This window comes from Sphingomonas trueperi (assembly GCF_040545965.1).
In the GTDB taxonomy this organism is placed as follows: domain Bacteria; phylum Pseudomonadota; class Alphaproteobacteria; order Sphingomonadales; family Sphingomonadaceae; genus Sphingomonas; species Sphingomonas trueperi_C.
The window spans coordinates 620,767-675,716 of record NZ_JBEPMV010000002.1 but is presented as its reverse complement, the minus strand read 5'-3'; the positions used below and the strand labels follow the sequence as shown (position 1 = coordinate 675,716).

General features: G+C 65.9%; 55 protein-coding genes and 3 tRNA genes (2 of these 58 only partly in view). 33 read left to right on the top strand and 25 right to left on the bottom strand.

Going from position 1 to position 54,950, the window contains the following annotated elements; genetic code table 11:
- The 4 genes from ABIC35_RS07065 to ABIC35_RS07050 form a co-directional block, all read left to right on the top strand.
- Positions 1-183 carry the end of an OsmC family protein gene (locus ABIC35_RS07065; protein WP_121077866.1) on the top strand. The gene continues 300 nt to the left of window position 1, outside the view, so 183 of the gene's 483 nt are visible here — the last part of the coding sequence; the start codon falls outside the window, past its left edge; the stop codon is at positions 181-183.
- Positions 184-248: 65 nt separating this feature from the next.
- Positions 249-1,055 (top strand): transporter, encoded by an 807-nt coding sequence (locus ABIC35_RS07060; RefSeq protein ID WP_121077864.1) that lies wholly within the window; start codon positions 249-251, stop codon positions 1,053-1,055.
- Positions 1,056-1,293: 238 nt separating this feature from the next.
- Positions 1,294-1,740 carry a hypothetical protein gene (locus tag ABIC35_RS07055; RefSeq protein ID WP_121077863.1) on the top strand — a complete coding sequence of 149 codons (447 nt, stop codon included), beginning with the start codon at positions 1,294-1,296 and terminating at the stop codon, positions 1,738-1,740.
- A gap of 114 nt (positions 1,741-1,854) precedes the next feature.
- Positions 1,855-2,346 carry a hypothetical protein gene (locus ABIC35_RS07050; RefSeq protein WP_183049409.1) on the top strand — a complete coding sequence of 164 codons (492 nt, stop codon included), beginning with the start codon at positions 1,855-1,857 and terminating at the stop codon, positions 2,344-2,346.
- 531 nt (positions 2,347-2,877) lie between these two features.
- Here the strand turns inward: ABIC35_RS07050 and ABIC35_RS07045 are convergent.
- Positions 2,878-3,807, bottom strand: coding sequence for a LysR family transcriptional regulator (locus ABIC35_RS07045; protein ID WP_121077859.1), 930 nt, complete (start codon positions 3,805-3,807; stop codon positions 2,878-2,880).
- Positions 3,808-3,926: 119 nt separating this feature from the next.
- Here ABIC35_RS07045 and ABIC35_RS07040 point away from each other — a divergent pair, with 119 nt between their 5' ends.
- Together ABIC35_RS07040 and glf are read left to right on the top strand one after the other, a co-directional pair.
- Positions 3,927-4,625 carry a pirin family protein gene (locus ABIC35_RS07040; RefSeq protein ID WP_121077857.1) on the top strand — a complete coding sequence of 233 codons (699 nt, stop codon included), beginning with the start codon at positions 3,927-3,929 and terminating at the stop codon, positions 4,623-4,625.
- A 263-nt stretch (positions 4,626-4,888) separates the two neighbouring features.
- On the top strand, positions 4,889-7,093 hold the full coding sequence (glf, locus tag ABIC35_RS07035; RefSeq protein WP_121079473.1) for a UDP-galactopyranose mutase: 2,205 nt from the start codon (positions 4,889-4,891) through the stop codon (positions 7,091-7,093).
- 19 nt (positions 7,094-7,112) lie between these two features.
- Here glf and ABIC35_RS07030 read toward each other — a convergent pair whose 3' ends face one another.
- Positions 7,113-8,249: a cellulase family glycosylhydrolase gene (locus tag ABIC35_RS07030; protein ID WP_121079470.1), complete on the bottom strand. Its 1,137-nt coding sequence runs from the start codon at positions 8,247-8,249 to the stop codon at positions 7,113-7,115.
- A 212-nt stretch (positions 8,250-8,461) separates the two neighbouring features.
- Between ABIC35_RS07030 and ABIC35_RS07025 the strand changes: the two genes are divergently transcribed.
- From ABIC35_RS07025 to clpX, 3 genes are all read left to right on the top strand, one after another.
- Positions 8,462-10,663 carry a family 1 glycosylhydrolase gene (locus ABIC35_RS07025; RefSeq protein ID WP_121077855.1) on the top strand — a complete coding sequence of 734 codons (2,202 nt, stop codon included), beginning with the start codon at positions 8,462-8,464 and terminating at the stop codon, positions 10,661-10,663.
- A gap of 90 nt (positions 10,664-10,753) precedes the next feature.
- Positions 10,754-11,410: an ATP-dependent Clp protease proteolytic subunit gene (locus tag ABIC35_RS07020; RefSeq protein WP_084579678.1), complete on the top strand. Its 657-nt coding sequence runs from the start codon at positions 10,754-10,756 to the stop codon at positions 11,408-11,410.
- 144 nt (positions 11,411-11,554) lie between these two features.
- Positions 11,555-12,820 carry an ATP-dependent Clp protease ATP-binding subunit ClpX gene (gene clpX / locus ABIC35_RS07015; protein ID WP_064311561.1) on the top strand — a complete coding sequence of 422 codons (1,266 nt, stop codon included), beginning with the start codon at positions 11,555-11,557 and terminating at the stop codon, positions 12,818-12,820.
- A 63-nt stretch (positions 12,821-12,883) separates the two neighbouring features.
- Here clpX and ABIC35_RS07010 read toward each other — a convergent pair whose 3' ends face one another.
- The 4 genes from ABIC35_RS07010 to ABIC35_RS06995 form a co-directional block, all read right to left on the bottom strand.
- Positions 12,884-13,966, bottom strand: a complete 1,083-nt coding sequence (locus tag ABIC35_RS07010) for an acyltransferase family protein (RefSeq protein ID WP_147425888.1) — start codon at positions 13,964-13,966, stop codon at positions 12,884-12,886.
- 234 nt (positions 13,967-14,200) lie between these two features.
- Positions 14,201-14,809, bottom strand: a complete 609-nt coding sequence (locus ABIC35_RS07005; protein WP_220667358.1) for a hypothetical protein — start codon at positions 14,807-14,809, stop codon at positions 14,201-14,203.
- Between the two features lie 103 nt (positions 14,810-14,912).
- Positions 14,913-15,515 (bottom strand): methyltransferase family protein, encoded by a 603-nt coding sequence (locus ABIC35_RS07000; protein WP_121077849.1) that lies wholly within the window; start codon positions 15,513-15,515, stop codon positions 14,913-14,915.
- Complete coding sequence (locus tag ABIC35_RS06995) at positions 15,512-17,185, bottom strand: M1 family metallopeptidase (RefSeq protein ID WP_354278364.1); 1,674 nt, start codon at positions 17,183-17,185, stop codon at positions 15,512-15,514. The genes ABIC35_RS07000 and ABIC35_RS06995 overlap by 4 nt, the downstream gene beginning before the upstream one ends.
- 261 nt (positions 17,186-17,446) lie before the next feature.
- Between ABIC35_RS06995 and lon the strand changes: the two genes are divergently transcribed.
- The 6 genes from lon to ABIC35_RS06965 all read left to right on the top strand — a co-directional run bounded on the left by lon (position 17,447) and on the right by ABIC35_RS06965 (position 26,246).
- Positions 17,447-19,903 carry an endopeptidase La gene (gene lon, locus ABIC35_RS06990; RefSeq protein WP_121077845.1) on the top strand — a complete coding sequence of 819 codons (2,457 nt, stop codon included), beginning with the start codon at positions 17,447-17,449 and terminating at the stop codon, positions 19,901-19,903.
- Positions 19,904-20,061: 158 nt separating this feature from the next.
- On the top strand, positions 20,062-20,334 hold the full coding sequence (locus tag ABIC35_RS06985) for an HU family DNA-binding protein (protein WP_064311555.1): 273 nt from the start codon (positions 20,062-20,064) through the stop codon (positions 20,332-20,334).
- A 109-nt stretch (positions 20,335-20,443) separates the two neighbouring features.
- Positions 20,444-20,518 (top strand) — tRNA-Val (locus ABIC35_RS06980).
- 136 nt (positions 20,519-20,654) lie between these two features.
- Positions 20,655-21,545, top strand: a complete 891-nt coding sequence (locus ABIC35_RS06975) for a DMT family transporter (RefSeq protein WP_121077843.1) — start codon at positions 20,655-20,657, stop codon at positions 21,543-21,545.
- Positions 21,546-21,776: 231 nt separating this feature from the next.
- The gene (locus ABIC35_RS06970) at positions 21,777-23,378 is read left to right on the top strand and encodes a hypothetical protein (RefSeq protein WP_121077841.1); all 1,602 of its coding nucleotides are present in this window, start codon (positions 21,777-21,779) and stop codon (positions 23,376-23,378) included.
- 87 nt (positions 23,379-23,465) lie between these two features.
- Positions 23,466-26,246, top strand: a complete 2,781-nt coding sequence (locus tag ABIC35_RS06965) for a TonB-dependent receptor domain-containing protein (protein ID WP_121077839.1) — start codon at positions 23,466-23,468, stop codon at positions 26,244-26,246.
- A 66-nt stretch (positions 26,247-26,312) separates the two neighbouring features.
- Here ABIC35_RS06965 and ABIC35_RS06960 read toward each other — a convergent pair whose 3' ends face one another.
- Entirely contained in the window at positions 26,313-26,978 is a 666-nt protein-coding gene (locus ABIC35_RS06960; protein ID WP_121077837.1) for a prolyl hydroxylase family protein, read from the bottom strand.
- Between the two features lie 113 nt (positions 26,979-27,091).
- Between ABIC35_RS06960 and ABIC35_RS06955 the strand changes: the two genes are divergently transcribed.
- The 3 genes from ABIC35_RS06955 to ABIC35_RS06945 all read left to right on the top strand — a co-directional run bounded on the left by ABIC35_RS06955 (position 27,092) and on the right by ABIC35_RS06945 (position 29,474).
- Positions 27,092-28,267, top strand: coding sequence for a GspE/PulE family protein (locus ABIC35_RS06955; RefSeq protein ID WP_121077835.1), 1,176 nt, complete (start codon positions 27,092-27,094; stop codon positions 28,265-28,267).
- Positions 28,268-28,315: 48 nt separating this feature from the next.
- Positions 28,316-28,392: transfer RNA gene (locus tag ABIC35_RS06950), tRNA-His, on the top strand.
- A gap of 32 nt (positions 28,393-28,424) precedes the next feature.
- Positions 28,425-29,474, top strand: a complete 1,050-nt coding sequence (locus ABIC35_RS06945; protein WP_121077833.1) for a Glu/Leu/Phe/Val family dehydrogenase — start codon at positions 28,425-28,427, stop codon at positions 29,472-29,474.
- A gap of 39 nt (positions 29,475-29,513) precedes the next feature.
- Here the strand turns inward: ABIC35_RS06945 and ABIC35_RS06940 are convergent, their stop codons facing one another.
- Entirely contained in the window at positions 29,514-30,086 is a 573-nt protein-coding gene (locus tag ABIC35_RS06940) for a TMEM165/GDT1 family protein (RefSeq protein WP_121077831.1), read from the bottom strand.
- Positions 30,087-30,390: 304 nt separating this feature from the next.
- On the opposite strand from ABIC35_RS06940, the gene ccmC reads away from it, so the two are divergent.
- The 8 genes from ccmC to ABIC35_RS06900 all read left to right on the top strand — a co-directional run bounded on the left by ccmC (position 30,391) and on the right by ABIC35_RS06900 (position 36,675).
- Entirely contained in the window at positions 30,391-31,110 is a 720-nt protein-coding gene (ccmC, locus tag ABIC35_RS06935) for a heme ABC transporter permease CcmC (RefSeq protein ID WP_183049499.1), read from the top strand.
- Positions 31,107-31,238 carry a hypothetical protein gene (locus ABIC35_RS06930; RefSeq protein WP_354278363.1) on the top strand — a complete coding sequence of 44 codons (132 nt, stop codon included), beginning with the start codon at positions 31,107-31,109 and terminating at the stop codon, positions 31,236-31,238. The genes ccmC and ABIC35_RS06930 overlap by 4 nt, the downstream gene beginning before the upstream one ends.
- Positions 31,235-31,669, top strand: coding sequence for a cytochrome c maturation protein CcmE (gene ccmE / locus ABIC35_RS06925; RefSeq protein ID WP_121077827.1), 435 nt, complete (start codon positions 31,235-31,237; stop codon positions 31,667-31,669). The genes ABIC35_RS06930 and ccmE overlap by 4 nt, the downstream gene beginning before the upstream one ends.
- Positions 31,666-33,594: a heme lyase CcmF/NrfE family subunit gene (locus ABIC35_RS06920; RefSeq protein ID WP_121077825.1), complete on the top strand. Its 1,929-nt coding sequence runs from the start codon at positions 31,666-31,668 to the stop codon at positions 33,592-33,594. Before ccmE ends, ABIC35_RS06920 begins: the two co-directional genes overlap by 4 nt.
- Positions 33,591-34,118, top strand: coding sequence for a redoxin family protein (locus tag ABIC35_RS06915; protein WP_121077823.1), 528 nt, complete (start codon positions 33,591-33,593; stop codon positions 34,116-34,118). Before ABIC35_RS06920 ends, ABIC35_RS06915 begins: the two co-directional genes overlap by 4 nt.
- Complete coding sequence (locus ABIC35_RS06910; protein WP_121077821.1) at positions 34,115-34,522, top strand: cytochrome c-type biogenesis protein; 408 nt, start codon at positions 34,115-34,117, stop codon at positions 34,520-34,522. Before ABIC35_RS06915 ends, ABIC35_RS06910 begins: the two co-directional genes overlap by 4 nt.
- Positions 34,519-35,160, top strand: coding sequence for a tetratricopeptide repeat protein (locus tag ABIC35_RS06905; protein WP_354278362.1), 642 nt, complete (start codon positions 34,519-34,521; stop codon positions 35,158-35,160). The genes ABIC35_RS06910 and ABIC35_RS06905 overlap by 4 nt, the downstream gene beginning before the upstream one ends.
- A gap of 69 nt (positions 35,161-35,229) precedes the next feature.
- The gene (locus tag ABIC35_RS06900) at positions 35,230-36,675 is read left to right on the top strand and encodes a radical SAM protein (RefSeq protein ID WP_354278361.1); all 1,446 of its coding nucleotides are present in this window, start codon (positions 35,230-35,232) and stop codon (positions 36,673-36,675) included.
- Between the two features lie 43 nt (positions 36,676-36,718).
- Here ABIC35_RS06900 and ald read toward each other — a convergent pair whose 3' ends face one another.
- A complete protein-coding gene (ald, locus tag ABIC35_RS06895) occupies positions 36,719-37,825 on the bottom strand; it encodes an alanine dehydrogenase (RefSeq protein ID WP_121077816.1) in 1,107 nt (368 codons plus the stop codon).
- Between the two features lie 134 nt (positions 37,826-37,959).
- Here ald and ABIC35_RS06890 point away from each other — a divergent pair, with 134 nt between their 5' ends.
- From ABIC35_RS06890 to ABIC35_RS06875, 4 genes are all read left to right on the top strand, one after another.
- Complete coding sequence (locus ABIC35_RS06890; RefSeq protein ID WP_121077814.1) at positions 37,960-38,430, top strand: Lrp/AsnC family transcriptional regulator; 471 nt, start codon at positions 37,960-37,962, stop codon at positions 38,428-38,430.
- Positions 38,431-38,610: 180 nt separating this feature from the next.
- Positions 38,611-40,533: a potassium transporter Kup gene (locus tag ABIC35_RS06885; protein WP_183049408.1), complete on the top strand. Its 1,923-nt coding sequence runs from the start codon at positions 38,611-38,613 to the stop codon at positions 40,531-40,533.
- Positions 40,530-41,042: a 2'-5' RNA ligase family protein gene (locus tag ABIC35_RS06880; RefSeq protein WP_121077810.1), complete on the top strand. Its 513-nt coding sequence runs from the start codon at positions 40,530-40,532 to the stop codon at positions 41,040-41,042. The genes ABIC35_RS06885 and ABIC35_RS06880 overlap by 4 nt, the downstream gene beginning before the upstream one ends.
- Before the next feature lie 41 nt (positions 41,043-41,083).
- Positions 41,084-41,160 (top strand) — tRNA-Met (locus ABIC35_RS06875).
- Between the two features lie 92 nt (positions 41,161-41,252).
- Here ABIC35_RS06875 and ABIC35_RS06870 read toward each other — a convergent pair.
- From ABIC35_RS06870 to ABIC35_RS06835, 8 genes are all read right to left on the bottom strand, one after another.
- Positions 41,253-42,305: a tyrosine-type recombinase/integrase gene (locus ABIC35_RS06870; RefSeq protein ID WP_121077808.1), complete on the bottom strand. Its 1,053-nt coding sequence runs from the start codon at positions 42,303-42,305 to the stop codon at positions 41,253-41,255.
- Positions 42,295-42,489: a hypothetical protein gene (locus ABIC35_RS06865; protein ID WP_121077806.1), complete on the bottom strand. Its 195-nt coding sequence runs from the start codon at positions 42,487-42,489 to the stop codon at positions 42,295-42,297. The genes ABIC35_RS06870 and ABIC35_RS06865 overlap by 11 nt, the downstream gene beginning before the upstream one ends.
- Positions 42,490-42,514: 25 nt before the next feature.
- A complete protein-coding gene (locus ABIC35_RS06860; protein WP_354278360.1) occupies positions 42,515-42,637 on the bottom strand; it encodes a hypothetical protein in 123 nt (40 codons plus the stop codon).
- A complete protein-coding gene (locus ABIC35_RS06855) occupies positions 42,628-43,098 on the bottom strand; it encodes a hypothetical protein (protein ID WP_121077804.1) in 471 nt (156 codons plus the stop codon). The genes ABIC35_RS06860 and ABIC35_RS06855 overlap by 10 nt, the downstream gene beginning before the upstream one ends.
- On the bottom strand, positions 43,095-43,268 hold the full coding sequence (locus tag ABIC35_RS06850) for a hypothetical protein (protein WP_183049407.1): 174 nt from the start codon (positions 43,266-43,268) through the stop codon (positions 43,095-43,097). Before ABIC35_RS06850 ends, ABIC35_RS06855 begins: the two co-directional genes overlap by 4 nt.
- A 96-nt stretch (positions 43,269-43,364) precedes the next feature.
- Positions 43,365-43,670: an ogr/Delta-like zinc finger family protein gene (locus tag ABIC35_RS06845; protein WP_183049406.1), complete on the bottom strand. Its 306-nt coding sequence runs from the start codon at positions 43,668-43,670 to the stop codon at positions 43,365-43,367.
- A complete protein-coding gene (locus tag ABIC35_RS06840) occupies positions 43,667-44,158 on the bottom strand; it encodes a hypothetical protein (RefSeq protein WP_183049405.1) in 492 nt (163 codons plus the stop codon). The genes ABIC35_RS06845 and ABIC35_RS06840 overlap by 4 nt, the downstream gene beginning before the upstream one ends.
- Complete coding sequence (locus ABIC35_RS06835) at positions 44,155-44,529, bottom strand: transcriptional regulator (RefSeq protein ID WP_354278386.1); 375 nt, start codon at positions 44,527-44,529, stop codon at positions 44,155-44,157. Before ABIC35_RS06835 ends, ABIC35_RS06840 begins: the two co-directional genes overlap by 4 nt.
- A 91-nt stretch (positions 44,530-44,620) precedes the next feature.
- Here ABIC35_RS06835 and ABIC35_RS06830 point away from each other — a divergent pair, with 91 nt between their 5' ends.
- Together ABIC35_RS06830 and ABIC35_RS06825 are read left to right on the top strand one after the other, a co-directional pair.
- A complete protein-coding gene (locus ABIC35_RS06830) occupies positions 44,621-45,028 on the top strand; it encodes a helix-turn-helix domain-containing protein (RefSeq protein WP_121077798.1) in 408 nt (135 codons plus the stop codon).
- A 329-nt stretch (positions 45,029-45,357) separates the two neighbouring features.
- A complete protein-coding gene (locus ABIC35_RS06825; protein ID WP_354278359.1) occupies positions 45,358-45,693 on the top strand; it encodes a thermonuclease family protein in 336 nt (111 codons plus the stop codon).
- 222 nt (positions 45,694-45,915) lie between these two features.
- Here the strand turns inward: ABIC35_RS06825 and ABIC35_RS06820 are convergent, their stop codons facing one another.
- The 5 genes from ABIC35_RS06820 to ABIC35_RS06800 all read right to left on the bottom strand — a co-directional run bounded on the left by ABIC35_RS06820 (position 45,916) and on the right by ABIC35_RS06800 (position 50,522).
- On the bottom strand, positions 45,916-48,495 hold the full coding sequence (locus tag ABIC35_RS06820; protein ID WP_183049404.1) for an SIR2 family protein: 2,580 nt from the start codon (positions 48,493-48,495) through the stop codon (positions 45,916-45,918).
- Between the two features lie 265 nt (positions 48,496-48,760).
- Positions 48,761-48,994 (bottom strand): MarR family transcriptional regulator, encoded by a 234-nt coding sequence (locus ABIC35_RS06815; protein ID WP_354278358.1) that lies wholly within the window; start codon positions 48,992-48,994, stop codon positions 48,761-48,763.
- A gap of 158 nt (positions 48,995-49,152) precedes the next feature.
- Complete coding sequence (locus tag ABIC35_RS06810) at positions 49,153-49,593, bottom strand: hypothetical protein (RefSeq protein WP_354278357.1); 441 nt, start codon at positions 49,591-49,593, stop codon at positions 49,153-49,155.
- Positions 49,594-49,632: 39 nt separating this feature from the next.
- The gene (locus ABIC35_RS06805; RefSeq protein WP_183049403.1) at positions 49,633-49,977 is read right to left on the bottom strand and encodes a hypothetical protein; all 345 of its coding nucleotides are present in this window, start codon (positions 49,975-49,977) and stop codon (positions 49,633-49,635) included.
- 38 nt (positions 49,978-50,015) lie between these two features.
- Positions 50,016-50,522, bottom strand: a complete 507-nt coding sequence (locus tag ABIC35_RS06800; protein ID WP_121077788.1) for a helix-turn-helix domain-containing protein — start codon at positions 50,520-50,522, stop codon at positions 50,016-50,018.
- Between the two features lie 524 nt (positions 50,523-51,046).
- Between ABIC35_RS06800 and ABIC35_RS06795 the strand changes: the two genes are divergently transcribed.
- A complete protein-coding gene (locus tag ABIC35_RS06795) occupies positions 51,047-51,532 on the top strand; it encodes a hypothetical protein (RefSeq protein ID WP_147425886.1) in 486 nt (161 codons plus the stop codon).
- A 20-nt stretch (positions 51,533-51,552) separates the two neighbouring features.
- On the opposite strand, the gene ABIC35_RS06790 is transcribed toward ABIC35_RS06795, so the two are convergent.
- The 3 genes in view from ABIC35_RS06790 to ABIC35_RS06780 are tightly spaced (each overlapping or abutting the next) and all read right to left on the bottom strand, a layout consistent with a single transcriptional unit that may run on beyond the window.
- Positions 51,553-52,572: a contractile injection system protein, VgrG/Pvc8 family gene (locus ABIC35_RS06790; protein ID WP_121077784.1), complete on the bottom strand. Its 1,020-nt coding sequence runs from the start codon at positions 52,570-52,572 to the stop codon at positions 51,553-51,555.
- Positions 52,569-52,958, bottom strand: a complete 390-nt coding sequence (locus ABIC35_RS06785; RefSeq protein ID WP_121077782.1) for a phage tail protein — start codon at positions 52,956-52,958, stop codon at positions 52,569-52,571. Before ABIC35_RS06785 ends, ABIC35_RS06790 begins: the two co-directional genes overlap by 4 nt.
- Positions 52,955-54,950, bottom strand: partial view of a phage tail tape measure protein gene (locus ABIC35_RS06780; protein ID WP_354278356.1) — the 3' portion only. Its footprint extends 491 nt past the window's final position; 1,996 of the gene's 2,487 nt are visible here — the last part of the coding sequence; the start codon falls outside the window, past its right edge; it ends in the stop codon at positions 52,955-52,957. Before ABIC35_RS06780 ends, ABIC35_RS06785 begins: the two co-directional genes overlap by 4 nt.

Genomic DNA, 54,950 nt, shown 5'->3' with positions numbered 1-54,950 from the left:
ATCGAGGGCGACCTCGACGACACCCAGCGCGCCCGGCTGCTCGAGATCGCCGATCGCTGTCCGGTGCACCGCACGCTCACCGGCGGCGCCCGAGTCGAGACCGAACTCGCCGATGCCGCCGCGCCCACCGAACCCGCCGCCGCCCATGCCGCCGATCTGGAGCATGCGATTCGCGACGTCTGAGAATCGTTTCGAAACATTTCCGACGTGCCATCGTTGGGCCCTCCACAAGAATATGGGGGGACGACATGGTTCGAACTGCACGCATCCTTGGCGTCGCGACGGCACTGCTCGCGGCGGGCAATGCCTTTGCGGACGACGATCCGCGCTTCTGCCCGACCCGCCCGAGCATCGGCGGATCGAGCTGCACCACCGAGCCGGGCCGCGTCCATGTCGAGGCCTCGTTCGTCGACTGGGAGCGCGACGACACCGCCGACCAGCGCGAGGATAGGATCGTCACCGCCGACCTCTTGGTACGCGCGGGCGTCGGCTCGAAGACCGAGGTGCAACTGGGCTGGACAGGCTATGGTCAGGACCGCACCCGCGACAAGGCGAGCGGCGCGATCGACCGGGTGACCGGCACCGGCGACCTGCGCTTCGCGATCCGCCAGCATCTCGCCGGCGAAAAGGGCAAGCCCTTCTCCGCGGGCGTGGAGGGCTTCGTCACCGCGCCCACCGGCAAGTCACCGATCGGCGACGGCACCTGGTCCGCGGGCGCGATCGTGCCGGTGCAATATGATCTGACCGAGAAGCTCGCCGTTGCCTTCACCGGCGAGGCCGATGCCGCCGCCAACGAGAGCGGGCAGGGGCGGCACTTCGCCTACAGCGGCATCACCAGCCTGCGCTACAAGCTGAGCGAGAAGGTGACCACGACGGCGGAATTCTCGCTGGAGCGCGACAATGATCCCGAGGGGCATGAAACCCATGCCCTCGCGGCGCTGTCGACCGCGTGGAAGCCGACCAAGGTGCTGCAACTGGACCTGCTGGTGGTCGCCGGGCTGAACCACAACTCGCCGAACCTGCGGCTGGTCGCGGGCGGGGCGGTGCTGTTCTAGCTGGCGGCCGCGGGGGAGGCCTTCCGCCTTGCCAGCGCTCCGAGGGCAAGGAGGCCGGCAATCGCGATAGCCGGCATGCCGATCCGCAGCGACGTGCAATCGGGACCGCCGCGAGGTATCTCGCGGCAGAGTGGGGCGAAATGGTCCGCCGGTCCGCGCCAGATGCGGTGGCGTTTCGGCCTTGCCAAAGGCGTAGGAACCCGCTGTCTGCCGGGCCTGTCCCGAGAGAAGGAGAAGGATGCTGTTCATTCGTGCAGTCTTGGTCAGCGCAGCCGCGGTGACCTTGAGCGCGGCGACGCCGCCCCATCCGGTCGCCGCCCAGGCAAGTGCGAAGCGGATGCCTCTTGTGGCGCTGAGCGACCCCGACGAGCAGTCGACGCAAGAGGCAGGCTGCACGTTCACGTTCACGGCGGCAAGCCACGACTATGTCCAGCTTGTTGGCAGCGAACTCATGCTCCGAGATTCGCAGGGCTTACGCTCGTGTCGGTTGACCGAGAAAGAGGGCGAGGGACTGGAAACAGGGCAGGGCAGCGCTTCCTGTTCGGGGTACCGTCTGCACATCCGTGCCACCGGCCGCGCCACATCGAATGCAGCGACAGATAGCAGCGGCGGTCGCGCAGTTCTTACGGTGGACCACGGCGGCGTTGCCACCAGCATGTGGGGCATTTGGGGCGTTGCTTGCTGAACCCGAGGTGCCATCTTGCAAGACGGACGTTGTCTCCGAACGTCATGGGTGATCCCACTTCGTCCGCATCGGACCCTGTTCAAGAGCGTTCCCTCGCCGGCCAAGGAGGTTTGGATGCGTACGTGTTATCGTAAGCTCATGGCCGGGGTCGCGCTGGGAACGGCGTCTTTTGGCAGTCTGCAGGCACAGGACCTGCCTTCCGATGAACAGCTTGAAAAGGCATTTGGCGCGACCCACAATCGCTTAGGCCTTATTGAATATTGCGCTGTCAACGGCTTCGCGAACACGGGCGATGTGGCGAACGCGCGCAGGATCGTGGCCGCGACCTTGAGCGGAATGACTGCCACGCCCGCCGCGCTTGCGCAGCAAGAGGTGGGCCGGCGAGGCACCATTGTTGGACCGCAGGTTATCGGGTTGATGAACCCGGCTGATCCTGCGCATCCCGAGGAGGTCCGCGAGGGCCAGACGATATCGCTCGCCGAGAATGCTCGGGCACAGAAATTGTCTGAACGCACGCTCTGCAAGCAGATGGCCAAGCAAGCATCCGCTGCCGTTGGAGTTGCCGAAGCAACGCTGCACGCGTGGCCAGGCGGGCCGCCGCAATGAGCCGGCCGGTCCAATCGGGCTGTTGTGCGACATCGCAGATCCCCGGGATCATGGCTCTACGCGCGTTTTTGGAGGCGGCTGCGCTGCTTTCGGTCTGCTCATGAACGCGGGATGGCGGATGGCGGCAAGAGCAGCCGTACGGGCGCTGATCGGCGAAAGTCTTGAGTTGGTCGCCAACTGCCGCGCCGGTCATCGTTATGGGCCGGGAGCTTTCTCGCGCCCCAGAAAGCGGAAAGGCGGGAAACCGCCACGGTCGGTCGTCCACGGCGATCCTACTCTGTGCCTAGCAGCAATTTCCTTGCACTCGCTGCGCTGTTCCCTATATGTTCCTACCGCTTCCTTTGGGCGATCGCTCTTTGATCTCGTTGGATACCGTCCCTGCGCGCGTGAAGCGACGCGCTTCGGGCGCTCGGCCTACGGACGGCGGCGCGCGCAAATCTGCACGGGCCTAAACTTCCTAAACTTCGGTCGGCGACGACCAAGCGGAGCGGCGGTTCATCCCGCGCCGCAGGCACGCGGTGCAATCCGGTCCTACGCCTCGCCGAGGCCCTCCAGATCCACATCCTCGCGGCCCACCTCGACGAACCGCGCCCGCAGCCACGAAGCCGCCGGCCCGGGTGGCACATCCCGTCGCCAGATCGCGCCGAACCGATACATGCCGCCGGGGCTCTCCGGCATTGCCAGCCGCACCAGCGTGCCCGCGACGAGGTCGGGCTCGATCAGCGGCAGCGGCATGTTGCCCCAGCCGATGCCTTCGCGCAGCAGCGCGTGCTTGGCGCCGAGGTCGGCGAGCCGCCAGGTGCGCGGGCTCATCACCGCGAAGTCGCGGCCGGCGGTGAGCGGCGAGCGGTCGGAAAGCACCAGCTGGACATGGTCGCGCCCCGCGCCGGGCGGGATCGGGGCCATCCGGCCCAGCGGATGGTCGGGCGCCGCCACCGGCACCATCGCCACCGATCCCGCCGCCTCGCACTCGATGCCGTTCACGCCCTGCGCCAGCGGCCCGGAGATGCCGAGCACCGCCTTGCCGTCCAGCACCAGGCTGGTGATCGCGCCCAGCGCCTCGACGTGCAGCCGCAGCGTCACGGTCGGGAATTCGGCGCGGAAGGCGCGCAGCACTTCACCGAGCCGGCGGGTGGGCAGCATCACGTCGACGGCGAGGTTCACCTCCGCCTCCAGCCCGTCGAGCAGGCCCTTCACCTTGGCGCGCAGCCCGTCGATGCCCTGCGCTACCGTCCGCGCCTCGGCCAGCACCGCTTCGCCCGCGATGGTGAGGCGCGGCTTCTTGGTGCCCTCGCGGTCGAACAGCAGCACGCCCAGCTGCGCCTCGAGATTGGCGATGCCGTAGCTGATCACGGATACCGCGCGGTTGAGCTGGCGCCCCGCGCCCGCGAAGCTGCCGCTGTCCACCACGGCGAGGAAGATGCGGAGCTGGTCGAAGGTGGGCGTGCCCGGGTTTGACATTTCTATTTCCTGGAACGTTTCGCTCCAACTTATCCCACTGATTGGAGAAGTCGAGCCCGCCTATATCCCGGTCATCGAAACGGCGCCGCGGCCCGGCGCACCTCCAAGGGAGACCCAAGATGATCGAACTTCGCCCCTTTTCCAGCCTCGGCGGTGCCAACCATGGCTGGCTCGACGCCAAGCACCATTTCTCCTTCGCCAACTATTATGATCCGGCTCGCACCAGCTGGGGCAATCTGCGGGTGTGGAACGATGACACCATCGCGCCGCAGTCCGGCTTCCCGCCGCACCCGCACCGCGACATGGAGATCATCACCTATGTCCGCGACGGCGCCATTACCCACCAGGACAATCTGGGCAATCACGGCCGCACCGTCGCCGGCGACGTGCAGGTGATGTCGGCAGGCACGGGCATCGCGCATTCGGAATATAACAAGGAAGACGAGACCACCCGCATCTTCCAGATCTGGATCCAGCCGACCCGCGGCGGCGAGAAGCCGAGCTGGGGCACGCGCCCCTTCCCGAAGACCGATCGCGCCGGCCAGTTCGTGGTGCTGGCGAGCGGCTTCGAAGGGGACGGCGACGCGCTGCCGATCCGCACCGATGCCCGCGTCGTGGGCGCGACGCTGCGCGCCGGCGAGACGGCGGAATATACGCTGGGCAGCGATCGCCGCGCCTATCTGGTGCCTGCCACCGGCGCGGTGGAAATCGACGGCGTGCGGGTGAATGCCCGTGACGGCGCCGCGATCAAGGATGCCGAGGTGGTGAAGATCACCGCGATCGAAGACAGCGAGATCGTCATGGTCGACGCGGCCTGAGCGACAGGCGGGCGGTACTTCGGTGTCGCCCGCCATGCTGCTGCGGGACTAAATTGCATTAACTTGTATCATGCTGATTTAAAAAGAATTGTTGCTGTCTTCTTGGAACGGCAACAAGCGTAGGCGGGTTCTCTCTGTTGACCGCAACAGGGAAACCGTCCTTGACCAACCATGTCGCAAGCACCCGACCGAGCAGCAACTTCGCGCTGATATGCTTTTCGCATCTTCGCTGGAACTTCGTCTTCCAGCGACCCCAGCACCTCATGAATCGCTTCGCGCGCAACATGGACGTGCTGTTCTGGGAAGAGCCGATCGACGACGACAGCCCGGCGCCGTGGCTGGAGCTGCGCGACGAAGGGGCGGGGGTGACGGTAGCGGTGCCGCATCTGCCGGGCAGCATGGGCGGCGAGGCACGGACGGCGGCACTGCGCGCGCTGCTCGACGATCATGTGGCAGGCATCGGCGCACAGCTGATCCGCTGGTATTACACCCCAATGATGCTGCCCTTTTCGCGGCATCTCGCGGCGGCCTGCACCGTCTATGATTGCATGGACGAGCTCAAGAACTTCCGCTTCGCCCCGCCTGAGCTGATGCCGCTGGAGCAGGAGCTGTTCGGCCTGGCCGATCTCGTCTTCACCGGCGGCTACAGCTTGTACGAAGCGAAGCGCGAGAGCCATGTTTCGGTCCACCCGTTCCCGTCGAGCGTCGACGCCGCGCATTTCGCGCAAGGTCGCGCGCTGGTGCAGGATGTTGCCGACCAGGCCGGGCTGCCGCGTCCTCGGCTCGGCTTCTACGGCGTGATCGACGAGCGGATGGATCTCGGGCTGATAGCGGCGCTGGCCGATGCGCGGCCCCACTGGACGATCGTGATGGTCGGCCCGGTGGTGAAGGTCGATCCTGCCGAACTGCCGCAGCGCCCCAACATCGTCTGGCTCGGGTCGAAGAGCTATGCCGAACTGCCGCTCTACGCAGGCGGCTGGGACGTCGCGCTGATGCCGTTCGCCATCAACGAAGCGACGCGCTTCATCAGCCCGACCAAGACGCCGGAATATCTCGCGGCCGGCCTGCCGGTGGTATCGACGCCGATTGTCGACGTGATCCGCCATTATGGCGATGTCGCGGGCGTCTTCGTGGCCGATGGCGCGACCGCGTTCGTCGATGCATGCGACCAGGCGCTGGCACTGCGCCGCACTGGCGATGCGTGGCGGATCGAGGCGGACACGCTGCTCGCCGAGCAAAGTTGGGACCAGGTCGCGGCGCGGATGCTGGGGCTGATCCTTCAGGTCGCCGAGCCCGACCGGCCGCTGCTCAAGCCGGTACGTAGCGAGCATTACGACTATCTGGTCGTCGGTGCAGGCTTCGCCGGATCGGTGATGGCCGAGCGGCTGGCAGCCGATGCCGGCAAACGCGTGCTGGTGATCGACAAGCGGCCGCACATCGCCGGCAATGCCTTCGATCACAAGGACGAAGCCGGGATCCTGATCCACCAGTACGGCCCGCATATTTTCCACACCAACAGCGCGGATATCTTCGACTATCTCTCGCGCTTCACCGAGTGGCGCCAATACGAGCACCGCGTGCTCGCCGCAGTGCACGGGCAGCTAGTGCCGATCCCGATCAACCGGACGACGCTCAACGCGCTGTTCGGCCTGGCGCTAGAGACGGAGGAAGAGGCAGCCGACTTTCTGGCGGCCCGCGCCGAGCCGGTGACGGTGGTCCGCAGCTCCGAGGATGTGGTGATCTCGGCCGTCGGACGCGAGCTCTACGAGACCTTCTTCCAGGGCTATACGCGCAAGCAATGGGGGATCGATCCCTCGGAGCTCGACAAGAGCGTCACGGCCCGCGTGCCGACGCGGACCAACACCGACGATCGCTATTTCACCGATCGCTTTCAGGCGATGCCGCGCGATGGCTTCACCGCGATGTTTGCGAAGATGCTTGATCATCCGAACATCGACCTCGAACTCGGCGTCACCTTCGAGGAGGCGAAGCGCCGGTTCAGCTTCGACCAGATCGTCTATACCGGGCCGATTGACGAGTATTTCGACTTCCGCTTCGGCAAGCTGCCCTACCGGTCGCTGCGCTTCGAGCATGTCCATGAGGACCGCGAATGGGCGCAGCCGGTGGCGGTGGTGAACTATCCGGACGAGACGGTGCCCTATACGCGGGTGACGGAGTACAAGCACCTCACCGGCCAGCAGGCGCCGAACACCAGCCTGACCTATGAATATCCCAGCGCGGAGGGGGATCCCTATTATCCGATCCCGCGCCCGGAGAACCAGGCGCTGTTCAAGCAATATGAAGCGCTGGCGGAGGCAACCAAAGGCGTGTTGTTCGTCGGCCGGCTGGCGACCTACCGCTACTACAACATGGACCAGGTCGTCGGGCAGGCGCTCGCCACCTACCGTCGCCACATCGCCGAGGAACGCGAAACCCCGCCGCTCAAGGCCGCGGCGCTGGCGGAGTGAGGAAGGGAAGGCGGCCCGATCAGGCCGCCTTCGCCTCGTTCGGCCGGTTCGGATTTGCGTTTCCGGCGTCTACTTCAATCAGCGGCCAGTGTGGCGCCTTGTCGTCGAGCGTGCGCAACAGACGGAGGAACTCGACCTCGGTGTCGTCATAGGGAACGCCGCCGACGTCAAAGATGTCATGAAACCACTTGTCCTTGAGCCCTGCCAGATTCGGGTTTTCCCAGGCCGCCCAGGGCAGGTGGGTCTGCGTCTTGCCGCGCACGAGACCCCAGCAGAAGGCGCCGACATGCTTCTCCTTGGCCACTGGCAGGATCGCCTCGAAGGTGCTGCCCGCCGGGCGTGCCATGAATTCGGTGCACCAGATCGGTCGGTTGAACACGCCGAGCCAGTCGATCCGCTGGGCGAAATCCTCGGCGGTACCGTAATTGTGGAACGAAATTACGTCGGACAGGCCGGTTTGCGCCTGCTGCAGCGGCGTGAGCAACTCGGGCGAGGACCAGTCGCCCAGCCAGATGCCGCTCGTCAGCGGCTGCACGGGGCGCATGCTGCGCGCCCAGGCGAACGCATCGACCAGCAGCGGCAGGACGAGATCGGCCTTGGCGCCGAGCTCGCCCGCGTCGCACAGCGACACCTCCGGGCCATTGTCCGGCTCGTTCCAGATGTCCCAGGCGAGCACGCGGCGATCGTTGCGAAAGCGGCCGACCACGCCCTTGATATAGGCTTCGAGCCGCGGCCGCTGGGCGGGATCGCGCAACGCCGGAATGCCGGGCGACTGTACCCAGCCCGAATTGTGCACGCCCGGCTTGGGCGCCGGCTGCGGCCCGAGCGCGGGATCGGGGTGCCAGCAGGAATCGAACAGCACCAGCATCACCCGGATGCCATAGCCGTCCGCCGCAGCCAGCATCGTGTCGATCCGCTTGAGAAAGCCCTGCGGGTCTTCGGCCCAGAGCAGGTCGTGCAGGTACACCCGCACCGCGTTCATGCCGACATCGGCGGCCAGAGCCAGCTCGGCCCGGATCGACTCGATGTCGAAGGTCGCTGCCTGCCACATCTCGAGCTGGTTGATCGCGTTCGAGGGCGTGAAGTTGCAGCCCATCACCCAGGGCTGCTGCGCGTACCACGCCTTCGCTTCGATTTCCGACCAACGGCTGACCATCGCCTCGAACTCCGCCAACACTCGCTCCGACATCGCTGCACAACCCCTGATAACAATGTGGTTTTTATAGGCGGAGAAGTGAATTGCGGATGTACCCGCTACGCGCTTCCTCGGAGGGAGCAGGGGGGCTTTTGCGACGAGCCGAGCCGCGCCGCTAACCCAGGTTGGTCGCGGGCGGTGTTCCGCCAACCATCCAGCCGATGAGAGCGCCGATGCAACCACTAGAACTCTGGGGCGGAGCCGAGTGCACGGTGAACCGCGTTGGCGACGCGTTCCGCGATCAACTGATCGAAACCGGCCATCACGATCGGGCGGAGGATCTGGATCGGATCGCGGCTTTGGGTGTGAAGGCGCTGCGCTTCCCGGTGCTGTGGGAGCGGGTCTGCCCTGACGATCCCACACAGTGCGATTGGACATGGACCGACGACCGTCTGACGCGGATCCGCGAACGCGGCATGCGGCCGATTGCGGGGCTGGTACATCACGGCAGCGGTCCGCGACGTACGCACCTGCTCGATCCCAATTTCGGCGTGAAGCTGGGCGACTATGCGGCGCAGGTTGCCGAACGCTATCCCTGGATCGCCGACTGGACGCCGGTGAACGAGCCGCTGACCACCGCCCGCTTTGCGGCGCTGTACGGCCACTGGTATCCGCACGCGCGCGACGAGGCCAGCTTCTGGCGGGCGCTGGTACACCAGATCGAAGGCGTGGTCTGCGCCATGGCGGCGGTGCGGCAAGTGCGGCCGGATGCTCGGCTGATCCAGACGGAGGATCTCGGCAAGACCTATGGCACGCCCGCTACCCAGGCCCAAGTTGCCTATGACAATGATCGGCGCTGGATGGGCTGGGACCTGCTGTGTGGGCGCGTCGTCCCCGGCCATACGCTATGGGAACGGCTGGTCGGTTTCGGGCTGGCCGATAAGCTGGAAGCACTCGCCGGCGCGCCTTGTCCGCCGGATGTGATCGGCATCAACCATTATCTGACGAGCGACCGCTTCCTGGACGAGAATGTCGCGGCCTATCCGCCGCCGATGCGCGGCGGCAACGGCAGCATTGCCTATGTCGATACCGAGGCGGTGCGGGTGCTTGACCCCGCGCCGGACGGCTTGGCCAATGCGCTGGCAGAGGCCTGGTCGCGCTATCGCATCCCGATCGCGATCAGCGAGGTCCATAACGGCTGCACCCGCGAGGAACAGATGCGCTGGATGCGCGACGCCTGGCAGGATGCCAAGGCCGCGCGCGTTGCAGGCGTCGAAGTACAAGCGGTGACTGCCTGGTCGCTGTTCGGCGCCTCGGGCTGGAATACGCTGCTGACGGCACCGGGCCTCTACGAGCCCGGTGTGTTCGACGGTCGCGGCGGCGAACCGCGCCCCACGGCGATGGTGGCGCTGCTGCAGGCGCTTGTTCGCGGCGAACGGCATGACCACCCCGCGCTCGACGGCGAGGGCTGGTGGCAGCGCGATGTACGCGTAACCCATCAATCCCGGCCGCACCCCGAGCCCGGCTCGCGGTGCGGAGGCAGGGGCGGGCCCCGGCGTCCCTTACTGATCGCCGGCGCGACCGGCACACTGGGGCAGGCGCTCGCCCGCAGCTGCGAGGTTCGCGGGCTCGCCTATGTCCTCACCGATCGCGCGGGGCTTGATCTTGGCAACAGCGCCTCGATCGCCGCGGCGCTCGACACGTATCAGCCCTGGGCGGTGATCAACGCGGCGGGCTGGGTGCGTGTCGACGATGCGGAAGACGAGGAGGCGGCGTGCTTCGCCGCCAACTGCCTGGGCGCGATCCAACTCGCGATCGCGGCGTCCGAGCGCGACATCGCGACGGTCAGCTTCTCCAGCGACTTAGTGTTCGACGGCGCACTCGGCCGACACTATACCGAAGCCGATCTATGCGCGCCGCTCGGCGCCTATGGCCGCAGCAAGGCGGCGATGGAGGCGGCGATCGGCGGTCTTTCCGGCCGGCATCTGGTTGTGCGGACGGCGGCGTTCTTCTCGCCTTGGGACCGGCACAATTTCGCGGTGCATGTCGTCGATGCGCTGGCGGCTGGGCGGCGCTTCGCGGCGGCCGAGGACCAGGTCGTGTCGCCTGCGTACGTACCGGACCTCTGCAACGCCGTGCTCGACGCGCTGATCGACGGCACCGACCGCATCCTTCACCTCGCCAATCAGGGGGCGGTGCACTGGGCGGACTTCGCTACGTCGGTAGCCGAAGCCTGCGGACTGCCAGCGGGGCTGATCGACGCGGTGCCGGGCGCGGCGCTCGGCTGGAAGGCGCTGCGCCCGCGCTATGTTCCTCTCGCCAGTCAGCGCATGCCTTCTCTCGACGCAGCGCTACAGGCCTTCGCCACTGCGCCGGAGGTTCTCGAACGCATCGCGCGAGCAGGGCAGGAGGCCAAGGTGCTGCAATCCGCCTGAGCCCGAACCTCCGGCAAAGCCCCTCTTGCGCTGGGCAGCCGGAGCGCCGATGTAGTCGCGGGCAATACAACAACCACGAGATCATCCCACATGCATCCGCTTTCCGGTCAGATGACCATCGATCCCGTTACCGGCGCACTCGTTCCCATCGTCATCGAGCAGTCGAGCCGCGGCGAGCGCAGCTTCGACATCTATTCGCGCCTGCTGCGGGAGCGGATCGTGTTCGTCACCGGCCAGGTCGAAGACCATATGGCCTCGCTGATCACCGCCCAGCTGCTGTTCCTCGAATCGGAAAATCCGAAGAAGGACATCTGGATGTACATCAATTCGCCGGGCGGCGTCGTCACGGCGGGCATGGCGATCCACGACACGATGCAGTATATCCGTCCGCGCGTCGGCACGGTGTGCATCGGTCAGGCGGCGTCGATGGGCTCGTTCCTGCTGGCCTCGGGCGAGCCGGGGCTGCGCGTGGCGCTGACCAATGCCCGCATCATGCTCCACCAGCCCTCGGGCGGTGCGCAGGGCATGGCGTCAGACATCGAGATCCAGGCCAAGGAAATCCTGCGGATCCGTGCGCGCATGAACGCGCTGTATTCGAAGTATACCGGCCAGCCGATCGAGAAGATCGAGACGACGATGGACCGCGACTCGTTCTTTGAAGCCGAGGAGGCCAAGGCCTTCGGCATCGTCGACGAGGTATATGAGAAGCGCCCGGTGCCGAGCGAGGATGCGGCAGCGGCAAATTAACACTATATCCCTATCCTCGGCCGCCTGATGATTCCCGGTGCATGGAACGTCGGGCGGGCGGGGCGATTTATGGATTGCCGGAATCTCGCCTGCGTGTAGGATGGCAGGCGAGCGTTACGCGCCGAGGCGCGAAGGATGGATTGAATGACTAAGCTCAGCGGCGGTGACTCCAAGAGCACGCTCTATTGCTCCTTCTGCGGCAAGAGCCAGCATGAGGTGCGCAAGCTCATCGCCGGCCCGACCGTGTTCATCTGCGATGAATGCGTCGAGCTGTGCAACGACATCATCCGTGAGGAAACTAAGTCCTCGCTGGTATCGAAGAAGGACGGGGGCGTCCCCTCGCCGCAGGAAATCTGTGACGTGCTGGACGACTATGTCATCGGCCAGAAGAAGGCGAAGCGCGTCCTCTCGGTCGCGGTGCACAACCACTACAAGCGGCTGAACCACGGCGCCAAGGGTGCCGATGTCGAGCTCGCCAAGTCGAACATCCTGCTCGTCGGCCCCACCGGCTGCGGCAAGACGCTGCTGGCACAGACGCTGGCGCGTATTCTCGACGTGCCGTTCACCATGGCGGATGCCACCACGCTCACCGAAGCCGGCTATGTCGGCGAGGACGTGGAGAACATCATCCTCAAGCTGCTCCAGGCCTCGGACTACAACGTCGAGCGGGCGCAGCGCGGCATCGTGTACATCGACGAGATCGACAAGATCAGCCGCAAGGCCGAGAATCCGTCGATCACCCGCGACGTGTCGGGCGAAGGCGTGCAGCAGGCGCTGCTCAAGCTTATGGAAGGCACCACCGCGAGCGTTCCGCCGCAGGGCGGCCGCAAGCACCCGCAGCAGGAATTCCTGCAGGTGGACACGACCAACATCCTGTTCATCTGCGGCGGCGCCTTCTCGGGCCTCGAGAAGATCATCGGCGATCGTCTGCAGGGCAAGTCGATCGGCTTCGGCGCGCATGTCGCAGCCCCCGACGAGCGCCGCACCGGCGAGCTGCTCCGCCAGACCGAGCCGGAGGATCTGCTCAAGTTCGGCCTGATCCCCGAATTCGTCGGCCGTCTGCCGGTGATCGCGACGCTGGAAGACCTCGACGTCGAGGCGCTGATCAAGATCCTGACCGAGCCGAAGAACGCCCTGGTCAAGCAGTATCAGAAGCTGTTCGACATGGAGGCGGTCAAGCTCGGCTTCACCGACGACGCGCTCACCGCCGTCTCGAAGAAGGCGATCGAGCGGAAGACCGGCGCACGCGGCCTCCGCTCGATCCTCGAAGGCATCCTGCTCGACACGATGTTCGACCTGCCCAGCATGGACGGCGTCGACGAAGTGGTGGTCGACAAGGATGTGGTCGAGGGCCGCAAGGAGCCGGTGCGTATCTACGCCAAGAAGGAAAAGGCCGGCAGCGCCGCCTGATCCCGAACGACGGCATCGAACAAGAGGCGCGCGGGTCACCCGACCCGCGCGCCTTCTTGTTTTTCAGCCTACGGGTAGCGGTCGCGGTACGGCCTTTTGGCGGCCGTTCAGGAGCAGCAGCAACAGGCCGGATCGGCGCACCACCACCAGGTGGAAGAAGTACAGAACCAGGAGTGCTACCGGCGCGATCACGGCCATTGCCTGCCACGGCCCCAAACCCGTGGGGTACAGCAGCCAGAGCAGCGCGAGGATCGTCGGCACGTGCAGCAGGTAGATCGTATAGCTGGCGCTGGACAGGTCCGCCTGCCACTGGTGGCAATGCCGCAGCGAAAAGGCGCTTCGGAACACCAGCGACGTCACGGCGAACCCGACGATCGGCCGAGATAGGAAGAGGATCAGCGCGCGCAGCTTGCCGTCGCTGATGGTCGCGACGGCGGAGAGGTCGAGGACCGCCGCTATCAAGGCCGCAACATACACGATGCGGGGCGGGGACAGGAGGAGGCTGCGGACGGCCTGTACCCGGAAGGCGGCGTGGCCCATCGCGTAAAACAGGCAGAAATAGGCGGTCTGGTGCAGCAGGAAGGTGAGCGATGGCACGCCCACCACGGTAAGCGCCTTGCCGGCCACCCATGCCGCCAGCGACGCCGCGGCCCCGGCGGTCCAAAGCGCGGCGACCGCCCAGAGCGGTCTGCGCGCGGCGAAGCGTCCAAGCGCTTCGATCCGTTGGTCCTGCGAACGAAGTGCCACGGTGACCGGCACATATGAGGCTAAAGCGATCAGGAACCACATGTGCATGTGCCAGTCGCCAGGATGCCAGGGGAGGTAACCCCACATGAAGCCGTGGCGTTGGGTGAGATCGGCAATCAGCAGGTGGGAGGCGGGAACGACGAGGGCGAGCCCCACCGCCAATGGCACCAGCAGCATCACCAGCCTGCGCCGGATCCAGACGGCCGGCGCTGCCTTCCCGATGGTCATCGCGGCGAAGAACCCGGAAATCGCGAAGAATGCTTCCATTCTGCACAGATGCGATGCGTCTTCGATCATGTTGAAGACGGTGATGTCGGAAAGCGCGGCGCAGTGGACGATCAATCCCGCGGTCAGAAGGGCGCCACGCCACACGTCCATGCCGTAGATGCGGTCCGGCAACCCCCCACCTGCTGGCTGCATATACCAGACCCCCTGATTCGACCGCGCCGCAGGTTCGACGGCGCTGCCAAATCCTAGGGGACCGACACCTCAAGTAACAATCATAAGGGCTGAAAATATGAGGAAAAACGGTGCAACCTAAGTTAGGGAGTTGTGCGATTTTGGTACATGCGTAAGCAGGTTGGGGGTGCGCCCGACCCCGCGCAGCGCCAAATCGCCCCGTTGAAGCTAAGACTATTTTTCGGCGGGAGCGGCAGGCCGCGCCTCGTCCAGCTGCAGTGGCCAGTCGAGGCTGTGCAAAAGCTCGGCGAACGCGTCTTCGAGCTTTGCCGAACGCGACCAGCTGGCGCGTGCGGCCACCAGCCAAGTGCCGCCCGCGGGGCAGAAAAGATAGCTTTCTGAGGTCAGCGGCTGCTCCTTGCCGTCGAGCGTGCCGGTCATGCTAAATCGTGCGTGATAGGCGACGTCGGGCGTTCTGCCGGAGGGCGAGGGCCAGCGGTCCTTCACCACCGGCTTCACATCGGTGTAGCTGTGGGCGACGTTGCGTTCGATCTCGGCGAACGCGTCCGAGCAATTTTGGCCGGGTGTGGCGGGATATACGTAGAGCGTGACGAAACCGAGCTCGCCGTTCCGCCGCAGCGAATAGCCGGCGCTGACGTCGTGCTGCTCGGCATCATAGCTGTGTATGCGCGTGCGGAGCGCATTTTCCAGCCGCTCGGGGAAGATCGTGCCGCTGGCGGTGTGGGTCCAGTCGCCCTCGACGCGCAGATCTTCCTGCGCGCCGGCCGGCAGCGCGGCGAGCATCAGGCTGGCCCCTAGCATCAGGCCGCAAAACAGTCTCATTCCTCACCCCAGCAGCTCGTGCGCATCTCTTGGTGCGGTCCGAAAGGTCGCAGAGGCCGAGGAACGATGCAAGCCGGGCATGCCGGCCTGCCTTGCGGGCGGGTTAGAAGAGGCGGGGCACGAAACGCTTCACGCGGGCGGCATAGGCTTCATATTGGCCGCCGAAGCGCGCGTGCAGCAACGTTTCCTCCTCGACGACTCGGATCCAGATGCCCCAGGCGAACAGCGGCAGTCCGAGGATGAGGCCGCGCCAGTGGCCGAAGGCGGTCGCCATCGCCAGCAGCATCGCGAACAGGCCTGTGTAGATCGGGTGCCGGATGGTGGCGAAGGGTCCCCAGGTGACCAGGTCATGGTCGCGGCGGGTGCGTGCGGCGAAGCTCCAGTTGCTGCCCATCGCGGTCGCCGCCGAGAGGAACAGGCCGATGCAGGTGCCGACGAGGGCCGCCACCACGACCGCCTGGCCGAGCGATGCCGCCGAAGCGGCCTGCAGCGTCGGCCGCATCGGCCCGAAGGCGACGAGGAAGAAGCCCGCGCCCTGCAGCCAGATGCCGCGGCCCGATCGGCTGCTGACCTGCGCGCCTGCCTCCCCGCGGCGTAACCGGCGGAAGCGGACGAACAGCAGCGCGGCGACGAAACCCGCCAGCCCGATCAGCAGCGCGACCAGTGCCGGCACGCCGATCGGCGTGGGGGCGACGATCGCGATCATCGTTCTTTCGCCGTATGCTGGAGGGCATCCACCGCATCCGAGCGGCGCAGGATATGCGCGTTCGGATCGAGCACGACATGCGCGGCCGGCGGCACCGCCAGCGTCGCGGTGCCGCCGGGCATCGCCACCTTCTGCAGCTTTCCGTCGATCGCCACGTCCACCGGAAGCGGGAAGGGGCGGTCGTCGCGGGTCTTCCAGCGCAGCGTCAGTCGGTCACCGGCGCGCTCGCTGACCAGCTCGGGCAGGTCGGCCCCGTAGAGATAGACGTCGAAGAACCATTGCAGGTCCTGTCCGGTCACCTGTTTGACGATGCCGATATATTCGGGCGTGGTGCCGAAGCGGGGCTGGAAGTTGCCGGGCTTGGGGTCCGGCCGGCCATAGACGATCCGCCGCGTCACTTCGAAGAACTGCTCGTCGCCGATCAGGTAGCGCAGCGTGTGGAGGACCCAGGCACCCTTGTAATAGATGTCCTGGCCGGGGCCGCCCTTGTCCTCTTCATACACCTCTTCCTCGGTGCGGATCTTGCCCGCGACGATCGGTGCCTTGTTGCGGATGGCGAGGCGATACTGGTCCATCATCGTGGCGTAGCGCGCATCGCCCTCGCGCCACTGGCCGTAGAGCGGCTGCATATACTGGGTGTAGCCCTCATGGAGCCAGTAATCGTCCCAATTCGCCGCGGTCAGCTGGTTGCCGAACCACTCATGGCCGAGCTCGTGCTGGAAGATCTCGTCGAAGCCCGATGGGGTCTTGCGGTAGTTGTTGCCGTACGCGTTGATCGTCTGGTGCTCCATGCCCATGTGCGGCGTCTCGACCACGCCGAGCTTCTCGTCGCCCCAGGGGAAGGGGCCGATCATGCTCTCGTAGAAGTCGACCGTCGGCGCGAACTCGGCGAACAGCGCCTTCGCCTTGGCCTCGCGGCCAGGCAGATACCAATAGTGCAGCGGGAAGCTGTTGCCGAAGCGACTCTTATACGTGGCCATCAGCTCCTGATACGGGCCTATGTTGAGTGCCACGTCGTAAGGGTTGGGGCTCTTCGCGCGCCAGTGCCAGGTGGTGCGGCCGTCTGCGAGCGTCTCGACGCGCAGCAGCTTGCCGTTGGAGGGCGCCTTGAGCCCGGCGGGCACGGTGATGTGCAGGTCGACCAGCGCTGGCTCGCCTTGCGGGAAGTCGAGGCACGGCCAGAACAGGTCGCAGCCATAGCCTTCCGCGGTGGTGGCGATCCAGGGCTTCTTGTCGCCGGGCGTGGTCGCCCAGACGAGGCCGTCGTCCCAGGGCGCGCGCACCGCGACGTGCGGCGTGCCGCCATAGGCGATCTCGGCGACCACCTTGTCGCCGGCCTTGAGCGGACGGGGCAGGGTGATGAACAGGCGCCCTTCGGGGTTGCGCCACTGCGCGGGCGCCAGCGGCTTGCCGTCGATCCGAATCGCGCTGACCGGCAGGTTGCGGTCCAGGTCGATCTGCAGTTCGCGCTGCGGGGCGCTGGTGCGCAAGGTGAGCGTGGCGGTGCCGCGCAGGCTGTAGCTGGCCGGCAGCACCTCGATCGCGAGATCGGCATGTTCGAGCCGCAGCGCCGCCCGCTCCGGCGCGATCGCGCCGCCCGAGGCCTGGGTCGTCGGCGTGATCGGCGGCTCGCCGCGCTTCTGTGCCTGTGCCTGCCCGATTGTCGTCATGAGCGCGGCTATGGCCATCGCGAATGTGGAAATCTTCAATGCGTCCCCCAAATGGTCCTGCGGTCCCGCTCCACGGGCGAATCGACAGGTGCGGGCATGATAGCGATGCCGCCGTGCTAGGCGAGAGGCGTAAGAACGCAGCCCAGGGCTGGCGTTTTCCACCGCAATCTGGGTTAATGCCGCCACGCGATTGATGCGATCGTTCCAGGCCCCATATATAAGGTCTATGGTGCCCCCGACGGGGGCAGACCCGGAGTTTTCATGAAGCAGTCCTATCCCGTCCTGCCGCTTCGCGACATCGTCGTCTTCCCGCACATGATCGTGCCGCTGTTCGTCGGCCGTGATAAGTCGGTCGCGGCGCTGGAAGCGGCGATGGCTGCCGACAAGGAGATCTTCCTCGTCGCGCAGCTCGATCCGGCCGAGGACGATCCCGGCCGCGAGGATCTCTACGATACTGGCGTTTCCGCCGAAGTGCTGCAGCTGCTCAAGCTGCCCGATGGCACCGTGCGCGTGCTCGTCGCCGGCAAGGAGCGTGGCAATCTCCTCTCCATCGAGGAGACCGGCGCCTATCTCACTGCGCATGTCGAGCCGGTGGAAGCGGGCGACTCGTCGCTCGAAGCCGCCGAGGAAGGCGTCGACGAGGCCGTTGCCAATCTGAAGCCCGAGGATCTCAGCCCCGAGCTGAAGGCGCTGATGCGCTCGGTCGTCGAGCAGTTCGAGAATTACGCCAAGCTCAACCGCAAGCTGCCGGCCGAAACCGCCGTGCAGCTGGGCGAGCTGGAAGATCCGTCGCGCCTGGCCGATGCGGTTGCCGCCAATATCTCGGTCAAGGTCGCCGACAAGCAGGCCCTGCTGGTCGAGAACGATCCCCAGAAGCGGCTGGAGATGGTGTTCGCCTTCATGGAGGGCGAGCTGGGCGTGCTGCAGGTAGAGAAGAAGATCCGCAGCCGCGTCAAGCGCCAGATGGAGAAGACGCAGCGCGAATATTATCTCAACGAGCAGCTCAAGGCGATCCAGCGCGAGCTGGGCAATGAGGGCGAAGAGGGTGAGGGCGACGAGGTCGCCGAACTCACCCAGAAGATCGCCACGCTCAAGCTCTCCAAGGAAGCGCGTGCCAAGGCGCAGGGCGAGCTGAAGAAGCTCAAGACGATGGCGCCGATGTCGGCCGAGGCCACCGTCGTGCGCAACTATCTCGACGTGCTGCTGGGCCTGCCCTGGGGCAAGAAGTCCAAGCTGAAGAAGGACATCGCCGAGGCGCAGGGCGTGCTCGACCAGGACCATTATGCCCTGGAGAAGGTGAAGGACCGGATCGTCGAATATCTCGCGGTCCAGGCGCGCACCAATAAGCTGAAGGGGCCGATCCTGTGCCTCGTCGGCCCGCCGGGCGTCGGCAAGACCTCGCTGGGCAAGAGCATCGCCAAGGCGACGGGGCGCGAGTTCATCCGCCAGTCGCTGGGCGGCGTGCGCGACGAGGCCGAGATTCGCGGCCATCGCCGGACGTATATCGGCTCGCTGCCGGGCAAGATCGTGTCGAACCTGAAAAAGGCCGGCACCTCGAACCCGCTGTTCCTGCTCGACGAGATCGACAAGCTCGGCCAGGACTTCCGCGGCGACCCCGCCTCGGCGCTGCTCGAGGTGCTGGATCCGGAGCAGAACAGCAAGTTCAACGACCATTATCTCGAGATCGACATCGATCTTTCGGACGTGATGTTCGTGTGCACGGCCAACTCGCTCAACCTGCCGCAGCCGCTGCTCGACCGCATGGAGATCATCCGGCTGGAAGGGTATACCGAGGACGAGAAGGTCGAGATCGCCGAGCGCCACCTGGTTGCCAAGCAGATCGATGCGCATGGCCTGAAGGACGGCGAGTTCACGCTCACCAACGAGGGCCTGCGCGACCTGATCCGCTACTACACCCGCGAGGCGGGCGTGCGTACGCTGGAGCGCGAGATCGCCAAGCTGGCCCGCAAGAGCCTGCGCAAGATCCTCGAGGGCAAGGAGACCCAGGTCACCATCACCCCCGAGAACCTTGCCGACTATGCTGGCGTGCGGAAGTATCGCTTCGGCGTGGGCGAGGAGGAGCACCAGATCGGTGCGGTCACCGGCCTCGCCTGGACCGAAGTGGGCGGCGAGCTGCTGACCATCGAGAGCGTCACCGTGCCCGGCAAGGGTGCGATCAAGACGACCGGCAAGCTGGGCGACGTGATGAAGGAATCGGTGGAAGCCGCGTTCAGCTTCGTCCGCGCGCGCAGCCCCAGCTACGGAATCAAGCCGAGCCTGTTCGCGCGGAAGGACATCCACGTCCATCTGCCCGAGGGCGCGGTGCCGAAGGACGGCCCGTCGGCGGGTATCGGCCTGGTGACCTCGATCGTCTCGACGCTTACCGGCGTCGCGGTCCGCAAGGACGTGGCGATGACCGGCGAAGTGACGCTGCGCGGGCGCGTGCTGCCGATCGGCGGGCTCAAGGAGAAGCTTCTCGCGGCGCTGCGCGGCGGCATCAAGATGGTGCTGATCCCGGAGGAGAACGAGAAGGATCTCGCGGAAATCCCGGCGAACATCCGCGAAGGCCTTGAGATTGTCCCGGTTTCGCACGTCGACGAAGTTTTGCGGCTTGCGCTGACCGAGCCGCTTACCGCAATCGACTGGTCCGATGCGGACGAACTCGCTACGCAGCCGCCCGTCGGCGTGCCGGCGATCGGGGATGCTTTGCATCATTGACATAACGTAACTTTTCTGACGCAATTCGCGCCGAAAGACTTTGACTCCGGCGGCTCGCCCGTGCTGACTCGCACGCCAGCGCAGCCGCCGCGACTCATTCGGCTATTCAATCCAATTCAACGCGGTATCCCGCACAATATCAGGGGGTTTGCACCAGCATGAACAAGCAAGAGCTGATCGGTCAGGTCGCGGATGTTTCGGGCCTGGCCAAGGGCGACGCGGTGAAGGCCGTCGAAGCGGTGTTCGACGTGATCACCGGCGCGCTCAAGAAGGGCGACGAAGTCCGCCTCGTGGGCTTCGGCACCTTCTCGGTCAGCAAGCGCAAGGCTTCGACCGGCCGCAACCCGCGCACCGGCGAGGAGATGACCATCAAGGCGTCGAACCAGCCCAAGTTCAAGCCGGGCAAGGTGCTGAAGGATTCGGTGAACTAAGCACCGAAAAATTTGCGGGCGGAGTGCGAAACGGGGCTGGACAGGCCCGCATCGGCACCGTAAAGGCCCGCTTCCCGTTTCGGCCGCAGGGTTTCACCCACAGGCCAATGGGCGCGTAGCTCAGTGGTAGAGCACTGTGTTCACACCGCAGGGGTCGCTGGTTCAATCCCAGCCGCGCCCACCATGTAGAGAAGCCCGCCGGACCCAAGGTTCGGCGGGCTTTTTCGTTGCTCGCCTCGCCAGCGCACGATAGGCGCGGCAGCACAGCCCATGGCCGGTTCCTCGATTGCCGCGCGCGGGCGCGGAAGGAGACGAGGTCGATGTTGTGGGCAGGGGCGACGGTCGCGGCGGCGGCCTTCCAGGTGGCGCGCAACGCCTTCCAGCGGGGCATGATGGCCTCCAGTGGCCCCTGGGGGGCGACGCTGGTGCGCTTCCTGTTCGGGCTGCCTTTCTCGACCGCGCTGATGCTGGCGGCAATCGTCGTGGCGGGGCCGGGCAATCTCCATCCGCATCTCAGCTGGGCCTTCTGGTGGCCGGCGCTGCTCGGCGCGCTGGCGCAGGTGCTTGCCACCGCGGCGCTGCTCCAGGCGATGCACCATGCCGGCTTCGCGGTCGGCACCGCGCTCCAGCAGAGCTCGGTCCCGCTGGCGGCGCTGGCAGGGCTGCTCGTCTTCGGCGACACGCTGAGCGCACTCGGCTGGCTGGGCGTGGCGGTGACGACCGCGGGGCTGGCGGTGCTGGTCTGGCCACGCAAGGTGGGCGGGGAGGGGAGGCTACTCCCCGGCGTGGTCTTCGGGACGCTTTCCGGCCTGTTGTTCGGCCTGGCGCTCAACGGCTTCCGCCATGCCGGGCTTGCATTGGAGCCGGCGCATCCCTTCTTTGCGGCGATGACCAGCGTCACACTGGTGCAGGCGGTGCAGACCGTCGGTCTGGTCGCCTTCCTGCTGTGGCGCGATCCGGCCGCCTTGCGCGCGGTGATCGCCGGATGGCGCGGATCGCTGGGTGCGGGGCTGTTCGGGGCGCTGGCCTCGTCCGGCTGGTTCTTCGCGCTCAACCTGGCGCCGGCGGCGGCGGTGCGCTCGCTCGGGGTTGTCGAGATGCCGATCGCCGCGGTGGCTGGGCATCGGCTGTTTCGCGAGGCGCTCAGTTTGCGGCAGGCGATCGCCGGGCTGGCCGTCTGCATCGGCGTGGTGCTCACCGCCGGGCTTTGAGGCGGGTTCGAAAGGTGGAAGCCCTTGCGATAGCAGCTTTAGGTCGGCGCCGCGATCGACGCCACGGCACTGGAGTGATGTAGCAGAAGTGTAATTTCATCGTCTCTCAACTGTCATTGTAACCGCATTATCGAGTCATTTTGGCCGTCTAGTGCCCCGCTTGGGCGCAAGAGGGGCATCGCACGCATCGCCACGCGCCCGGTTCACAACGAAGACGGGAGAAATTGCGCGATGGCGAGCTTCAAGCGCTACGGCCTAATGTTCATGACGACAGCCGCCACCGCGGCGCTTTCCGCCTGCAACGGCGCGGACAATGTGGCCTCGCCGGGAGCGGGCAGCGTCGTGATCGTCGCGCCCACGCCGACGCCTACCCCCGTGCCGACACCGGCCCCCACCGCCGATATCACCGCCGCGCAGTTCGCTGCCCAAACCACCGTCAACGGCATCTCGATCACTGCCGACGAGCAGCTTGCGCTGGTGAAGGCTGGCACCAACAACAACGTGAACGGCACGAGCACGGGGATTTCGGGCCTGTTCCCGGCGACCGCCACCTCGCTTACCGCTGCGCTCGATCCGTCGTCGCTCGGCAGCTTCTTCACCAGCACCAACTATGTCGGCGCGCTGAATGGTCCGACCGACACTGCCTTCCAGCAATGGACCTGCAACTCGACCACCGCCAATTTCGGCGGTACCGGTGCGGCCTGCACCGCGGTGCCGGCGGTCGGCACCGGCGGCTCGGCAGCGGCTTGCCCCACGGGTACGACCGATGACGGCCTGGTGCAGACCTTCCGCGCCTGCCGACTGCCGGCGGCAATCACCACCAACCTGACGCTGCCCAAGATTGCCGGCGTGTTCTATCGCCTGCGCGGCCAGACCGAAGTCGGCACCGACCAGGGCGCGAGCGGCGGTACCGGCGTGACGCTGACGATCGAGCCCGGCGTCGTCATCGCGGCGGATTCGAGCGAAGCGACCAACGACCTGCTGCTCGTCAACCGCGGTTCGAAGATCCAGGCGGTGGGCACCCGCGATGCGCCGATCATCTTCACCTCGCAGCAAAACCTGACCAACAACGGCGTCAGCGACGCGACCCAGGGCCAGTGGGGCGGCATCATCCTGCTCGGCCGTGCCCGCACCGCAGTTTGCGCCTCCGGCACCGGCGGCAGCAACCCGACCCCGTGCCAGCTCGCGATCGAAGGCGTTACCGGTCGCTTCTACGGCGGCACCGACGATGCCGACAGCAGCGGCCAGATGTCCTATGTCCAGATCCGCTATTCGGGCATCGCCATCTCGGACGGCAACGAGCTGCAGGGCCTCACGCTCGGCGCGGTGGGCTCGGGCACGGTGCTCGATCACATCCAGAGCCACAACTCGGCCGATGACGGCATCGAGATCTTCGGCGGTGCGGCGAACATCAAGTATATCGCGGTCACCGGCGCGGACGATGACGGCTTCGATGTCGACAATGGCTGGCGCGGCTTCATGCAGTTCATGATCGCGGCGCAGAAGGTCTCCGGCGCGACGGCCGACTCCTTCTCGACCGAGATCGATTCGAACAATGCCGAGGACCTGCTGCCCCGCACCTGGGGCCGCTACGCCAACTTCACCTTCATCCAGACGGCGATTGCGCCGGCGGCGATCCGCCTGCGCGGCGGTGCTGACATGACCTTCGTCAACGGCGTGGTGAAGACGCCGACGAACGTCGCCTGCGTCAACCTCGTCGCCGGCGAGACGAGCGCGACCGACCGCTCGACGATCCGCGCTAAGAACGATGCGCTGCAGGACCAGGGTCCGCCGGTGTTCAACTCGGTGTTCTTCGCCTGCAACGGCCGCTGAGGCCGCAAGCACCCGCGAACCCGAGCCGGGGTGGTGCGCGCCACCACCCCGGCATCGCACGACCTTTCAAGACTGGATGACCCGGCCATGCAGCGACGCCACGCCTATGCCACGCTTCTTCTTCTGACGTCCCAGCTCGTGCCGGCAGCGGCGCTCGCCCAGAGCGCGGCCGCGCCCGCACCGACCCCGGCAGCCCCCGCGGCGAACCCGCAGGACACGGCGGAGCCGCAGGACGCGCAGCCGCCGGTCGAGGTCTCAGCGCCGGGCTTCGATGGCTCCGTGCCGCAGGAGATCGTCGTCACCGGTCGGTACATTCCCAACGTCGTCCGCGCGACGCCGCAGGTCGTCTCGGTCCTCTCGAGCGAGGACATCGCCCGAACCGGCGAGGGCGACATCGCTGGCGCGCTCAGCCGCGTCACCGGCCTCAGCGTGGTCGGCGTCGGTTTCGTCTATGTCCGCGGCCTGGGCGACCGCTATTCCTCGTCGCTGCTCAACGGCTCGCCCCTGCCGAGCCCCGAGCCGCTGCGTCGCTCGGTACCGCTCGACATCTTCCCGACCACGATCGTCGGCTCGGCGCTCGTCCAGAAGACCTATTCGGTCAATTATCCGGGCGAGTTCGGCGGCGGCGTGATCAACCTCACCACCAAGGCGATCCCGAAGAAGGATTTCCTTACCTTCGGTGGATCACTGGCCGCAGACGACGCGACCACCAGCGAGCTCGGCTATACCTATTATGGCGGCAAGCACGACTGGCTGGGCTTCGACGACGGAACCCGCTCGGTGCCCGATTTCATCCGCAACGCCCCCAAGGGCACGGGCATCCTTCCAGCCGAGCAGGTGCTGCAGCTTTCCAACGCCTCGACCACGCTGCTCCAGCGCAACGCGCAGCTGCCGGCGAACTGGTCGGCGGAGGTCAGCGGCGGCGGGGCGCTGGACCTGGGGGCGGACCAGCTCGGCATCGTCGCCTCGCTCGGCTACAGCAACACCTGGCGGACGCGGCTGATCACCCAGCAGGACAGCGTCAACACCACTGGCGACCTGCGCAACGATTTCCGCACGCTGCTGACCGACAACCGGGTGATCGCCAACGGGCTGCTCGGCCTGGGCTATGCCTTTGGCGAGAACACCATTCGCATCACCAACGTCTATATCCGCGACGTCCTGAAGCAGGGCCGCGGCGCGGCGGCGGAAGTGTACAACAATGCCAGCGGCCTGCGCTTCCAGCAGAACACCAACTGGTTCCAGCGCGAGCTGTTCGAGACGCAGGGCGTGGCGGAGCTCCGCCCGTTCACCGGGGTGAAGCTCGATCTGCGCGGCGCCTACGCCAACTCGAAGCGCAATGCGCCCTATGAGCGCCAGTTCGACTATCTCTGCTCGGCGACCACCACCACCGGCCAGCCGATTTCCTATGACGGCGGCAACGGCGCGAGCGGGTTCCAGTGCAACGGCGCCTATCAGGTGACCCAGCGCTTCTCGCCCTTCGCCTCGATCATCTTCTCGGACCTGAACGAGAATCTGTGGACCGGCCAGGGCGACCTTTCCTACAAGCCCGATGCGATCCCGCTGACGCTGTCGACCGGCTATTACTACTCAGACACCAAGCGCTTTTCGCGGCGCCTGCAGTTCAACTACCAGACCAGCACCGGCGGCGGCACCGCGCCGAGCTATCCCTACAACCTGCTGCGGCCGGACTATCTGCTCAGCCCGGACGTGGTGAACAATGCCTGCCCGCAGCAGGGCACCGGCGCGTGCACGATCCAGCTGCAGTTCAACACGCCGCTGGGCGCCTATGCCTATGACGCGGGCCTGCGCATCCATGCCGGCTATCTCCAGGCCGAGACCGATGCGATCGACGGCCTGCGGGTCGTCGGCGGCGTGCGCTACGAGAAGGGCAAGCAGTTCGTCACCCCGGTCGACAGCCCGTCGACGCGGCTCGACAACGACTATTGGTTGCCGGCGCTGACGCTCACCTGGAACTTCGCGCCCGACATGCAGCTGCGCGGCAGCTATGCCAAGACGATCTCGCGCCCGCAGTTCCGCGAACTGGCGCCGCAGCAGTTCCGCGACCCGGACTCCGACCGCCTGTTCTTCGGCAACCCGCTGCTGCGCGACTCGACGCTCCAGAATTTCGAGGCGCGCTACGAGTGGTTCTTCGCGCGAGAGCAGCGCTTCACGCTGGCCGGCTTCTACAAGCGGATCCGCAACCCGATCGAGCAGGTCGGCTTCTACACCGGCTCGGACGACCGGCTGCAGACCGGCTTCACCAACCTGCCCAAGGCGACGCTGTATGGCGGCGAAGTCGAGGTGCAGAAGTATATCCCGCTCGACGGGCTGAACGGCGCCTTCTTCGCGACGCGCCGGATCACCGCGATCGCCAACTACACCTACACACACTCGGAGATCACCGCGGACGGCAGCTGCGCGCCCAACGTGCTCAACCAGACGATCGGTTCCTGTCCGACCGGGTTCGGTCCCGCGTCGCTCCAGTTCCGCGACGATGCGCCGCTCACCGGCCAGTCCGATCACCTGGTGAACCTGCAGCTGAGCCTGGAGGATACCGCCCGGCTGTCGCAGCTGACCTTCCTGTTCAACTATGCCAGCGACCGCGTGACCAATCGCGGCCCGTCCAACCTGTCCGGCACCGGCTTCCAGCCGGACGTGATCGAGCGGCCGGGCGTGCGCTTCGACATCGTCGGACGGCAGGGCTTCGCAATCCGCGGAGCGCAGTTCGAATTGAAGCTGGAGGCGCGCAACCTCACCCGCACGCGCTTCAACGAGCGCCAGACGTTCGACAGCGGCAAGATCGTCTATGCGAACCGCTACATCCAGGGCCGCATCTTCAGCGTCGGCCTCAGCACGACCTTCTGATCGAGGCCGTTCTCAGGATGGAAATGCCCGGGGGAAGGTTCCTCCGGGCGCTTCCGCATCGCGCGCTCACCAGCCCCAGGGGCGCTCGCGGAACCACTGGGTGATCACATATTTGGTGCCCGCGCGAACCTTCATCGCGTGGTGGATCGTGGCCGGATTGACGCTGCCGTCCGGCCGCAGATTGTTCCAGGCGAGCAGCTTGCCTGGCTCGGGGTGGACGACTTTGTCGATCGCCTTGAAGCGCGTGGAGCCGCCCGCCTCGACATGGTTGAGATAGAGCATGACCGTCCAGGTGCGCTGGCCGGAGACGTCGCAGAATTTGTGGAAGTCGGCGGTGCCCGGATCGAAATAGTCGGTGTGCGCCTTGAACTCCTGCCCGATGGCGTAGCGCTGCCCCTGCATCGGCTCGGCATGCGCGCCGTCGAGCCCGATGAAGTCGAGGATGCGGGCCTTGAGGTAGATGGCGAGCGGATCCTCGGCGGCGAGATCGCAGGTCTCGCTGGTGCGGAAGGCGTAATCGTCGCCGGCATTGGCAAGGGTGGAGGGGCGGCGCTTCTCGTCGATCCGCGCCACCAGCGCCGCGCATTGTGCCGCGTCGAGGAAGTTGCGCACCATGAACAGCGTCACCTTCGGGCTCGGCACCTTCTGCACGCCCGGATAGGAGAGAATGCGCGCGACCACTGGTTCGGAAGGGTGGCCGCTGCCGAGCGTGGGAAGAGGAGACGTCTGCATGGTCGTGCTTTTGCCAAAGCACGTCGTTTCATGCCAGCGGGACGCGCAATCGTCATAAAATTGCAGGTCGATTGTCACAAAGCCTGCGTAGCCGGGCGCCGTCCAGCAGGGGGATGACAGTGCATATCGACGTCGAACGGCATCCCGCAGCAGGAGGTGGGGCAAGGGCCACCGCTGCGCAACTCGAGCCGCTGCTTGCCGAGGCGGCGCGGCTTGAGGCGTCGCATCTTCATGTCGAGCCCAGTGCCCGGGGATTCGAAATCGCCTTCCGCGTCTCGGGGCTGCTCCATCCGTTCGGCGACGTGGCGCGGGCCGAAGGTGAGGCGCTGATCCGCCAGATCGCCGCCGCCGCGCGGCTGTCGTCGGAAGGCGTGCTGCCCCAGCGCGGCGAGATGCGGTGGGAAGGCGAGCTGCTCGACATCTTCGTGCTGCCGGTGGTGCACGGGCAGCGGGTGGTGGTGCAGCGTGCGCCCCGCCAGGCCGGGCACCGCGAGCTCGAGGCGCTGGGGATGAGCGCCGCGCTGGCCAACCATGCGCGCACGGTGCTGGCGCGGCCCGGTCTCGTGCTGGTGGCGGCACCGGCGGGGCAGGGCGGCAGCACGACGTTGCAGACGCTGCTCGGGCTCGCCGCGTCGCGCACCCGGCCGGCCCTTGCCATCGCGATTGGCACGATGCCCGATCTGCGGGGGGTGACCTGGGCGGACGGAGCGATCGTCGCCCCGGCAGAGACGCTGCGTGCCGCGATCGAGCAGGACGTCGACGTGCTGATGATAGATTCGCTCGCCGATCGCGCGGCCGCAGCGGCGGCGGTCCAGGCGGCGCAGGCGGGGCGGCTGGTGCTGGCGGGCATCGATGCGGTCGATTCCGTGGCGGCGATCCAGCAACTGCGCGCCTGGCGGGTAGAGGCCTTCCACCTCGCCTCGGCGCTAAGCCTGGTGATCGCCCAGCGGCTGGTGCGGCGGCTATGTCCCGAATGCCGCGAGCCGGTGCAGGCGACCGGCTCGGTCTCGGCGCTGCTCGGCTTCGATCCCGGCGCGATCGTCTATGCCTCGGCCGGATGTGTGGTGTGCGGGGGCACCGGGTTCGCCGGACAGACCGGCGTGTTCGAATCGATTCGCGGCGACGCGACGATCCGCCGACTGATCAATGACGGCGGCGACGCGGCGATTCTGGCGCGCCATGCCTTTATCAGCACCCCCAATCTGGGCTCCGCCGCCCGGCACCTCGCCCGCACCGGGGTGACCACGCCGGAGGAGGCGGTGAAAATTTCCCGCGGGCAGGGTGCGTAATCACCTTGCGCTCCGCTGCGGAGACCGCTAAGCGCGCTCTCCTTCACGGCGACCATAGCTCAATCGGTTAGAGCGCTGGTTTGTGGTACCAGAGGTTGCGGGTTCAATTCCCGTTGGTCGCCCCATTTCCCCCCTTCATAACAGCGCGGATCCATCCATGATCACCGACTGGGGCTTTCCCGATTTCGACGACCACGAGGGCGTTCACCTCTTCTCGGATCGGGCTTCCGGCCTTAGCGCGATCATCGCGGTGCACTCGACCGCGCTGGGTGCGGCCGCCGGGGGCGTGCGCTTCTGGCACTATGCCGATCACCGCGCCGCGATCACCGATGCGCTCCGCCTCTCGCGCGGGATGAGCTACAAGAACGCGATGGCCGATCTGCCGATGGGCGGCGGCAAGGGCGTGATCCTCGCCGACAAGCCGGGTGCGGAAGTCACCCAGGCGCAGCTGGAGGCGTTCGGCCGCGCGGTCGAATCGCTCCATGGCCGCTATGTGACCGCGGAAGACGTCGGCATGTCCGAGGCCCGCATGAAGGTCGTCGCGACCCAGACCAAGCATGTCTCCGGGCTGCCGGTGGCGGCGGGCAGCGCGGGCGGCGATCCGGGCCCGGTGACGGCGCGCGGCGTCTATCTCGGCGTCAAGGCGGCGGCGAAGCGCGGCCTCGGCGTCGATTCGATGGCCGGTGTGCGCGTCGCGATCCAGGGCGTCGGCTCGGTCGGCGGCGGGCTTGCCCGGCTGCTGGCCGCGGACGGAGCCAAGCTGACGCTGGCCGATGTGCATGGCGACCGTGCCAAGGCGCTGGCCGCTGAGCTGGGCGCGGAGGCGATCGACGCCGATGCGATCCTGACCCACGAAGCCGACATCCTCAGCCCTTGCGCGCTGGGTGCGATCCTTACCGAGCAGTCGATCGAGGCGCTGAAGGTGCGCGTCGTCGCGGGGGGCGCGAACAACCAGCTCGCCACGCGCGAGGACGGCCACCGCCTGCACGCGCGCGGCATCGTCTATGCGCCGGATTATGTGATCAATGCGGGCGGCATCATCAACGTGGCGCTGGAATATCTGGGTCAGGGCGACCGCTCCGAGGTCGATGCCCGGGTCGAGAAGATCCCGGTGCGCCTCAACCAGGTGTGGGACGAAAGCGAAGCGACCGGCGATCCGTCGAGCGAAGTCGCCGACCGCATCGCCCAGCGCCTCATCGGGCGGTAATCCAAAGGCCCTCCCCATGACGGGGAGGGCCTTTTGCTATCAGAGCCACCCCGCCGTCTGCGCCGCGAGCCACAGGCCGATGGCGACGAACAGCAGTGCCGCGATGCGGTGCACGGTGGTCAGCGGCACCCGGTCGATCACCGCCTTGCCGAGGAACACCGCCGGCACATTGGCGAGCATCATCCCCAGCGTCGTGCCCGCGGTCACTGGCAGCACCGCGTGGAAGCGGGCACCGAGCGCGACCGTCGCGACCTGGGTCTTGTCGCCCATCTCGACCAGAAAGAAGGCGATGGCGGTGGTGAGGAACGCGCCGAACCGCGCGGGCTTCGTGCTTTCCTCTTCGTCCAGCTTGTCCGGAATCAGCGTCCACAGGCCCATCGCGACGAACGAGGCGGCGATCGCGTAGCGAAACCACACGCTGTCCAGCAGCCCGGCGACTTCGGCACCCACCAGCGCGGCAAGAAAATGGTTGGCGATTGTCGCGACGAAGATGCCGCAGATGATCGGCACCGGCCGCTTGAAGCGGGTCGCGAGCAGGATCGCCAGCAGCTGGGTCTTATCACCGACTTCGGCGAGCGCGACCACCGCGGTGGAGGTGAGCAGGGCTTCCAAGAGAATCTCCGGGGCCGGGCGGATGCGAATCCAACGACATCGCATCTCCCCGCCCGGCACGAGCGGAGATGCGACGCCATTGGTCTCGCCCGAACCTTGCGGCTCCGCCTGCGCCATGGCCTCTCGACCAAGTATGTTGACGCGGGCGCCCGGTGCGCGCGGCACCGACTGGCTACTCCCCAGATGACGCGGCTCGGGTAGCGGAGGCTGCACGGCTTTGCAACCCTATGCGCAGGGAGGGGCGAGGAGATGCAATCGCTGCTTGGAATCCGGGGAGAAACCCGGCTACTCCAGCGCCGTGCCGATGCTACACGCCCTCGCCAATCCGGCGCGCTTCCTCAAGATCGCCCGGCCGCTGACGCCCGCCATGTTCTGGGTGGGGCTGGCGCTGACGCTGTTCGGCGCCTGGGCCGGCCTCACCCAGACGCCCGCCGACTATCTGCAGAAGGACAGCGTCCGCATTCTCTATATCCATGTGCCGACCGCCTGGCTCGGCATGGGTGGGTGGAGCAGCCTGGCGCTGGCGTGCCTGAGCTATCTGATCTGGCGGCACCCGCTGGCGATCGTCGCCGCCCGCGCCATCGCGCCGGTGGGGGCGGTGTTTGCCGCGCTCTGCCTGATCACCGGCTCGATCTGGGGGCGCCCGACCTGGGGCACCTGGTGGGAATGGGACGGCCGGCTGACCAGCATGCTGCTGCTTTTCTTTGTCTATATCGCCTGGATCGCGCTCGCCCGCGCCGATGCCGAGCGGAGCGGCGACGGGCGCATTCCGGCGCTGTTTGGCGTCGCGGGAACGGTGCTATTGCCTATCATTCGCTATTCGGTGGTGTGGTGGAACACGCTGCACCAGGGGGAGAGCATCGGGCTCACCCGCAGCAGCATCGACGCGTCGATGCTCTGGCCGCTGTGGTTCACGCTGTCGGGCTTCAGCCTGCTGTTCGGCGCGATCGTGCTGATGCGGATGCGCGCGCTGCTCGCCCGGCAGAAGGTCGAGGCCCGGTTGCGGCGGAGGGCGGCGCAATGAACCATTGGTGGTTCGTGACCGCCGCCTATCTGGTGGTGGCGCTCGGCACCGGCGGTATCGCCGCGGCGAGCTGGTGGGCGATGCGCCGCGCGGAAGCGACCGCCGACGCACTGGGGCGCCGCGCGTGAAGGCAAAGCATCAACGACTGACGCTCGCATTGCTGGCGGTGGCGGCGATCATTGGCGCGGCGCTGCTCGCGCTCTCCGCGCTCAAGGATCAGGCCGCCTTCTTCTATGCCCCCGGCGACGTCGCCGGAAAGCCGCTGCCGCTCGGCAAGGCGGTGCGGCTTGGCGGCATGGTCGAGAAGGGCTCGCTGGTTCGGGCCAAGGACGGCGTGTCGATTGCCTTCAAGGTCACCGACGGCAAGGACGTGGTGCCGGTGCGTTTCCGCGGCGTGACCCCGGACCTGTTCCGCGAAGGATCGGGCGTGGTCGCCGAAGGCCAGTTCCAGCCGGACGGCAGCTTCGCCGCCGACAATCTGCTCGCCAAGCATGACGAGCGTTACATGCCGCCGCAGATGGCGGGGAAGATGCACAAGAGCGAGTCGCTGGAGCCATGATCGCCGAAGCAGGACTCGCAGCGCTGTGGCTCGCCACTGCCTTCGCCATTGCGCAGCTGATGCTGGGCGCCGCTGCCGCACGCGCGGGCGATCCGGCGGCGATGCTGCCGGGCGTCCGCAAGATCGCGCTGGTCCAGGCGCTGTTCGCGCTTCTGGCCTTTCTGATCCTGATCTGGCTGTTCGTCACCTCGGACATGTCGGTGCTGCTGGTGGCCGAGAACAGCCACTCGCAGAAGCCGATGCTCTACAAGGTCGCCGGTGCCTGGGGAAACCATGAGGGCTCGATGCTGCTCTGGGTGACCGTGCTGGCGGTCGCCGGCGCCGGCGTCGCGCTGTTCGAGCGGCGGCTGGTGGCGGAGACGCTGTCCGCCACGCTGGCGGCGCAGGCGGCGATCGCCATCGGCTTCTACGCCTTCCTCGCCTTCGCCTCGAACCCGTTTGCCCGGCTCAACCCGGCACCGGCGGACGGGCAGGGGCTCAACCCGCTGCTGCAGGACCCCGGGCTCGCCTTCCATCCGCCGACGCTCTATCTCGGCTATGTCGGGCTTTCGGTCGCGTTCAGCTTCGCGGTCGCCGCGCTGCTGATGCGCGACGTGGGGCCGGCCTTCGCCAAGGCGATGCGGCCCTGGGTGCTCGCCGCCTGGATCTTCCTGACGATCGGCATCACCGCGGGCAGCTACTGGGCCTATTACGAGCTCGGCTGGGGCGGCTGGTGGTTCTGGGATCCGGTGGAAAATGCCTCGCTGATGCCGTGGCTGGCGGCGACCGCGCTGCTCCATTCGGTCAACGTGCTGGCGACGCGGGGCGGGCTGCGGGCCTGGACGCTGATGCTGGCGGTGGTCGCCTTCTCGATGTCGATGGTCGGCACCTTCCTGGTCCGCTCGGGAATTCTGGTCAGCGTCCATGCCTTTGCGGTAGACCCGACGCGCGGGACCTTCCTGCTGGCGCTGCTGGGCCTCTATATCGGCGGCGCGCTGGCGCTGTTCGGCGCGCGGGTCGGCACGGTGACGCAGGGCGCGACCTTCCAGCTGGTCAGCCGCGAGGCGGCCTTTGTGCTCAACAACCTGCTGCTCAGCGTGATCTTGGGGATCGTGCTGATCGGCACGCTCTATCCGCTGGTCGCGCAGGCGATGGGCGTGCAGCTCTCGATCGGCGCGCCCTTCTTCGAGAAGACCGCGGTGCCGATCGCGTTGTTTCTGGTCGCAGGCACGGCGGCCGGACCGCTGCTGCGCTGGCGCAAGGACTCCGCCCAGGCGCTGCTCTCGCGCCTCACCATTCCCGTTGCCGTCGCGGGCGTGACCTTCGCGCTGTTCTTCGCCCTGTCGGGCTTCACCTCGCCGATCGCGGTGCTGGTGCTGGCGCTCGCCTTCGGGCTGGCCGCCGCGAGCGTCGCGCCGCTGTGGAAGCGCAACCTTCGCCGTACGCCGCTGCCGATATACGGCATGGTCGTCGCGCATCTCGGCATGGCGGTGAGCCTGGCCGGCATGGCGGCGGATACGCTGTTCAAGCAGGAGCGGCTGGCGGCGGTGGCGATCGGCGACAACCTCGCCGTCGGCCCGTTCAAGGTCACCCTGGCCGAGGTGCGGCCCACCGTCGGCCCCAACTGGTCGGCGATGGAAGCGCGGCTGCAGGTGCAGCGCGGGAGCGGCGAGCCGTTCGACCTGTTCCCCCAGCAGCGCTTCTTCGCCAATCCGCCCACCAACACCAGCGAAGCGGCGATCGCCACCCTGTGGGATGGCCAGGTCTACACCGTGCTCGGCGCGGCGGACGGGGAAGGGCGCTGGCAGCTCCGCTTGTGGTGGAAGCCCTTCGTCACTTTGATCTGGGCGGGCGGCGGGCTGATCGCACTGGGCGGCATCCTGTCGCTGCTCGGCCGGGTGCTCCGCGCCCGCCGAGAGGCACGCGAGCGGGAGGCATGGGCATGAAGAAGCTGCTGATCTGGCTGCCGCTCGCGCTGTTCGTCCTCGTCTTCGTGCTGGTGGTGAACGGCCTGATCCAGCCGAGCGACCGCATCGTGCGCTCGGCCATGGTCGGCAAGCCGCTGCCGACGCTGCAACTGCCTGCGATCGTTGCGGGCAAGCCCGGCATCGACACCGCGGCCTGGCCCAAGGGCAAGCCGCGCCTGCTCAACGTCTTCGCCAGCTGGTGCATCCCCTGCGTCGCCGAGGCACCGCAGCTGCTCAAGCTCAAGCAGGCGGGCGCGCAGATCGACGCGATCGCGGTGCGAGACACCGCGGCAGAGGTGCAGGCCTTCCTCGCCCGCAACGGCGACCCTTATGCGCGAATCGGCGACGATGCCGCGATGCGGGCGCAGCTGTCGCTCGGCTCCTCGGGGGTACCGGAGACCTTCGTGATCGACTCGCGCGGGGTGATCGTCGACCAGCATATCGGCGACATCCGCGCCGAAGACGTGCCCAAGCTGCTCGCCGCGCTGGAGAGGGCGAAATGAGGCGGGCGCTGCTGCCTGTCGCGCTGCTTCTGGCCAGCGCGGCGCAGGCGGATTCGACGCTGCCGGCATCGCCGCTCGCCTATACCCAGCTGCCTGACCCCGACCAGGAAGCCCAGGCCAAGGCGCTGATGGAGACGTTGCGCTGCCTCGTCTGCCAGGGCCAGAGCATCGCCGACAGCGATGCCGACATGGCGGGCGAGATGCGCGCGCTGGTCCGCCAGCGGATCGCCGCGGGCGAGCGGCCCGCCCAGGTCCGCAAATGGCTGATGGAGCGCTATGGCGACTATGTCACCTACGACCCGCCGCTGAGCTGGATCACCGCGCCGCTGTGGATCGCCCCGCTGGCGTTGCTCGCCCTCGGGCTGCTGATCGCCCGGCGGTTGTTCAAGAGGAAGGCTGCATGATGGGCTGGCTGGTCTTCGGCGGCTTTGCGCTGCTTGCAGGTGCGCTATTGCTACTCATTCGCTTTCCGTGGCGCTTTTGGACCGTGCCCGCGATGGCGGTAATGCTCGCGGCGGCGGGCTATGCATGGCAGGGGCAGCCGAGCCTGCCCGATCATCCGGTGGAAGGTGTCGCCAGCGTGCGGCCGCTCGATCCCAACCTCATTGCCGCGCGCGAGGGCCTCTTCGGGCGGTTCAACTTCGACTACAGCTACTTCATGGCCGCCGATGCGATGACCCGCGCCGGTGCGCCGCAGCTCGCCGCGACCGTCATGCTGGGCGCAGTACGCAAGGCACCGAACGATCTGGGGCTCTGGTCCGGGCTCGGCCTCGCGCTTGCCGAGCATGATGGCGACCAGCTCTCCCCGGCGGCGCGCTACGCCTTCGACAGGGCCGAGACGCTGGCGCCGAACCATCCCGGGCCACCCTTCTACCACGGCATCGCGCTGGCCCGGGCCGGTGATCTGGAAGCCGCCCGCCAGGCCTGGGGGCGGGCACTCCGCCTCGTGCCGCCGGGTGCAAGCTACCGCGACGATATGGTGGGCGCGATGCTGAAGCTTGATCCCGCGCTCGCGGCTGCAGCGCAGGCGGCCAAGCCCTAAAGCGGCGTCAGCCCTCTATACTGGAAGGAGCGCCGTCGCATCGGCGCCTTCCAGGGACGGATGACTGCCATGAAAAAGACCGCGCACAACGCTGCCGCGAAGGCCGAGGAAGCCGCGCGCGCGCAGGCGCAGGACATGCTGCACACCATGTTGCAGGACCTGATCCAGATCGACGATCGGCCGGAGATCTGGGCAGCATTCCCCCAGTTCCTGCAGGCGCTGCCGCATTTCTCCTCCGTGATCCGCGACACGCATGCCGCGGCGATGCGCAGCAACCCCAAGATCGACCTCTTCTTGGCGATCGCGCTCGAGATCCTCGTCGCAATGTGCGAAGCGCATGAGGGGCAACTGCCTGCTGCGGTTGCTCGCCTCGCGCGCGCTGCGACGATGCAGAGCAATTCGCTGCTGCTCCAGGGCGCCCTGTTTCACGTCCAGGGCCTGGCAGATCCCGCCAATCCCAAATACCGGCTGGAGGAGCGATTCTGCGTGAAGCCCTTCGTCGAACTCCATGTGCTGGACAATAGCACGCACCAATGCTGCGCGAACTGGCTGCCGACCTCGGCGGGCGACTTGAGCCAGTCGGATTGGGAGAGTGTGTGGAACTCGCAGGCGGCGCAAGCGGTGCGCGCCAGCATCCATGACGGCAGCTATCGTCATTGCAACAAGACGGCCTGTCCGGAGATCCAGGCTGGCACGCTGCCGACGAGGCAGGAGGCTATGGTACGTTGGCCGAGCCTTGCCGCACTGATCGCCGAGCGCGAAACCGAGATGCAGCAGGGGCCGCAGGACGTGAACCTCGCCTATGACGTCACCTGCAACCTCTCCTGCCCGAGCTGCCGCACGAGCAAGCAGGCCGCAGATGCCGCCACGCGCGAGCGCTACAGCGCGATGCAGGAGCGCGCGATCCTGCCGATGCTGCGGGATGCCAAATCGGTGTTCATCACCGGATCAGGCGATCCGTTCGCCAGCAAGAATTTCCGCCAGCTGATGGAGCGGCTGACCCCGGAGGACTATCCCGATCTGCGCTTCCGCATCATGACCAACGCGATGCTGTTCACCCCGCGCGAGTGGGAGAAGTTCCCGGCGCTGCACGGCCGTGTCCAGTCGCTGCAGATCAGCATCGACGGCGCCTCCAAGCAAACCCACGAACTTCTCCGCCGCGGCGCGCGCTGGGAGGTGATGGAGGAAAATTTGCGCTTCTCCGCCGACCTGTTGGCGCAGGGCCTGGTGGATTCGCTGTATCTCAGCTTCACCGTGCAGGTGGACAATTTCCACGAGATGGGCGCCGCGGTCGATCTCGCCGAAAGCCTTGGCGTGACAGGCCTCTATTTCGGCAAGATGACCAACTGGGGCACTTTCTCGCCGGAAGAATATGCACAGAAGGCGGTGTTCACGCCCACCCATCCGCAATATCGCGCGTTCCTGGCGGCGATGGCGGATCCGCGGTTGCGCTCGCGTCGCGCGATTCTGGGCAATCTGGTCGATTATCTGCCGCAGCAGGCAGCAGCCGCCTGAGCCCTCTCGCCCGGGCTGGTGCTCGGTCGAGAGGGGCGGGGGTTCAGCCCGCCCAGGCTTCGAACGGCAGGTCGAGCGCGTCGGCCACCGCCTGGTGGCGGATCTTGCCGCCCGAGACGTTGAGGCCGTTGGCGAGGTGGCGGTCGGCCTGCATTGCCGCTTCGGCACCCTGGTTGGCCAGCTTGAGCACGAAGGGCAAAGTCGCGTTGTTGAGCGCGAAGGCCGAGGTGCGGGCGACCGCGCCGGGCATGTTGGCGACGCAGTAATGGATCACGCCGTCGATCTCGAACACGGGATCGTCATGCGTGGTCGCGCGGCTGGTCTCGAAGCAGCCGCCCTGGTCGATCGCGATGTCGACCAGCACCGAGCCGCGCATCATCGTCTTGAGCATGTCGCGGGTGACGAGCTTCGGCGCCGCCGCACCCGGCACCAGCACCGCGCCGATCACCACCTGCGAGGTGCGGACTGCCTCGGCGATCGCGGCCTTGCTGGCATAGGCGGTCTTGATCTGGCTGCCGAAATGCATGTCCAACTCGGCCAGGCGCTCGTTGTTGATGTCGTAGATCGTCACGTCGGCGCGCTGGCCGGTCGCCATCTGCGCGGCGTTGATGCCCGAGACGCCGCCACCAAGGATCGCGACCTTGCACGGTGCCACGCCCGGCACGCCTCCCAGTAGCTCGCCGCGGCCGCCCTGTTCCTTCTCGAGATAGTGCGAGGCGACCTGGACCGACATGCGGCCGGCGACTTCGCTCATCGGCTTGAGCAGGGGGAGGGCGCCCGAGTTCGAGGTGACCGTCTCATAGGCGATGCAGGTCGCGCCGGACTTCATCAGGCCCTCGGCCTGCGGCTTGTCGGCGGCGAGGTGGAGATAGGTGAACAGCAGGTGGCGCGGCTCGAGCAGCGCGATTTCCTGCGCCTGCGGCTCCTTCACCTTCACGATCATGTCCGACTGGGCAAACACGGTCTTGGCGTCGGGCGCGATCTGCGCACCGACCGCGGTATAGGCGGCATCGTCGAAATCGATGCCCATGCCGGCCTTGGTCTCGACCAGCACGCTGTGGCCGGCATGGACCAGCTCCGCCACCGAGGCGGGGGTCAGGCCGACGCGATATTCGTGATTCTTGATTTCCTTCGGAACGCCGATGCGCATGGGAACTCTCCTAAGTTCGGATGCGGCACTGTATCGCAGTTGGCGGTGCGAATCCCTGCAAAGCGAGTTGCGCCGACGAAGGTTGAACGCATGGATCTTGCGTTTGTTACGCTCTCGCGCGCATTCCATGCGGGATGGATCGAATCGACACAGCAATCCTCAAGCTGCTCGCCGCGGACGCGCGCGCGCCCGTGAGCCAGATCGCCGCGGCGGTGGGCCTCTCGCAATCCGCCTGCACGCGGCGCATCCAGGCGCTGGAGGTGAACGGCCTGATCCGGGGCTATGGCGCGCGGCTCGGACACCGCACGCTCGGCTTCCGCGTCACCGCGCTGGTCGACATCACGCTCGGTACGCAGGTGGAGGAGGATCTCGCCCAGTTCGAGGCGGCTGTCGGTCGGATCGACGGGGTAGTGGAATGTGCGCTGGTCTCGGGCGGGCAGGATTATCGGCTCAAGATCCTCTGTCGCGACCTCGACGATTACGAGCGGCTGCACCGCGAGCATCTCGGGCGCCTGCCGGGGGTGGTGACGATCAACAGCAGTTTCGTCCTGCGCGAGGTGCCCACCCGGGGCGAAGGCGACGCCTTGTTCGGCGCGGCGCGATGACTATCTTGGGGCCTGTTGGAACGGGCGGGGCGCTGGTGCGTCTAGCCGCCCTGGACACGCTTGTTGATAGGGCATGTTGCACATGCTAACGGCCCGCATCCTGATGATGATGAGAACACAGGTCTCTATGGCCAGGTCGGTTCGCTACTCTCAGCGTCTGTCGCACCGGTGAACACCGCTGTGAACGGAGACGCTGCCGCGCTCCTCCCCGATTCGGACCCGCATGTCGGTCATGGCCAGCACGGCCAGGACCCGACCTGGAAGCTCGCGCTCGGTGCTATCGGCATCGTGTTCGGCGATATCGGCACGAGCCCGCTCTATGCGTTTCGCGAGACCTTCGCGAACGAGCATCACGAACTGCCGCTGGACACGCCCCATGTGCTGGGCGCGATCAGCCTGATGTTCTGGTCGATGATGGTGGTGGTGACGCTGAAATACGTCACGATCATCATGCGGGCAGACAACAAGGGCGAGGGCGGCAGCCTGGCGCTGCTCGCGCTGATCTCGGGTCGGGGCGGCCAGCGCCGCTGGACCCAGGGGATCGTGCTGCTCGGCGTGTTCGCCACCGCGCTGTTCTACGGCGATTCGATGATCACCCCGGCGGTCTCCGTGCTGTCCGCGGTGGAGGGGCTCGCGGTTGCCGCGCCGGGCTTCCACCGGCTGGTGGTGCCGATCGCGGTCGTCATCCTCGTCATGCTGTTCTCGATCCAGCGGACCGGCACGGCGCGCGTCGGCGCCTTTTTCGGGCCGGTGATGATCTTCTACTTCCTCGTCATCGCGACGTTGGGCGTGATCAGCATGGTCCAGACGCCGCATGTGCTGCAGGCGCTGTCGCCGCACCATGCCGTGCACTTCTTCATGCTGGACCCGCTGCGTGCTTTCCTGGCGCTCGGCTCGGTGGTGCTGGCGGTCACCGGCGCCGAGGCGCTCTACGCCGATATGGGCCATTTCGGCCGCAATCCGATCCGTGTCTCCTGGCTGTGGTTCGTGCTGCCGGCGCTGATGATGAATTACATGGGGCAGGGCGCGCTGCTGATCCGCGATGCGGAGGCGCTGCGCAGCCCCTTCTACCTGCTCGCACCCGAGGCGCTGCGGCTGCCGTTGGTGTTCGTCGCCACCGCCGCCGCGATCATCGCGTCGCAGGCCGTGATCTCTGGCGCCTTTTCGGTGACCCAGCAGGCGATTCAGCTCGGCTTCGTGCCGCGTCTGCGCATCGACCATACCAGCGCGGCGACCGCCGGGCAGATCTACATCCCGATCATCAACTGGGCGCTGATGATCATGGTGATCCTGCTGGTGCTCAGCTTCCAGACCTCGTCGAACCTCACCGCGGCGTACGGCATCGCCGTCACCGGCGCGATGCTGATCGACAATTGCCTGCTCGCCGTGGTGCTGTTCAACCTGTGGCACTGGAAGAAGCGCTACGCGATCCCGCTGCTGGCGATCTTCTTCACCGTCGATCTCGCCTATTTCGCGGCCAATCTCACCAAGGTGCCCGATGGCGGCTGGTTCCCGCTGATGGTGGGCTTCATCGTCTTCACCCTGCTCACCACCTGGGCGAAGGGCCGCAAGCTGATGATCGCGCGCCTTCGCGAGAGCGCGATGCCGATCCAGATCTTCATCGAATCGGCTGCCAACGCCGCCACCCGCGTGCGCGGCACCGCGGTGTTCATGACCTCGACGCCGGACGGCGTGCCGCACGCGCTGCTCCACAACCTCAAGCACAACAAGGTGCTGCACGACCGGGTGATCCTGCTGACCGTCAAGATCAGCGACGTGCCTTATGTGCCGGAGGAGAAGCGCCTGGTCGTGGAGGATCTCGGCAAGGGCTTCCACCGTATGATCCTCTATTACGGCTTCATGCAGGAGGCGGACGTGCCGGCGGCACTCAAGTCGGTCGATGCCTGCGGTGCCGAGTTCAAAATGATGGAGACCAGCTTCTTCCTCGCCCGCCAGACCCTGCTGCCCTCCTCGCGGCCGGGGATGATGATCTGGCGCGAGAAGCTGTTCGCCTGGATGCTGCGCAACGCCGAAAGCGCGATGGAGTTCTTCCGCCTACCGACAAATCGCGTGGTCGAGCTGGGCAGCCAGGTGGAGATTTGAGCGCGGCGCCCGCCCCGCTGATCGTGACGGCGCTGTTCGGCAGGCAGGACCAGGCCTGGTTCGATTCGCTCCGCCGCGCGCATTTCCCGCCCGAGCGGAACCAGCTCGACGCGCATCTCACGCTGTTCCACCATCTGCCGCCCTCGGTGGCCGAGGAGCTCAAGCATCGCCTCGCCCAGGAGACCCGCGGAGTGCGCGCGCCGCGGGCGCGGGTGAGCGGGCTGATGTCGCTGGGGCAGGGGGTGGCCTATCGAATCGAGGTGCCCGAGCTGGACGCGATTCGGGCCGGGCTGCTCCACGCCTTTGCCGGGCTGCTCACTCCGCAGGATGCGGGCCGCTGGCGGCCGCACGTGACCGTGCAGAACAAGGTCCGACCGGTGCTTGCCAAGGCGCTGCTGCGTGCGCTGGAAGCCGATTTCGCCCCGAAAACCGTGGAAATATCGGGGCTTGCGAGCTGGTGGTATCGCGGCGGTCCATGGGAATTGCATTCACGTCACATGTTCGCTTGACGGATCGTGTCCACCGACATAGATGGCCGCTCTCGCTTCGGGGCGGAGTAGCTCAGTTGGTTAGAGCAGCGGAATCATAATCCGCGTGTCGGGGGTTCAAGTCCCTCCTCCGCTACCATCCCCAAGCCTCTGATTTGTCGAGCAATCTGCGCAGTAGGTTGTTTCGATTCGGCGGACGCCGTGAGCGTTTTTGGGAAGATTTTTGGCAAATTAGCCGGATTCGAGCTTCCTGATCGCTGACTCGGCCAGGCGCTGATCTCGGTTGAGATAGTGCGCATCTAGGATATCGTTGACGTCGCGCAACGAGTGCCCGGTGATCGTCGCGATCTCGGGCGGCGTTGCGCCCGCTAGCGCCAATCGCGTGACCGCAGTTCCCCGCAGATCGTGGAACGTCACCCCCTCCACGCCTGCCGCGACGCAAGCCTTTCGCCATGATGCGCGGAAGCCACCTTCGGTCCAAGGCGTACCACGCTCGGTGAGCAGGATCGCTTCACGCGCTGCTGGACGTTGCTCCGAAAGGAGGTCGAGCCGCGCCTTTAGCGGCTTGCCCACTGGGATCACGATGCGCTTGCCGGGCTGACCTTCCTTCTTCCGGATCGTCTTGTGCTGGACCAGGCGCAAATTGGCGCCGTCATAGGCGCTCCAGGTCAGCGCCAGCAGATCGCCCTGCCGCTGCCCCGTCCAGAGCGCCAGCATCAGCGCCAGGTGCAAATGGTCCGGCGCGCGAGCGTAGAAGGCGGCTTCGTTCTCGGGCGTCCAGACCCGCTCAGATCGTGCCGCGCGATACACGCGCCCGCCCGCCCGGCACGGGTTGACCGGCGCCAGGCCACGATCCACCGACCAGGACAGCACGCGCGCCAGCACCGAGTAGGCATAATCGGCCTGTCTCCGCGATCGAACGGCGAGGCGATCCCGCCAGGCCATGAATTCGCCGCGGGTGCGCCGATCGGCCAGCGCAGCGATCGGGAAGTCCCCGAACTCGCCATCGATGATGCGCAGCTGCTTGTTGTAATCGGCCCGCGTCCGCTCCGCGAGGTCGGTAAAGGCGCTCGAATCCTGAAACGCATCCAGCAGCGTGCGCAGCGTGTCGGCTGCGCGCTTGCGATCCTCCGCATGCGCCCGTTCGTAGCTGGCCAGAAATTCAGGCGAGCCCGGCTTGCCCTCGAGCCGCGGGCCGCCCTTCCAGGCGTAGAAATATTCGACCATCTCGCCGCTCGCGGCGCGCACCCGCGTGCGGTTCACGCCTTTCAGCTTAACCCGCATTTCGGCTAGCCTTCCATGCATCGAACGGGCTGGCGGGTGCCGCCTCGGCCGCGGCGGCGGCGTGGAACAGGATAATTCGGCCATCAGGATCGATCTCCGTGCGCGCGATCTCCAGCCCGCCCTTGCGGGAGGCGCGGATCGCGCGGACCAGATCGGCCTGGCGAAAGGTGGGGCGAGCAGCCATGCGCGTTCTTTCAATCTCTCGCCGATCAGCGCCGCGCCGCCTGGGCGCGGGTGAACAGCAGGACCAGCTGAAGCGGCACGCTGCACAGCGCGGCGCAGACGAGCAGCGTGACGAGCAGCACGCGGGCAGCCTTGGCGATCAGGCGCATGTCCGGCCTCCCGGGCTGCAGGCGGAGCAGCGATCCTGCTCGATCCAGCGGCAGCCGCCGCCTTCGCCGTCGGTGCAGCGATCATGCGCGGAGCAGCCGCAGCCGCGGCAGATGCGCGGATGGCGGTGGAGGGGTTCCTCGGCCAGCTGCCAATAGACGTCCGGATCGAACGGGAAGGCGTGCAGCAGGTGCGCGATTGTCGAGCGATAGAGCGCGGTGCGCCCCGGCGTCTCCAAGCGGCGGAGAAACTCGACTGCGCGCCGATGATCGGCGCGGCTGTCGACCAGCCGGTCCGCAGCTTCCGCAATCGAGAGGCGCGCAGCGACGCGCCGGAGGCGCAGATAGTCCGAAGGGGTGAGGCGCGGTGCCTCTACCACACCCGGCCAGAGGGCGGGCTGCAGCACCGAGGGGGCGGACACGCGGCGGCGCAATGGCGCGGCGCCGGGCAGGGGCGCGATCATCGCAGGGCCTCCCACAGCAGTACCGCCGCCCAACCCGCGCCGACGCCGGCCAGCAGGCGCAGGCAGGTGCGATCAAGCGGGCGGAGGATCCAGCGCGTCCGCCGACACGCCGGGCAGGCGCAGGCGCCCATCCGCAGCGGGCGGGGCGAGGGGGGAGCAAAGGCTTGCATCGGGATGGCTTCCTTTCAGGCAAAGCGGGGGCGTTGCCCGGCGCGCGGTAGCGCCGGGGGGCGGGCATTTAGGCTGGGGACGGGGCGGCGCCCGGATCAGGTGCCGATCGTGTCGGCTACCTCCGGCGGTGCTTCGTCATCATTGGCGGGCTGCCCCGGTGCATCGTCGTTGGCCGGCTCGCGCCATCGGCCGACGGGCAGGTGCAGGCCTGGGTTCGGCTTCATGCCCCGCACCACCAGGCGCACAGCGACGATTTGGACGACGAAGGCGCAGCCGCATGCATCGTCGTTGCACAGCAGCCGCGCCTCGCGGATCGTGGGCGTTATCTGCTCGCTGGTACGGCAACTCACGCCCGATCCGCATTCCGGACACACGAAGAAGCGTCGTCGTTTGATCGTCATAGCGTGCCCCGCATGGTTGGTTCCGGCGCCGCACCGCGGCGAAAGATCGAGCTGAGACGGCGCGAAAGGGAGCCGACGGCCTGCGCCGCCTCGTGCGTTTCCTGCAGCGCGCGGAGCATGGCGGCACGGCTGGCGTCCGGCTGGCTCGCGGCGAGGCTGAAGGAAACGGCCTCGCCAGCTTCCTTCGCGACGCCCGCGATCTCGATCACCAGCGCCTGCGGGCAGGCTGCCAGCTCGACCGCCGCCGGATCGACCATGCGGGCATAGCATTCGAGCAACGGCATCGAAGCGCCGCCAGCGGCGACATAGGCGCAGTCGAGCGCGGCAGCCTGCGCCAGGGTAGGCGTGGTCGCTGTATCGGGATCAGACCATTTGTAGATCGTCCGATCGCCCACGCCTGCGGCATGGGCCGCGCGGCGCACGCCTAGGCGATCGGAGATCTGCAAAACGGCAGCGGACCAGGTGCCGGGGATGCGAAGTTTCGTCACCCTCGACCCTCCGCGCAAGGGAAGGGGATGGGGCTCCGGTCGGCCGGGGCCGCCGGAGCCTCCGCCGCAGTGCGACCCGCGGGGTTATCGGAGAAGTGGTAGGCGTTCGATGCCAGAGTTGAATCGCACGCGACGCGAAGCAAGGGGCGGGGTACATCAAGGCCCTCCGGATATATGTCCGGTCGCAGCAAGGTGCGGGAAACTCCTGTCAGTTCCTCGACTCGAAGGACGTGTTCCGCAGGAAGGGGGCGATTGTGCTTGAGCCAGTGGTTCACGGTTGATTGCCGTCGGCCAATCATGCGCCCGAACGACGACTGCGAACCCGCTACCCGAACCGCTCTGGCGAGCGGGGTGTCTATGGAAAGCTCCATGCTCATGCGGCCTGCCTAACGGAGCTCCGGTAGACATGTCAACCGGAAAGCTGTTGTGGCACGCTAACGGCAAGCCGTTAGGATTTGCGCAATGAATATAGGCGAGCGCATCGATTACCGGCTAAAGGCGATTGGCATTTCGCAGGCTGAGCTGGCGCGACGTGTGGGCGTGCGGCAAAGCACGATCAACGGCCTCATCCGGGGAGAGTCCCGTGGGTCGAAGCATCTTCACGTAATTGCGAGGATCCTACGCACCTCCCCAGCCTACCTGACTGGTGAGACGGAAGACCCCGCGCCCGATGCTCCTATTATGGAGCCGGAGCGGCCGCTCCAGTTCGTCACCATGCAGGTCGCCCTCCCTAGTGAGGAAGCGCTCGCAACCATGTTTCGGGCCATGCTGCGGATCGTGCCTGAGAACGCAACCGAGGACGAGCGTGCTCAAATTCTCGCTCGGCGTTTGCCAGCTGCGCTTTCGCAGCTTCGAGATCTCGCGCCTTAACCCGGTGCGGGTGCGATGCCCGCTCCCGGTGCAGCTGCTCCAGTTCCCGCCACAAGTCGTCGCGCAGCGCCGCGAACACCGCGCAGGCTACCTCGCATTCCTCGCACCCATGCTCGCATCCCGGCGTTAGCCGCAGCATCGGCTTGCACATCACCTTCGACCCTTGCGAATTGTTCTTGTTCCGTTCCAATATCCGACGCGCGAATGTGTAGGAAACCCCAAAAATATTCATCATGTCGAAGGGGTTGCGGTAACCCCTTCAGATTCTGGTGCGGGCGACGCTGGTACACTCTCGCGATCCAGTTTAGCCGACGCGCATGGTAGTGCTTATGCTTCTCTCCGCCGCGTCTCTGTGCATCGCCAACGTGCATGACGGCGACACCATTCGAAGCTGCGATGGCGAGCGCATCCGAATCGCGAATATCGACGCGCCGGAAATGCGAGGCAGCCCGAAGTGTCGAGACCGCCGGCGCCGCGGCTGGTGCGATTATGCCTTGGCCACGCGCAGCCGAGACGCACTGGCGGCCTTCCTAGCGGAAGGGCGCGTGACAATCCGACGCCAGGGCGAGGATCGCTATGCCCGCACGCTCGCGACACTAGCAGTCAATGGGCGCGATGCGGGCCAGTACCTGGTTGACCGGCGACTGGCCCGCCCGTGGCGCTGAAGCGGGGCAGGGTTTGGGACATACCTGTCGGTCACGAGCCTAGGCGGCAAATGACTGACTAGGACAAAACCGGCCATTCGCAGTGCCAAGTCAGACGGCTAAGCAACCAGCAGGCCTGACCGGTTGCACGCTGTTCGCGTGAGTGGGCCGACAGTGGAAACCTCTAACCTCCTAACACCAATAGCCTCGTCTGGCCATCGGAAGGACAGCTCAACGCCAACGTCAGATTGCCCTTCTCTGACCGGGCACCCGTGGGCCGCGACTGCCACCTTTCGGCGAAGCGAACGGAGCCTCCTTCCATCCTTGCCCTGTTGTAAAATTGAGCAGGCGCTCAAAAGCCTTACTCAAAAGATCGTCGTCGTGAACACGTCTTATCGCGCCGATCCTCTTGATGTAACGTTCGGCCGCTTCACGAGCCTGCGGCATCTGGTCGTGGATCACGAGCGCGCCAACATGCCCGTGCGTGAGCGTCACGATCGCGTAGTGATCGCTCGGACCACCCATAGCTTCATCTTGCTCAACCAGCGTTGCCACTGCCTTTCGGATCAACTCGCGCGTATGCGCGTCGTACGACGCTCGACGGGCCGCCACTTTGAGCTGGCAATCAGCGAGTGCGTGCAATGCGAATTCATTTTCAGGGTACGCTTGGATGGACTTGTCGAACATGTCCATGGCCTGATCGTATTCGCCGATTTCAGAAAGATACTGTCCGAATTGAAGCCAGTAATGCCCATCAAGCTGAAACGCTAAGTCGAATTTCTCATAAACCTTTAAGCCTGCATAAGCAGATCCGTGCGATATTGCAATTTCCTTCAAAACATTATGACTAAGAAGATATCTGAAAAGAACCGCGTCGAGTCGGGCAACATTTTTAACGATGGGGTGTTTGTATTTTGTAAAAGTCTCCAGGACGGAACATATAGACCCCATGACTTCTTCAATATCTGCAACGGATTCGAAGATATGACGAACATAAAGTTCGTGACGAGCGGAAAGACGTCCGTTCTCGTGCTTGACGACTATGCCCTCTAGAGCGTTCATAGCGTCATCGAAGGGAAGGTTCGCGCCGCTTGCTTCAAAAGCCTCGCGGACGGCGCCAGCATCGATGCCGGCGCGCGATAGCGACCCCAGCCCGCAGATCAGCAGAAGTTTCTGCTCATCGATTGACGCGAGGGCTTCGAACTCTTTGGTAATTACATTCGTGAACGCGTCCGCGTAGGTGGTTTCCTTCAGAGCAATGAGTAGCTGGGAATTCGCATGACCAAGCCGCTCGCGCCTTTCGGCAGGCGTCATCTGCAGCAGGGCCGGCGAAGGCACATATTGCAGAAGCCGATCGATCAGAGGCTGGTAGTCCGCTTGGACGAACCGCTCGAATTTGAACGTTTTGGCATTGCTCGACAGTTGCCGCTTGAGGCGACTGTTCCACTCCCCCGTCCTAGCACTGCTGAAGATAGACATTCTGCCGGCGTGAACTGAGAGCACGTCCTCTCCAAAAGAGTCGCCGAATACAAAAGCATCGGCAACGTACACAACTATATGCTCTGACGTAACGGTGTCGGCTAGAAGGTGTAGAGCAGCCTTGAGAGACGGCACCTCGCCGCGAATCTCATAGAAGGGTGCATCGCCGTTATCACGCGAGTATCGCAGCAGAGCCTGCATCAATGCAGTTGATTTTCCGCTCCCTGCCTGGCCAACAACCATTGCTATACGATCTTTGTCGAATATCGATCTCTTCACAAATTTGAGGAGATCATCAGTCTGGGTCAGCCAAACTGGCGTTTCCGACACAGCAATACGCCAGCTTGGTGGGGCTCCTTCCAAAAATTTCCTAGACGCCGCATCTCTGACTTCTGGCGGGTACGCTATAGAATCAGCGAGGGTTTCGGAATGTTTGTGTTGATAAATGTATGTTGCAACAATGGCTGCAGAGTTGCTCAAATAGTTAGTTTTCACTGTAGAAGCCGCGAAGTCGCTAATGGCTGAAGCGACGTCGGCAGGCTTGAAGGTCGCGCCCAATTCGGATCGCAGGAACTCGGAGAAGTCTGATAGCGTACCGCGGAGGTAAACGATCTGCCGAGATTGCATTTCCAAAAGTTCGATATCACTGGGCTCGTCGGGGCTGACGAGAAAGGCTTGACCGAGGGGCTCCCCTTCCGCGGGACGAGCCCGGTCAAGCTCAAATGCGAGAATAGGCTCTTCGAGCTGGCTACCGATGAATATCGGTACGTTTGAGACGTAATCTTGGGCTAACTGCCTGTACCAATGGTGCTTTCCTGCTATCAGGGCTTTGTTGTATTCGCTATCGCTGAAAATAAATCCATGCTCGGGCTTCGCAGCGTCCCCATGGAGATGGATTACCGGAAGCGTCTCTAGGCCATGGTCAATGAAGGCCTTGTCAATCATACCATTGTAGTAGCGCCGCCGCTGGACGGAATGCGTAACACCTTCGATCGAATCGTCGATGTTCCATGTGTATAGACGCTTCCAACTGAAACTGAGCAGCGACTTCAATTCCTGAGAGGGGATTATTTCCTGGTACTGCTGCTGCAGGATTTCGTTCAATTGGTCACGGCTCAAAATACGGGGCACGCAAGCTGAGAGAACGGCCTTGAGTGTCTCCCCTTTATAGGTGACGCCGGCTTCCTCAGACACCAGCCTGGCAAGGTCCTTTCCTAATGCAACGTCTTTCCGGAAGCGGCTTTGAGAGGTTTTCGACGCCCCAGCACCTAGGACGAGAACCGCCCTGCCGCGACGAATCGCCCTGAGGAGGTAGTTCTTTGCCTGCTCGTCCACTGCCAACATGAAAGCCTCCATCCCCCAACTTACGCAAGCCTCTACCTCACAAAGCCGTGCCGGGGAATTGCTGCGTCGTCGCCGTCACTCTCAACGAATGCTTTTGAAGGACAACGACGAGCTTGGATGCTCAAGGTGGGGCGCTGGCCGCGACGCGCTATCGCGCCAACGACTGCTTTCGGCGCTGGCGGCCATTCACATCTCGGCAGTTAGATGGCCGGCTCTGGTCGTGAACTGCCGCAGGTGATGGGTCCGCGCGATTGGGGCAGGAGGCTCAATCGCGCCATCGGGCAATGCAGTCCGCGACCTGGTCAGCTCCGGTCATAGTCAGTGCCAAATAAGCGCGCCGCCGATCTTCCGGATCGTTGGTGCGATAGATCAGGCCCTCTGCTTCCAGCGTACCGATCCACCGGAGCGCTGTCGTTTGCGGCACGTTCGACGCGATGCACAGGCTGGACACGGAAATCGATCTGCCGCGCTCACGCGCCAGGAACAGGTCGATCAGCATGTCCCACCCCGGGTTGCTGGCGAGCTTCGATCCGAATGCCTGCAGCTGCAAGTTACGTCGGCGCACCTCGCAGGCCGCGGCTTCGGCGAGCGTAGATCCGGTCGGGTGTAGGTATCGACCGGGTGCAGGTGACCTCTCGAGATGTTCTCGAAGCGTGGTCAGCCCGCCGTAAATCGCCTCGAGTGCGGCCGATGCAGGGTCCCCAAAGCGATCACCAGCCACGTTGGGTATGCCCAGAAACCCTGGGCGAGAATATAGGCTCTCGGAACGATCGCCGGTGTTGCGAAGTGCGCGACGTGTGTCGCCACCACGATCAAGCTGAACGCAGTTGCCCATAACGGCCAGAACCTCCCTGAACCAAGCGCCAACCAAAGGAACCAGCAGAAGAGCAGGACGTCGATCAGGAAGATCGTCGTCTGAACGGGAGCGAGGCGCTGTACCACCGGAACGGTCCAGACTGCCAAGGCGGACGCGATTGACGCTAGAAAAAGGGCAATCGCGCCCGCACGCTCGTCTTTCCCGCCGCGTTCGATCGCTGCGACGGTCACGCTCACCGCTACGAACCAATAGATGATTGGCAGAGCTTTTTGGATGATCATGTTGCAGCCGAACCCCGTTTGAAGCCCGGCCTACTATGATCAGGCTGCAATGTCTTCGGTCCGAACGGCCGTGAGAAACGTGCTTTCAAGCGGTTTCTCGTAGCCGCCGCCCGCGGCGACGATCTTGAGCTGATCCTTCACGTCGCTCAGCTGGTTGTGCGTGTCGACGAGTTTCGCGCGCGCCTGCCCTATCAGGCTGCAAGCCTGGAGAACGCTGTCGATCACACCCTGGCCGACGGTCGCCGCCACCTTCGCGCGGATACGCGCCTGCGGCAACGCCGCGCTCAGCGTGGCAACCGCGGAGATCGCGTCGTCGAAGGCAATCTCTGCCTCGTGCAGATCCCGAACGACGTCCTTCATCACCTTCAACCGAATGCTTTGCATTGATGCCCCTTCCTGGAACCGTTTCCGGCTCCATCTGCTCATGGGTGCAGCAACTGACCGAGCGCCTGTAGGCTGCTGATCAGCGCGCCGAACCCGACCACGACGCCCACAGCAATCGCAGCAACCCAGAATAGGCGTTGCGAGGAGGTGAGGTGGTTGATCGGCGCGCCTTCCGTGGGGAAGGGCAAACCCAACACCTCAACCAGATCAGGCGGTGCAGCACCACCCAACGCTGCTGACGCCTCGGCATCGCTCGTAGTGCTGCCGGCGGATATACCCGGCGAGGGGGGCACCAGTGATTGGGGTATGTTCGTTCCGCCATGGATTAGTCTGGCGGCGACTTTTCGCGATGGAACGCCAAGGCGCTGTGTCGCGTTCTTGATGTGCATGTCGACCGTTTCCGGCGACAGTCCCAGCTCTCTGGCTATCTCCTTCGTTTCGTAGCCTCTGTACACCCAGCCAAGACATTCGACTTGGCGCTTCGTCAATGGCGCTGGCGAATTGCGTAGTTTCTCGGAGTCACCTCCGGTGATGGTCGCTCCCATGGCAACACCCCCCCCCGACTCGGCTCATGCAATCTTCTGAAGATGAGGGCTTGCTTACATTAAGAGAAGTACGGGATACTGCGCATCGGGAGTGGAAAGGTTTTCCAACGTTTCGATGGAGTCTTTGCGCATGATTGATACTGCAATTGTCCTACAAGGCTTCGCCATTACCGGTGAAGAGCGGATGGAGTGTGCTAAGCATACTTAACGGGACGCGGTGAAATCCGAGGGCCTTCGTGGCGGTAAGTACGCCATTCCATCAGAGTGCCGAATTCAACTGCATATCTAAAATACGTTAGCGTTCCGTAACGGAATGTGTAGCAGCTGCTGCTGGGAACGCGGTGCTTCAGGCCGTCGCACAACCTGCTGAGGGTAAGCAGTCGGCAGAGCCACTGGAACGAAACAGCGTAGACGTACGGATTTTTCCTGAGGGCGGCGTACCGTTCCCGGACACGAAACGACTTGGCCGAGCGCAAGGTTGTTGCTTAAATGTGTCCGCGCATTCGCGCATTATTGGGGGCTTTATGATCAAACTTCTTGCCTGCGGCTGGTTGGCCGCAGTCTCTACACCTGTGTCTGCGCAGGATCTCGCTGCGACGCCAACCGCGACGGCAGCGCACGTGATGCCATCGAATACGTTGCTGACCGTTACCCCGGTTGAGGAGATCAGCTCGAAGAAGATCGATGTCGGCAGCAAGGTTCGATTTGTCACCATTGGCGACATCACGGAAAACGGCGTCGTGGCGGTCCCGCGCGGCTCTTCCGTAACCGGGGAGGTTACGTTCAAGACCGGCAAGGCGATCGGCGGCAAGTCCGGCAAGTTCGAAGTCGCGTTCCGCACCGTGCAGGTCAGGGGCGTCGACTACACGTTGTCCGGCGTCCACCGCCAAGAGGGTAAGGGCAACACTGCAGCAGCGCTGTTGGGTTCCATCCTCGTCTCGGGTCGCTCCGCTGTGATGCAGCCAGGCCAGGAAGCACGCGCTTTCACCGCAGCGCCGATTCCCTATTGATCCTGTTGCACCGCCGCCACTCATGCGGGCGGCGGTGCATTGCCCGAAAGCTCAAGCTTCAACGCAGTCGTGAAGCCGCCGCGGTCGTCTATTTGGTGGTTCACCTCCGATATCAGCCAGCGCTGCGCGTCGATATCGGCCTTGAACCCTTCAGCGGTCGCGGGCTGCTCGGGTGCCAGATCGGGGCGGCCGAAGGCGAGGGTGAGATCGAGGCTGCGCGGCGCACGGCCAGCGCGCTTGGCCTCGGCCGCTGCAGCCCGCTTTGCCTCGCCTTCGCTGGCGTAGACGCGGGATAGCTTCCGCTCGGCGCCGTCGCCGGTGCCGGCGCTCACCTTCTTCTTCTTCGCACCTGTCCGATCGTGCCACTCCGCCACAACCTTGCCGGCAGCTTCGCGCTTCTCAACGCGGTAGCTATGCCGATCGCCGTCGCGGCGGCGGATAGTCACGCCGGGCAGGGGCTTGCCGGTGGCAGTGATGCCGGCGCCGATCGGGGCAAAGATCAGGCATCCGGCCTTGATGGTGGCGACGGCGTCATGCTCGCGCCCCAGGCGCCGCAGCAGCGCAATGTCGCTCTCCCGCTCCTGCGATGCCGCTTTGACCGCGATCGACGCCAGAGCGGGCGCGCAGCGCGCCTGCAGCTTGTGCCTGCCGGCGACTGCCTGCACGATCGCGCCGAGGGTGGTGTCGTGCCAGCTCTGCTCGCGGCGCGTGGTGAGCGCACTGGCGAAGTCCGCCGCACTGGCGCGGATGGTGACGGTGTCCGGCGGCCCGGAGTGCTCCACCTCGTCCACCTTGAACCGCCCCTTGTCGACCAAGCCGATCGCTACGCCGTTACCAGCCTTCCACCCGAGCGCGACGGTGAGCACCGCGCCCTCGGGCGGGAGCGAAAGCCGCCCGTCGCTATCGTCGAGCACCAGGTCGAGCTGGTCGGCGTCGCCGCCGCGCTTCTCGGTGATCCGCAGGCTGATCAGGCGCGGGCGGATCTTCGGCGACAGATCCTCGCCGTCGAGCGTGATGCGGAACTCGGCGGTGGGCGTCACGCGGCCGCATCCGGCGCTTCGAGCAGGTCGATGCCAAAATCGATCTGGCGCGGCTGACCATCGGGCAGGAAGTGGCGGTGCCGTTCGTCGACCGCGGTGATCACGAAGTTGCCGAGCACATTGCCGCGCCCATCGACTAGCGGCCAATCCTCGCCCTCGGCCGCCATGTCGATCAGCTGGTCTAGGGACACGCGGCCGTCCGCCAGCTCGACATGGGTGCTGCCCGAGAGCGTGACGGTCTCCAGATCCGCGCCGGTGAACTGGATCGCATCCTTGGCGCCGACGCGCCCGTTGGTGGCGAAGCGCCAGGCGCGTTTGCGCTGCAGCTCGTCATAGGCGAGCGTCTCGATCGCGAAGACGAACATGCCCAGGCTCAGCAGCTTCACAGGTCATCTCCATCGGGGCGGTCGGCCATGGACGTGCGGCGGCCTGCGCCGGCGCCGGAGCGCAGCAATTGCTCGAGCTGGCTGCGCACCTCTCGCGCCAGGTCGCGGCTCGATTCCCCCGATTGCTGCTGGATCACGATCGTAATGGGTCCGAACCCAGCGGGCGAGGCGCTCGGGCGCGCAGCCGCCGGAGTCGCGCTGCCGGCGCCGATCGCCAGCGCCGCGGTGCCGGTGGCGACGGCATTGGCAAGGCGACTGGTGAGCCCGTCAATCCGATCGACGGGCCGGTCCTGATCGCGCGCGAGGCCCTGATCGAGCCCCTGCATCATGAACCCGCCGAACGACGCGAACACGCGCGAGGGCGAGTGGATGCCGAGCTTGCTCTTGAACCAGCTCGCCGCCGCCGAGGCCGCGCCGACGATGGTGTCCTTGAGCCGCCCCAGCATGCCCGTAATGCCGGTGATGATGCCGCGCACGATGTCGCCACCGGCGGAAATCATGCGCTGCCCAAGCGGCCCGCGCATCCAGGCGAGCAGCGCCGTGAAGCCTTGGATCAGCAGCCCCACGGGGGAGAAGTTGAGCAGGATCCGCCCGACGAACTGGATCGCGGACCAGGTGGCCGACTTGATGCTCTCCCACACCCCAGCAAACCAGGTGCTGATTGCGCCCCAATTGGAATAGATCGCATAGCCTGCGGCGGCGAGCGCCACCACGGCGAGCACCACGCCCCCGACGATGCCGATCAGCGGCAGCATGCCGATGCCGAGCAGCGCGGCGGTCGCGGACAGCGCGGCGAAGGGGGCGACCAGGCCGGCGATCAGGATGGCGCCGCCGCCCAGCACCAGAAACAGAGCGGCGAAGGCGGCTGCGCCCACGGCCAGCGACCGCGCCAGCACGGGGTTGGCGGCCGTCCATTTGGTGACGCGATCGGTGAAGGCGTTGGCGCGCTCCAGCACCGCGTTGACCGTGGGCAGCAGCTTGGCGCCGAGCGTCACGGCGAGGGCGGTGCCGCTCACCTGCAGGCGCTTGGTCTGCTCGGCCGAGTCTTTCATGCGCTCGGCGAAGTCGCGGTCGGTGGTGCCGCCGGCCGCCAGCGCCTCCGCGCGGATGCGCCGATATTCCTCCATGTTGGCGATCAGCGGGCGCAGGCCCTGCTGCACCTGGGCATCTTCGAACAGGTTGCCCAGCTTCGACATGTCGCCCTTGAGCGTCTTGTTGGTCAGCTCGGCAATAGCCTCCAGCGGCGTCTTGCCCTCGGCATAAAGCTTTTTCAGCGCCTTCGGCAGGTCCACGCCCATCTTGTTGAAGGCGCGCACGGTTGCGGGCGAGCTGATCTTCTGCAGCACGTTCTGGACGTTCGTGGCAGCACTGGCGGCATCGCCGGCACCTTTCCGCGCGATCTGAAGCGCGGCCGAGAGATCCGCGACGGCGCCGACGCCCTTCTGCCCGAGCGCCTGATAGCCGGCGGTGAGCGTGGGGAAATACTGCGCCATGTCCTTCATCTCGAAGGCACCGGCCTTGCCCGCCTGCGCCATGATGTCGATCGCGCGGGCGGTCTGCTCGATCGGAACCTTGAGGTTGTCGAGATTGGCGAAGCTGGACGCGGCCAGGTCCGCGATCTCCGCTTTGTAGGCGGTCGCGGCGCGGCCGATCGGCGCGATCATCTGGGCGGCCTTGGCCGGGTTCAGGCCGAAGCCGCTGAGGACGTCCACGCCCTGCTGCAGGTTCTCGGGCAGCTGGTTGGCGGCGCGCGCGGCGACGAGCAGCCCTTCGCCCATCTTCGCCGCCGCAGCGCGGGTGAGGTCGGCCTTCTGGGCGATGTCCGTCATGCCCGATTCGAACTGCTGAGCTGCGACGACGGCGCCGACCAGCGGCGTGCCGATCGCACGGCCCGTTTCGATCGCGGAGAAGCCGCTCGCCGCCATGCCGGCGGCGGTGCCCTGCAGCGCGCCGAATCGCTCCCGCGCGGCGCCCATGCGGCGGGCGCGGTCG

Bases quoted from the DNA above. Each gene is read 5' to 3' on its own strand.
- ABIC35_RS06845 (WP_183049406.1), bottom strand. From the start codon at position 43,670: ATGACGATCAAACGACGACGCTTCTTCGTGTGTCCGGAATGCGGATCG.
- ald (WP_121077816.1), bottom strand. From the start codon at position 37,825: ATGCGCATCGGCGTTCCGAAGGAAATCAAGAATCACGAATATCGCGTC.
- ABIC35_RS06815 (WP_354278358.1), bottom strand. From the start codon at position 48,994: ATGCTGATCGACCTGTTCCTGGCGCGTGAGCGCGGCAGATCGATTTCC.
- ABIC35_RS06855 (WP_121077804.1), bottom strand. From the start codon at position 43,098: ATGATCGCGCCCCTGCCCGGCGCCGCGCCATTGCGCCGCCGCGTGTCC.
- ABIC35_RS06850 (WP_183049407.1), bottom strand. From the start codon at position 43,268: ATGCAAGCCTTTGCTCCCCCCTCGCCCCGCCCGCTGCGGATGGGCGCC.
- ABIC35_RS06860 (WP_354278360.1), bottom strand. From the start codon at position 42,637: ATGCGCCTGATCGCCAAGGCTGCCCGCGTGCTGCTCGTCACGCTGCTC.
- ABIC35_RS07040 (WP_121077857.1), top strand. From the start codon at position 3,927: ATGATCGAACTTCGCCCCTTTTCCAGCCTCGGCGGTGCCAACCATGGC.
- ABIC35_RS07050 (WP_183049409.1), top strand. From the start codon at position 1,855: ATGCGTACGTGTTATCGTAAGCTCATGGCCGGGGTCGCGCTGGGAACG.
- ABIC35_RS06915 (WP_121077823.1), top strand. From the start codon at position 33,591: ATGAAGAAGCTGCTGATCTGGCTGCCGCTCGCGCTGTTCGTCCTCGTC.
- ABIC35_RS06900 (WP_354278361.1), top strand. From the start codon at position 35,230: ATGAAAAAGACCGCGCACAACGCTGCCGCGAAGGCCGAGGAAGCCGCG.
- ABIC35_RS06805 (WP_183049403.1), bottom strand. From the start codon at position 49,977: ATGCAAAGCATTCGGTTGAAGGTGATGAAGGACGTCGTTCGGGATCTG.
- ABIC35_RS06975 (WP_121077843.1), top strand. From the start codon at position 20,655: ATGTTGTGGGCAGGGGCGACGGTCGCGGCGGCGGCCTTCCAGGTGGCG.
- lon (WP_121077845.1), top strand. From the start codon at position 17,447: ATGAAGCAGTCCTATCCCGTCCTGCCGCTTCGCGACATCGTCGTCTTC.
- ABIC35_RS07055 (WP_121077863.1), top strand. From the start codon at position 1,294: ATGCTGTTCATTCGTGCAGTCTTGGTCAGCGCAGCCGCGGTGACCTTG.
- ABIC35_RS06820 (WP_183049404.1), bottom strand. From the start codon at position 48,495: ATGTTGGCAGTGGACGAGCAGGCAAAGAACTACCTCCTCAGGGCGATT.
- ABIC35_RS06905 (WP_354278362.1), top strand. From the start codon at position 34,519: ATGATGGGCTGGCTGGTCTTCGGCGGCTTTGCGCTGCTTGCAGGTGCG.
- ABIC35_RS06920 (WP_121077825.1), top strand. From the start codon at position 31,666: ATGATCGCCGAAGCAGGACTCGCAGCGCTGTGGCTCGCCACTGCCTTC.
- ABIC35_RS06870 (WP_121077808.1), bottom strand. From the start codon at position 42,305: ATGCGGGTTAAGCTGAAAGGCGTGAACCGCACGCGGGTGCGCGCCGCG.
- ABIC35_RS06810 (WP_354278357.1), bottom strand. From the start codon at position 49,593: ATGATCATCCAAAAAGCTCTGCCAATCATCTATTGGTTCGTAGCGGTG.
- ABIC35_RS07005 (WP_220667358.1), bottom strand. From the start codon at position 14,809: ATGAGACTGTTTTGCGGCCTGATGCTAGGGGCCAGCCTGATGCTCGCC.
- ABIC35_RS06865 (WP_121077806.1), bottom strand. From the start codon at position 42,489: ATGGCTGCTCGCCCCACCTTTCGCCAGGCCGATCTGGTCCGCGCGATC.
- ABIC35_RS06955 (WP_121077835.1), top strand. From the start codon at position 27,092: ATGACAGTGCATATCGACGTCGAACGGCATCCCGCAGCAGGAGGTGGG.
- ABIC35_RS07045 (WP_121077859.1), bottom strand. From the start codon at position 3,807: ATGTCAAACCCGGGCACGCCCACCTTCGACCAGCTCCGCATCTTCCTC.
- ABIC35_RS06825 (WP_354278359.1), top strand. From the start codon at position 45,358: ATGCTTCTCTCCGCCGCGTCTCTGTGCATCGCCAACGTGCATGACGGC.
- ABIC35_RS06965 (WP_121077839.1), top strand. From the start codon at position 23,466: ATGCAGCGACGCCACGCCTATGCCACGCTTCTTCTTCTGACGTCCCAG.
- ABIC35_RS06930 (WP_354278363.1), top strand. From the start codon at position 31,107: ATGAACCATTGGTGGTTCGTGACCGCCGCCTATCTGGTGGTGGCGCTC.
- ABIC35_RS07000 (WP_121077849.1), bottom strand. From the start codon at position 15,515: ATGATCGCGATCGTCGCCCCCACGCCGATCGGCGTGCCGGCACTGGTC.
- ABIC35_RS07060 (WP_121077864.1), top strand. From the start codon at position 249: ATGGTTCGAACTGCACGCATCCTTGGCGTCGCGACGGCACTGCTCGCG.
- clpX (WP_064311561.1), top strand. From the start codon at position 11,555: ATGACTAAGCTCAGCGGCGGTGACTCCAAGAGCACGCTCTATTGCTCC.
- ccmC (WP_183049499.1), top strand. From the start codon at position 30,391: ATGCTACACGCCCTCGCCAATCCGGCGCGCTTCCTCAAGATCGCCCGG.
- ABIC35_RS07030 (WP_121079470.1), bottom strand. From the start codon at position 8,249: ATGGTCAGCCGTTGGTCGGAAATCGAAGCGAAGGCGTGGTACGCGCAG.
- ABIC35_RS07020 (WP_084579678.1), top strand. From the start codon at position 10,754: ATGCATCCGCTTTCCGGTCAGATGACCATCGATCCCGTTACCGGCGCA.
- ABIC35_RS06970 (WP_121077841.1), top strand. From the start codon at position 21,777: ATGGCGAGCTTCAAGCGCTACGGCCTAATGTTCATGACGACAGCCGCC.
- ABIC35_RS06890 (WP_121077814.1), top strand. From the start codon at position 37,960: ATGGATCGAATCGACACAGCAATCCTCAAGCTGCTCGCCGCGGACGCG.
- ABIC35_RS06960 (WP_121077837.1), bottom strand. From the start codon at position 26,978: ATGCAGACGTCTCCTCTTCCCACGCTCGGCAGCGGCCACCCTTCCGAA.
- ABIC35_RS07025 (WP_121077855.1), top strand. From the start codon at position 8,462: ATGCAACCACTAGAACTCTGGGGCGGAGCCGAGTGCACGGTGAACCGC.
- glf (WP_121079473.1), top strand. From the start codon at position 4,889: ATGAATCGCTTCGCGCGCAACATGGACGTGCTGTTCTGGGAAGAGCCG.
- ABIC35_RS06835 (WP_354278386.1), bottom strand. From the start codon at position 44,529: ATGGAGCTTTCCATAGACACCCCGCTCGCCAGAGCGGTTCGGGTAGCG.
- ABIC35_RS06795 (WP_147425886.1), top strand. From the start codon at position 51,047: ATGATCAAACTTCTTGCCTGCGGCTGGTTGGCCGCAGTCTCTACACCT.
- ABIC35_RS06995 (WP_354278364.1), bottom strand. From the start codon at position 17,185: ATGACGACAATCGGGCAGGCACAGGCACAGAAGCGCGGCGAGCCGCCG.
- ABIC35_RS06800 (WP_121077788.1), bottom strand. From the start codon at position 50,522: ATGGGAGCGACCATCACCGGAGGTGACTCCGAGAAACTACGCAATTCG.
- ABIC35_RS06985 (WP_064311555.1), top strand. From the start codon at position 20,062: ATGAACAAGCAAGAGCTGATCGGTCAGGTCGCGGATGTTTCGGGCCTG.
- ABIC35_RS06945 (WP_121077833.1), top strand. From the start codon at position 28,425: ATGATCACCGACTGGGGCTTTCCCGATTTCGACGACCACGAGGGCGTT.
- ABIC35_RS06830 (WP_121077798.1), top strand. From the start codon at position 44,621: ATGAATATAGGCGAGCGCATCGATTACCGGCTAAAGGCGATTGGCATT.
- ABIC35_RS06910 (WP_121077821.1), top strand. From the start codon at position 34,115: ATGAGGCGGGCGCTGCTGCCTGTCGCGCTGCTTCTGGCCAGCGCGGCG.